Here is a 56,401-nt window from a genome sequence, read left to right as displayed (position 1 = left end):
GGCCGCGAACCCGTCGGGCTTTGCGGCTCCGTCCGGCTCCGCGGTCCCCTCCCCGAGCGAGTCCGGCGACCCCCCGGTCTCGCGCATCCTGACGTGGCTGCGGATCGGACCCAACGGGGAGGGCACGCCGCTGTGGTACGACCCCCTGAAGGACGGGGACTGCGGCGACGAGCAGCTGCTCGCGTCCCGGGGCCAGCCCATCCCGCGGGCCGGCGCCCTCCTTTGCGAGGCCGCCACGACCAACGACCCCGAGCTGTGGCGGCAGGGCGAGGAGGCCCTGGCCACCACTCCCGCACCCGGCAGCTGCTGGGAGGAGGAGACCGTGGCGGGCCTGCAGAGGCTGGTCGAGTTCCACCGCCGGGCGCCGGAGGCGGTCCCCGAGCTCCGGGTCCCCGACGGCACGGCCTGCCCCCTCGTCCTGGAGAGCCTCGTCTCCCCCCTGGCCCCCGGGCTGGAGGGCCTGGAGATTTCCGTCTCCACCTGCGGGGGCGCCCCGGTCTTCCTGCAGGGCAATCTCGAGTGGATGCCGCCCGAGGGCATCCGCGCCGTGACGGTGGGCGCCACGGAGGTGCCGGTGCAGCAGGGCAACGGGAGCCTGTTCTTCCGCGCCCCTCCGTCCGACGTGACCGGCCACGTCCCGGTGTCCGTCACGGACGCGGACTGGCCCGTCGGCGGCCTGGCCCACCTCGTCTACGAGGTGCCGGCGACCGCCTGCCCCGACCCCCCGCCGGTGCCCGCCCCGACGCCCGCGCCCACCGCTCCACCCACCCCGTAGCAGCCACGGTGGCGGAGGAGAGTCCGGCCACGCCCCCGCTCTGGACGCGCCTGGTCCAGGCGGTCTCGGAGCTGGGCATCTCGGTCGGCCTGCTCACGGCCCTACTCGTCTACTACGGCTGGGTCCGCGCCGGCGCCCAGGCCCGGGCCATGGGCCTGGACGTGCACCTCTTCGGCTACACCACCCAGGACTACCTGCTGCTGAGCATCAGCTCCCTGTACGGAATCCTTTTCTGGATCGCCGTGGCCCTCCTCGCCGGGCTGTGGGCGGACCGCCTGGTCCGCGAGCGCGTCGATGCCCGCGTCCGGGCGTCCGGGAGCGCGCAGGTGGCGCGGTGGGCGCACCGAGGGACGTGGCTCTTCATCGGGCTGGCCGTCGCCGGGTGGCTCTTGGAGCGCACCGTTCGGGACAGCAGGGAGACCTGGATCCTCCCCTTCGCCATGGCGCTGTGCGTCCTGGGCGCCGCGTGGGCCGCCGGGCTCCGGCGGCGCGTCACGGCGCGGGACCAGCCGCCCACCGCGCCGCGCGGCCAGCTCTTGGGCGCCGCCGCGCTGGTGTCGGTGGTCGGCCTCCTGATCTTCTGGGGCACGACCGCCGCGGCCGAGGAGACGGGGCAGCTCATGGCGCACGCGCTGCAGAAGAACCGGAAGGATCTGCCACAGGCGGTCGTCTACAGCCCGGAGCCGCTGCACGTGGGTCTCCCCGGGGTCGGCACGGAGCAGGTGGGCACGCCGGACGACCCCCTCCACCGCTATGACGGCCTACGGCTGCTCACGGTGCGCGGTGGCCGGTACTTCCTACTGCCCGAGGACTGGACCGTCGAGCGCAGCACGGTCCTGGTGCTGCCCGACGACGACTCGGTCCGCCTGGAGTACAGCCGCTGATCCGTCCTGCTCCGCCTGGTCGGGGTCCGCCGCACCCGCCGGTCCGGCCGCGGGGAGGGTCAGGGTGAAGACCGTCCCCTCCCCCGGTGCGCTCTCGCAGCGGATGGTGCCGCCGTGGCGCTCGACGATCTCGTGCACGACCGCCAGGCCCAGGCCCAGGCCCGGGATCGCGCTCATCCGGGCGTTGCTGCTGCGGAAGAACCGGCCGAACACGTGCGCGGCGTCCTCCGGGCGCATCCCCATGCCGCGGTCCGCCACCTGCACCTGCACGGTCGTCCCGGCCCGGGCCACGCGGACCGTCACCGGCCCGCCGTCCGGGGAGTACTTGATGGCGTTCGAGAGCAGGTTGTCGAGCACCTGCCCCAGGCGCACGGGGTCGCAGGACAGCACCAGGCGGGACGGGGCGTCCACCCGCAGGTCCACCCCCGCCTCCGCGGCCCGGAGCCCGGCCGCCGCGACGGACTGCTGGACCACCTGGACGAGGTCGGCCTCCGCCTGCTGCAGCGCCAGGACGGGCCCAGCGGTGCGCAGCAGGTCCTCGACCAGGACGAGCAGCTGGTCGGCGTTGCGCTCCACGACCTCCAGCCCGGAGCGGACGTGACCGGGGAGCCGTTCGTCCATGGCCAGGAGCTCGGTGTAGCCGCGGATGGACGTCAGGGGCGTGCGCAGCTCGTGCGAGACGCCGGCCACGAAGTCGTCCTTGGCCTGCAGCGCCGCCACCAGCTCGGTGACGTCCATGAACGACAGGACGGAGCCCTCGGTCCCGCCGTCCTCGTCCCGGAGCACGCGCGCGGACACGGAGAGCACCCGCTGGAGGGGCGGCTCGCCCGCCCAGACCAGGGCGTCGGAGAAGGACTCGCCGCGGATCGCGCGGCGGGCGGGACGCCGGTCCACGGGCAGCGGCGTCCCGTCCGCGTCCGCGTAGACCCGCAGGTCCGCCTCGGCGCCGTCCCCCATTCCCTCGGGCAGCGCGAGCTCGTGGATCCGGTGCTGGCGGCGGTTCATGAGGATGTCGTGGCCGTGCTCGTCGATCGCCAGCACGCCCACGTCCACCGTGTCCAGGACGGTGTTCAGCAGCCGTTCCCGCCGCGCGGTCACGCCCAGCAGCCGGCGCAGCTCGGCGTCCTTGGCCTCCAGCTCGGCGTTCTGGCGCTCCATGCTGTTCGACAGCACCTGGACGGTGATCCCGATGCCCAGCAGCATGACCGGGATCAGCAGCGGGGCCGTCAGCAGCTGCGCGCTCAGCGGCCGGGGCGGGACCAGGAGCGGGACCCACACCATGGCGAGGGTCAGGACGAACCCCAGCGGGGCGGACGCCCGGGGCAGCCGCCCCGAGCCGGTGAGCCAGATGACGGGGAACGCGGCCATGATGCCCACCCCCGTCACCGTGCTCAGCGTGCCCTCCCGCAGCAGGGTGATGGGGACGAAGTCCAGGACCGGGACGGCCAGGAACGTCCCGTCGGGCAGCCGGTCCCACGGCACGAGCACGCACAGCCCCGTCAGCGCCACCGTGAGCGCCAGGGCCAGCTGGACCCGCAGGTCGCCCCGCAGCGGCTCGTGGACCACCCAGATCCCGGCGACGAGGGCGACGGTCGTGACGAACAGCGGCAGCTGGCTGAGGAGCACGCGCCGGCGCATCGACAGCTCGTGGAAGCTGATCCGGTCGAGGGAGAGGACGGTGAGCAAGCGGTCCACGGGAAACTCTTCCGACAGGGAGCGTCACCCTCGGGGGGTCGGGATGACAATTGCAAAGAATAGCGGCTTAATGGGTCCATGACCCCCTCCCCCCAGGGTCGCCGTGCCGTCGTGATCGAAGACCACGACGACATCCGCAACCTCCTCGCCCAGACCATCGGCATGCGCGGCTTCACCGTGACGACCGCCGCGACCGGCCTCGAGGGCATCGAGGCCGTGCGCCGCGACGGCGCCGATCTCATCACCCTGGACCTCAGCCTCCCGGACCTCGACGGGCTGGAGGTCTGCCGGCGGGTCCGGCAGTTCTCGGACGCCTACCTGCTCATGGTCACGGCCCGCCCGGGCGAGATCGACCGGCTGGAGGGCCTCGAGCGCGGGGCGGACGACTACATCAGCAAGCCGTTCAGCCCCCGGGAGCTGCAGGCCAGGATCGAGGCGATGTTCCGCCGGCCGCGCGCCCGGGCGGAGCAGGCCGACGCCGAGGAGCTGCGCCGCGCGGCCGAGGTCCAGCGCAGCCTGCTGCCCGCCGCCGCCCCGGCCGTGCCCGGCTACGACGTGGCCGGGGCGTGCCGGCCGTCCCGCAGCGTGGGCGGGGACTTCTTCGACTGGTACACGACCGAGGGCGGGCTCCAGGTCTCGCTGGCCGACGCCATGGGCAAGGGCATGGGGGCCGCGCTCATCGCCGCCACCGTGCGCGCCGTGCTGCGCTCCGCGGCCGGGCAGCCGGACATGGCGCAGGCCTTCGGCGACACCTGCCGGCACCTCGAGCACGACCTCGCCCACTCCGACTCCTTCGTCACGCTCTTCCACGCCCGCCTGGACACGGCCGACGGGGTCGTGGAGTACGTCGACGCGGGCCACGGGCTGGGTCTGCACGTGCGCGCGGACGGGATCGACCGGCTGCGCCCGGGCGGCCCCCCGGTGGGGGCGGTGCCCGGGACGCAGTGGGTGCCCGGCCGGATCGTGCTCGCGCCCGGCGACGCCCTCGTCGTCGTCAGCGACGGCCTCCTCGACGCGTACGAGGACGTCGACGACGCCGTGCGGGCAGTCGCGGACGTGGTCTCCCGCCACGAGGACGCCGCGTCCGCCTGCACCGCGGTCCTCGACCTCGCCGGCGAGGAGACCCGCACCGACGACGTCACCGCCGTGGTCGTCCGCCGCCGGTCCGCCCCGTGAACCGCTTCCTCGTCCGGCTCCTGGTCGTCCTGACCCTCCTGCTGGGCGTCAACTACATCGCCTGGCGCTGGCTCGAGTCGCTGAACTGGTCGGCGTGGTGGATCGCCGTTCCCCTGGTGCTCGCCGAGACGTACAGCCTGATCGACGTCTCGCTCTTCGGGCTCACCGTCTGGCGGCTCCGGCGGCGCGGGGAGGCCGGCGCCCCGCCCGCGGGCGCCACCGTGGACGTGTTCATCACGACCTACGACGAGCCCCTCGACCTCGTGATGGGCACCGCCCTGGCGGCGCAGGCCATCCGGCACCCGCACAGCACGTGGATCCTCGACGACGGGGCCCGCCCCGAGCTCGAGGCGCTCGCCGCCGAGCACGGGCTGGGCTACCTGACGCGAAGCGAGGACTGGACCGACCGGCCGCGCCACGCCAAGGCCGGCAACCTCAACAACGCCCTGATGCTCACCCAGGGCGAGTTCCTGCTGATCCTCGACGCCGACCAGGTCCCGGCCCCGGAGATCCTGGACCGGACCCTGGGCTGGTTCAACGACCGCAGGGTGGCGCTCGTGCAGACGCCGCAGTGGTTCGTCAACGTGCCGGACCACGATCCGCTCGGCAGCCAGGCCCCCCTGTTCTACGGCCCCATCCAGCAGGGCAAGGACGGCTGGAACGCCGCCTTCTTCTGCGGCTCCAACGCGATCCTGCGCCGCGAGGCGCTCATGCAGCTCGGCCTCTCCGGCTACGTCCAGGAGGTCGAGCAGGACGTGAAGGAGTCCCTCGCCCGCACCCGGGCCGCCCTGCGCAGGGCGCGACGGTCCCCAGAGGCCGCGAACCCCGTCGTCGCGGGCATGCTCGACGACGTCGAGGCCGCCACCGCGCGGGCCCGCGCCGAGCTGAAGGCCGGCGCCCCCTGACCGAGCTGACCTACCGCCTGCAGCGCGAGGTGGACGCGGCGGCCCGGCGCACCGTCACGCAGGACTTCTCCCAGATCGAGGCGGACCTCGCCTCGATCGCCGCCCTGGACCTGCCCCCCGAGGACGGCATGGTGTGGCCGGACGAGCTCGCCTCCGCCGTGGACCGGATGTCCCGCCGCGACCTGTCCCCCCTGGCCGCCGTGGAACCGGTGCGGGAGGTGCTCGAGGCGGTCTCCGTGGACCGGCCCGGCGAGGCCCAGCCGGTGATGCCGCTGGCGACGATCTCGGTCACCGAGGACATGGCCACCGCGATGCGCCTGCACGGCCTGGGCTGGCGCAGCGTCTACCACCACGAGGTCCTCGCCCACGGCCTGGCCCCCGAGGACCTGAAGACCATGCTCACCCAGCGGCTGCGCTGGGCGCAGGGCACGGTGCAGGTGCTGCTCCGGGAGAACCCGCTGCTGCAGCGCCGGCTGGGGTGGGGCCAGCGGCTCATGTACTTCGCCACGATGTGGAGCTACCTGTCCGGCTTCGCGGCCGTCGTCTACTTCGCCGCGCCCATCGTGTACCTGGTGCTGGGCATCCTCCCCGTCACGAGCCTCAGCTGGGACTTCTTCGTCCGCTTCATCCCCTTCATGGTGGTGAACCAGCTGCTGTTCCTCGTGGTGGGCCGGGGCATCCCCACCTGGCGCGGTCAGCAGTACAGCCTGGCGCTGTTCCCCATCTGGATCAGGGCGTGCACCACGGCCGCCCGCAACGTCTGGTTCGGCCGCCCCCTCGGCTTCGCCGTCACGCCCAAGGTGCGGCAGGACGCGGGTCCGGCCTGGCACCTCATCCGCCCGCAGCTGGTGGTGATGGGGCTGCTGGCCGCGGCCCTCCTGGTGGGGACCGCCCGGCTGGCGGTGGGGCTGAACGAACCGGTGGGAACCCTGGTCAACGTGGCCTGGGTCGCCTTCGACCTGGTGGTGCTGAGCGTGCTCGTCACCGCCGCGAGATACACGGGCTTCGAGCCCGAGGAGAGGAGTGCCGATGCAGTTCACGATTGAGCAGAAGCCGAGGTTCGCCCACATCACGGGCACCGGACGGCTCAACATGGTGGGAGCGCCCAAGCTCCGGGAGGTCGTGGCGAAGGTCGTCGACGAGGGCAGCAACCACGTGGTGGTCGACCTCGGCGGCACCGAGTTCATGGACTCGTCCGGTCTGGGCGCCCTCATCGGGTGCCTCAAGCTGGCCCGTCAGGCCGGCGGCGACCTGCGGATCGCGAACGTCCGCCCCCAGGTCCGCATGGTCCTCGAGCTCACCAGCATGCACCGCGTCCTGACCCCCTACGACACCGCCGACGCGGCCTTCGCCGATGACTGAGCCCACGGCCCGCCGCTCGCGCCGGGGCCCGGCCACCGCCCTGACGGTGGACGCCCTGCACGAGGACCTGGACGCGCTGTGGGGGGAGGCCGCGTTCGTGCCCGAGACCGACCGGATGGCCTTCACGCTCGCGGTCGTGGAGGCGGCCGGCAACGTGGTGGTGCACGCGGTACCCGCGGCGGAGGACCCGATCGAGCTCTCCGTGGACCTGGTCGCGGACCCCCACCGGCTGGAGGCGAGGATCTACGAGATCGGCGCCGCACCGGCGCAGGTCGACCTCACGGGGGCCATGGCGCAGGAGCACCGCGAGTCCGGCCGCGGGCTCGCCCTGATCCAGGCCCTGGTCAGCCGGGTGGTGTTCGAGCGCCACGGGGACACGAACGTCTGGAAGCTGTGCCGGGTGTGCGGCCGGGACGAGGTGTAGCGCCCCCGGGGACGCGCCGGACCCGCGTCCGGCCGGGGCGGACGTCCCCTGATTTGCGTCTGTAAAGTGTCCGCCGCGGTGCCTAGACTTTGGTCCAGGACAACACGTCAGGGGGCTCACGTTGTCACCGAGAACACTCGTTCAGGGGCCGGTCGGGCGCCCCGCCGCAGGGGGACGTCAGCGGCGGGACGCACGCCGGGCACGCCGAGAGAAGTCGTCATGATCGCCGCGATCATTCCCGCCCACGACGACGCGGCCCGCGTCGAGCACGCGGTCGTCTCCCTCCACCGCCAGACCCGTCCGCCGGAGCGCATCCTCGTCATGTCGGACGACTCCACCGACGCCACCGTCGAGGTCGCCCTGCACGCCGGCGCCGAGGTCCTGCTCACCGTCGACAACCGGCACCACCGTGCCGGGGCGCTCAACCAGGCCCTGGACACCGTCCGGATGGAGCCGGACGACCTGGTGCTGGTCCTCGACCCCGGCGTCCGACTGCCACCGGGCTTCCTGGCCCGCGCCCTGGCCGCCCTCCGGGACCGCAACGTGGGCGCCGTCTCCGCCCGGTCCACCGCCGTCGGGGGCCCGGCCGCGCTGATCCGCTGGCAGGCGCTCGAGGACGTCCACCGGTCGTTCGGCCGCTACTGCGACGAGGGCGCCGTGACCGGCCAGACGCGTCTCGCCCTCGACCTGGAGGCCGTCGGCTGGCGCCTCAGCCCGCCGCTGGAGGCCGAGGAGGACGGGCCCGTCCCGGTCGAGCACCTCGCGCCCGTCCCGGCGGAGCACGCCGTCCCCGCCCCGGTCGAGCGCGTCGTGCCCGTCCCGATCGAGGTCCTGCGGGCGGAGCCGGCGGCCGCGTGATCCGCCGCCCGGCCCGCCGGGACGCTCAGTCGCGGGCGGTGCGGCCCACGAGGACGGCCGCCGCGCCCGCGAGGACCGTGGTGGTCAGGCAGCCGATCGGCAGGGGCAGGCAGCAACCGCCCACCGTGACGTTCGTGCCCCGGCGCGTCCGGGTGGAGTACCCGGGGAAGGGGAGCATCCGGAAGCCGGAACGGCGGCCGTACCCCCCGCCCCGGCGGCCGGGCAGGTCGTAGCCCGGGCCGAAGCGGCCGGGGCCTCCGCGGCCGGGTCGGCCGAGGGGCGAGCGGGACCAGCGGGCGTCGAACTCGCCGTCGGCCGCGCGGTAGTCGTATCCGGAGGGGTTCATGCCGCCCATCAAACCATCAGCAGGCTGTCGGGTCCACCCCGTCGCCGCCGGGAACGGGCTCAGCCGCGGCGCAGCAGCTCCTCGGCGCGCTCCACGTGCTCCCGCACCGCCTCGGCCCGGCGGACGACCGCGTCCAGCCGGTGGGCGGACGACTCCTCGTCGGCCCGCACGAACCGGGCCATGGTGAGGGCCTCCGCCGCCTGGGCCATCGCGTTGCCGGCCCGGGAGAGCTCACGGTGGACGTCGTTGAGGTAGCCGCCCGCGGAGGCCGGGATGTCGTGGCTGCTGCTCGGCGCCGTGCGCTGCGCCGCCGCGCACACGGCCCGCACCTCCGGCAGCAGATCGGCGAGCGCGTTGGCGGTGGGCACCACGGACTGCGCGAGCGTCTTGTCCGGGAGGCTCTCGAGGATCTGGTGGAAGCGGTCCAGACCCCGGCGGAACCGGTCGTGGGCGCGGCGCCACACGCCCAGACCGAGCTCGGCCTCGTCACGGCGAGCGGCGCGGTAGTCGCGCAGGAATGCCACGGGCGGTCCTTTCGAGTGGAGACAGTCCATCCTACGGCGGCCCGGCCCGCCCTCCGTGCGCGCGGAGGGCGGGCCGGGCCCGGCGACGGGCCGGGACCGGGCCGTCCGCGGCCGTGCCGAGGGGTGCGCTCAGGGGACGAGCAGGACCTTGCCGATGTGCGTGCCGGAGTCGAAGTACTCGTGGGCCCGCGCGACCTCGTCCAGGGGGAAGGTGCGGTCCACGACCGGGCGGACGGCGCCGGACTCGACGTGGGGCCACACGTGCTTCCGCACGGCGGCCATGATGCGGGTCTTCTCCGCCACGGGCCGCGGGCGCAGCGTGGTGCCGATCACGGCGGCCCGCTTGGCCATGAGCTTGCCGAGGTCCAGCTCCCCCGTGCGTCCGCCCTGGGTGGCGATGACCGCGATCCGGCCGTTGGTGGCCAGCGCGTCCAGGTTGCGCCCCAGGTAGGAGCCGCCCACGACGTCGAGCACGATGTCGGCGCCGTGCCCGTCCGTGAGCTCCCGCACGCGCGCCACGAAGTCCTCCTGCCGGTAGTCGATCGCCTCGGCGCCGAGCCGCCGTGCAGCCTCGGCCTTCTCCGGGCTGCCGACCGTGGTGAGCACGCGCAGGCCGAGGGCCCGGCACATCTGGAGGGCGTTGGTGCCGATCCCGCCGGTGCCGCCGTGTACCAGGACCGTCTCGCCCTCGCGGGCGGCGGCGGCCATGAAGACGTTGGAGAACACCGTGGCGCACACCTCCGGCAGGCCGGCGGCGGCGGCGAGGTCCACCCCGGCGGGCGCGGGCAGGACCTGGCCGGCCGGGACGACGACCTCCTCGGCGTAGCCCCCGGAGTCCAGGAGGGCGACGACCTCGGCGCCGGGGGCGAACCCGGAGACGGCCGGCACCTCGGGGCCGAGCTCCTGCACCGTGCCCGAGACCTCGAGGCCGAAGACGGTCGACGCCCCGGGCGGGACCGGGTACCGGCCCAGGCGCTGCATGACGTCCGCCCGGTTGATCCCGGCGGCCCGGACCCGGATCCGCACCCCGTCGGGCGTGAGCTCCGGGGCGGGGACCTCGGCGACGGCGAGGACCTCCGGTCCGCCGGGGGTGGTCTCGAGCACTGCGCGCATGGTGGGGCCTTCCGGTCGGGGGCGACGGTCGCTCCCATTGTGTCGCGGGGCGGGCACCCGGTCACCCGGCGTCGGCCCGTGGCGAACAGGGGGACGCCGGCGCCGCCCTCAGCGGATCGAGGCGTAGGCGTCGAGGGCGCGTCCGCGGCTGGCCGGCAGGTCCACGACCGGCTCGGGGTAGCCCACCGACGGGCCGAGCAGACCGGGCTCGTGCGGGTCCACGCCCTCGTCGCCGGCCAGCTCGGGGATCCAGCGGCGGATGTAGCGGGCCTCGGGGTCGAATTTCCGGCCCTGGGTCAGCGGGTTGAAGATCCGGAAGAACGGGCTCGCGTCCGCGCCGGAGCCCGCGACCCACTGCCAGTTCCCGGGCCCGCTCGCCGGCTCGGCGTCCACGAGCGTCTCCCAGAACCACTGCTCCCCCACCCGCCAGTCGACCAGCAGGTTCTTGGTGAGCAGGGACCCGGCGACCATCCGGACCCGGTTGTGCATCCACCCCGTGGCCCGCAGCTGCCGCATGCCCGCGTCCACGAGCGGGAAGCCGGTGCGCCCCTCCTGCCAGGCCCGGACGTCGCCGGCCGCCTCCGCCGCGTCCCGCCACGGGAACGCGTCGAAGGCCGGGCGGACGTGGCGCACGTGCAGGTCCGGCACCTGGTGGAGCAGGTGCCAGTTGAACTCCCGCCAGCCCAGCTCGGCCAGGAACTTCTCCAGCCCCGGGCTGCTCCCCTGCTCGGACCGGTGCCGGACGGCCGCGTCCCAGACCGCGAACGGGCTGATCTCGCCCCACCGCAGGTGCGGGGAGAGCCGGCTGGTGCCGTCCCGGTCGGGCCGGTCGTGGCCCTCGGCGTAGTCCTCGACGCGGTCCAGGAAGTCGTCCAGCCGCTCCCACGCGGCCGCCTCCCCGGGCGTCCACACCGCGGCCAGCCCGGCCGCGCGCTCCGGGGACGGCACCAGGTCCCAGTCGACCTGGTCCTCGGTGCCGGCGGCCGCCGCCACCTCCGCGGCGGCCCCCCGACCCGGCCCGGGCACGGGGAGCGGCTGCCGGATCTCCAGCGCCCGGAGCGCCTTCCAGAAGGGGGTGAACACCTTGTACGGGCCGCCGGCGCCGGTGCGCAGGGTCCACGGCTCGTGCAGCAGCGCGGCCTGGAACGAGTGCGCCTCCACCCCGTGCTCGGCGCACCACTGCTTCACTCCGGCGTCCACGGCGAGCTCGGGCCCGCCGTAGCGGCGGTTCCACGTGATGCCGCCCGCCCCCGTGCGCTCGAGGACCTCGGGGAGCACGGTCCCGGCGGGGCCGCGGCGCAGCACCAGGGGGATGCCCAGCTCCCGGAGCGACTCCCGCAGGGACCGCAGCGACCCGTCCAGCCACCACTTCGCGGCCGCGCCGAGGGGCCGGACCCCCTCGGACTCCTCGTCCAGGACGCAGAGGGCGACCACCGCGCCGCGCCGGCACGCGGCGTCGAGGGCGGGGTGGTCCGTGACGCGCAGATCGTCCCGGAACCACACGATCGTCGTCGTCCCGCGGTCGGGGCTCTCGGGTGCGTCCACGCGCTCACCCTACCGGGGCTTTGGCGGCGTTCCGGGCGCCGTGGAAGAATGGGCTGCGCGCTCCGCCGCCCCCGCCGGGGACCGGGCGGGCGCGGGGAAGGTTGTCCGAGCGGCCTAAGGAGCCGGTCTTGAAAACCGGTGTGCGGTGACCCCGTACCAAGGGTTCAAATCCCTTACCTTCCGCCTCCGCACGAGGCCCCCACCGCGAACCGGCCGGTGGGGGCCCCGTCCCGTCCCGGGGCCGGAGAAATGTCGCGGTGTCGTGGTCCGCCGTTCACCTCCGCGTGCTGAAATGGGGACAACGCACCGCCGCATCCCCCGGAGGACCCCCATGGCGCCCCAGAAGCACCGTCCTGCCCTGCTCGCCGCGCTCGCCGCCGGCGCCGTGGTCACCTCGACCGGTCTGGTCCTCCCCGCGGCGTCCGCCCAGGGGACGGCGCCCCCGGCGGCACCGGGCGCGGGGGCGACCGCGGCCGGGGAGACGGCCGTCGAGCTGCTCTACTTCAACGACTACCACGGCCGGCTCTCCTCCGACCCCCTCCTCTTCGCGGGCGCGATCGAGCAGCTGCGCGCGGAGAACGAGGACGGCACGCTGCTGCTGTCCGGCGGGGACAACGTGGGCGCCTCCGAATACGTCTCGGCCGTGCAGCAGGACGACCCCACGCTCGACGTGCTCGACGCGCTCGAGCTCGACGCCTCCGCCGTGGGCAACCACGAGTTCGACCGGGGTGCGGACGACCTGACCGGCCGCATCACCGAGCGCGCCGGCTTCCCCTACCTGGCGGCCAACGTCACCGGCCCGGACGGCGAGCTCGTCACCGAGGCGTCCGCGACGTTCGACGTCGAGGGCGTGCGCGTGGGCGTGGTCGGCGCCGTCACCCAGCAGACCGCCACGCTCGTCTCGCCCGGCGCGATCGAGGGCATCACCTTCGGCGACCCCGTCGAGGCCGTCAACGCCGAGGCCGAGCGGCTCGAGGCGGACGGGGCCGACGTCGTGGTGGCCGTCTACCACGAGGGCGCCGCCGACGCGGCCGACGCCCTCGGCGACCGGCTGGTGACCGGCACCAGCGCGACCGTGGACGTGGTGCTCAACGGGCACACCCACCAGGTCTACGACGAGGGCGTCGACGTGGACGGCGACGGCGACCTCGACCGCGCGGTCCTGCAGGCCGGCTCGTACGGCGGCAGCCTCGGGCGGATCTCCCTGAGCTACGACGAGGCCGCCGACGACGTCGACCTCACCACCGGCGTGCTGGCCGTCGACGAGGTCGTCACCGCGACCGAGGAGGAGCTGGTCGCCCGGTATCCGCGCGTCGCGGAGGTCGCCGGGATCGTCGCGGACGCCGAGGCGGTGGCCCTGGAGCGGGGCAGCACCCCGGTCGGCGAGATCACCGGGGACATCACCACCGCCTACGGTCTGCGGGACGGCGTGCAGGCCCGCGACGACCGCGGCGCCGAGTCGAGCCTCGGCAACCTGGTCGCCGAGTCCATCCGCGACAGCCTGGACGAGTCGGACGGCGTGCAGATCGGCCTCATCAACCCCGGCGGCCTGCGCGCCGACCTCCTCTGGGCGGACGACCCCGGCCAGGCCATCGACGGCGAGCGCGACGGCGTGGTGACGGAGTCCGAGGCCAACCAGGTGCTGCCCTTCGCCAACAACCTCACCACCGTGACCCTCACCGGCGAGCAGTTCGAGCGGGTCCTCGAGCAGCAGTGGCAGCCCGAGGGATCGTCCCGGCCGTACCTGCAGCTGGGGCTGTCCGAGAACGTGTCCTACACCTTCGACGCCGCCCGCCCGGCCGGGGACCGGATCACCTCGATCACGGTCGACGGGCAGCCCGTCGACCCGGCCGCCGAGTACGTGATCGGCTCGGTGTCCTTCCTGGTGGAGGGCGGCGACAACTTCACCGCCCTGACCGAGGGCACCGACGTCACCGACACCGGCCGGATCGACCGCGACGCCTGGATGGAGTACCTCGCCGCCAACAGCCCGCTGTCCCCCGAGTTCGACCGCCGGTCCGTGGCGCTGACCGGGGCCGCCGCGGACGGCTGCACCGTGACCTTCGACGTCTCTTCCCTGGACATGACCTCCTTGGGCGCATCGGAGAACACCTCGCTGAGCGTGCGCGCGGGCGACCCGGACGGCACTGAACTCGGCACGGCACCGGTCACCGACGGCACGACCTCGGTCAGCCTCGACACGACCGGCCTGGCCGACGACGCCGCCGTGTGGCTGGTCGCCGAGCCGTCCGGCACGCAGGTCCGCGTGCCGGAGGCTGTCCTGGACCTGCCCACCGACTGCGCCACCGAGCCGGAGCCCACCGACAGGCCGACCCAGCCGCAGAAACCCGGCACGGGCCACTCCGGCGAGCGCCCCGGCCAGGGCGAGCCCGGCCGGGGCGCCTGGAAGCACGGCTCCGAGCGGGCCCACCAGGTCCTCAGCCGTCTCTTCGGCTGAGCCCCGATCGTTCTCTCCCCTTCTCCCCCTGCCCCCACTGAAGGAACTCCCCACCGTGAACAAGCTGTTCTCCCTGCCCCTGAGCGGGGCTCTGGCCGCGGCCCTGCTCGCCGTGCCGCTGACCGTGCCCGTGCACGCCGCCCTGGACGGGGCGAACGTGGTCATCAACGAGGCCTACACCAACGGCGGCTCGGCCAACGCCGTCTACACCCACAAGTTCGTCGAGCTCTACAACCCCACGGTCCAGCCGGTGGACCTCACCGGCTGGACCCTGCAGTACCGCTCCGCGTCCGGCACCGGAACCGTCACCAGCACGGTGGCGCTGTCCGGGACCATCGCCCCGGGCGGCTACTTCCTGGTCCAGGGCGGGTCCAACGCGGGCAGCGGTGCCGCGTTGCCCGCCCCCGACCTCGCCACCTCGTTCAACCCGGCGGGCGTCTCCGGGACGATCGTGCTCTCCGACGGCGAGCAGCCCCTGGCCGCCCCCACTGGCTCGGTGACCGGTACCGACGGGCTCGTGGACCTGCTCGGCTACGGCACCTCCAACACCTACGAGACCGCGCCCGCCACTGGCCCGTCGGCGAATGCGGACCCGAAGTCCATGACCCGCGCCGACGGCGTGGACACCGACGACAACTCCGCCGATTTCACCGCCACGACCGCGGTGACCCCGCAGAACTCCGGTGGCAGCGGGGGCGAGCCCGCCCCCGAACCGGTCCCCGAGCCGAGCCCGGAGCCCGCCGCCCCGCCGGTGGAGCTGGCGATCCGGGACATCCAGGGCACCGGCGACGTCTCCCCCAGGGCCGGACAGGCCGTGACCACCCGCGGCGTGGTCACCGCCGTCTACGCCACCGGCGGGCTCAACGGCTGGTACCTCCAGACCCCTGGCACCGGTGGCGACCTGGACACCGCCGCCCACGACGCCTCCGACGGCGTCTTCGTGTACTCCCCCTCGGCCGTGGTGAACGTGGAGCTCGGCCAGTACGTCGAGGTCACCGGGACGGTCGCCGAGTACCACGGACAGACCCAGATCAGCGTGCACCCGGAGGGGGTCACGGTCCTCGACGAGGCCGCCGAGGCGGTCGAGCCCGCCGCCGTCGGCTGGCCCACGGACGAGGCGGAGCGCGAGGACCTCGAGGGCATGCTGCTCAACCCGGCCGGTGAGTTCGTGATCACCGACAACTACGCCCTGAACGGCTACGGCGAGATCGGCCTGGCGGCCGGCACCACCCCGCTCGTGCAGCCCACCGCCGTGGGCGCGCCCGGCTCGCCCGAGGCCGCCGCGCAGGCCGCCGACAACGAGGCCCGGGGCCTCCTGCTCGACGACGGCGCCACGACCAACTACGGCAACTTCGCCAACGCCTCGGTCCCCCTCCCCTACCTCTCTCCCACGACCCCGATGCGGATCGGCGCGCCCGTGGACTTCGTGGCGCCCGTGGTGCTCGGCTACTCGTTCGACGAGTGGCGCCTCCAGCCCACGACCCGGGTGACCGGGGAGAGCGCCGAGGACGCCCCCGTGGTCGCCGAGAACACCCGCACCGCCGCCCCCGAGGACGTCGGCGGGACCGTGCAGCTGGCCACGTTCAACGTGCTGAACTACTTCACCACCACCGGCGACGAGCTGACCGGCTGCACCTACTACACGGACCGTGCCGGGGACCCGGTCTCGGTGCGCGGAGGCTGCGACGCCCGCGGGGCGGCCGAGCAGGAGGACCTGGAGCGCCAGCAGGCCAAGATCGTCGCCGCGATCAACGCCCTGGACGCCGAGGTCGTCTCCCTGGAGGAGATCGAGAACTCCGCGAAGTTCGGCAAGGACCGGGACCAGGCCCTGTCCGACCTGGTCGAGGCCCTCAACACCGCCGCCGGCTCCGAGGTCTGGGCGTACGTGCCGTCACCGGCCGAGCGACCCGCCGTCGAGGACGAGGACGTCATCCGCACCGCGTTCATCTACCAGCCGGCCGCACTCGAGACCGTGGGCGAGTCCGTGATCCTGGACGACGAGGAGAACTTCGACAACGCCCGCGAGCCGCTGGCCCAGACGTTCCGCCCCGCCGGCGGGGACGCGGGCGGCGACTTCACGGTGGTCGTCAACCACTTCAAGTCCAAGGGCTCCGCCCCCTCCACCGGCCCCAATGCGGACGCCGGGGACGGCGCCGGGGCCTGGAACGCCGACCGCACCGCCCAGGCCCGGGCCCTGGTGGCCTTCGCCGAGCGGCTGAAGTCCACGCAGGGCACCGACCGGGTGTTCCTGACCGGCGACTTCAACTCCTACGACCAGGAGGACCCGATGCGGGTCCTGCACGAGGCCGGCTACACGAACCTCGCGCCGGCGGGCGAGCACTCCTACGCCTTCGGCGGGATGGTCGGCTCCCTCGACCACGTCCTGGCCTCTCCGGCCGCGGCCGGGATCGTCACGGGCTCGGACATCTGGGAGATCAACGCCCACGAGTCCGTGGGCCTGGAGTACAGCCGGCACAACCACAACGTGGTCGACCTCTACGCGGCCGACCCGTACCGGGCCTCCGACCACAACCCGGAGATCATCGGCCTGGCCCCCGCCGGCGCCGAGCCCGCCGGCCCGCAGAAGCCGGGCAGGGGCAACTCCGGCGAGCACCCCGGCAAGGGCCTCCGGGAGCACGCCGACGACCGGGCCCGCGAGGTCCTGCACCGCCGCCTCGGCTGACCCGGCCGCGGCGCGCCGGCCGGCCCCGGTGCCCCCGGGGTCAGTCACGTGCCGGGGCCGGGCCCAGCACCGCCGCGGCGATGCGGTCGGCGTCCGCCAGGGTCCGGGCACCCAGCTCCGCGGACGCCCCGGCCTCCGCGGCGATCGCCACGCCCCACTGGACGGCCGAGAGCTGCAGGCCGAGCACGAGGACGCCGGGCTCCACGCCGCCGTCGACGCGCACGGCCCGGTACGGGGGCCGGGTGACGTCCAGCCCGGTGCCGGGCACGGTCGCGACGCCGTCCCGGGTCTCCATGGCCCGGACCCGCACCAGGCCCTCCCGGTGCATCGCGGACAGCAGCGGGGAGATGTTGCGCCGGACGTCGTTGGGCGGGGACATGGCCTCCACGAGGTGTTCGGCGCGGAAGGGCTCGTCCTTGACCCAGGGGGAGCTCGCCACGAACCGGCCCTCCTCCTCGTCCACGAGGAACTGCGGGTCCGGGCCCAGGAAGCGCACCACGCCGGCACGGGCCAGCGCCGCCAGCTGCTGGTTCCGCAGCACCGGCGGCCCGGAGGCGAGCCCCTCCACGAAGGGCTCGAACGTGCGCCGCAGCTCGTCGGTCCAGGAGGCGTCGCTGATCCCGAGGTCCGCCAGCACGGCCTTGAGCACGGTGCGCGCGGCGTTGAGCGAGGCGACGGCCATCTGCAGCGGGTCGTCCTCGCCGGCCAGCGCGCCGTGCACGTCCCGGTCCAGGTGGTGGACCAGGGCCGCCGCGTACTCGTCGTGGGAGCCGAAGCTGAGCCCCTCGAAGGGGCGGGCCAGCCGGAGGGCGTTGAGCTGCCGTCCCGGGACCACCGCGGACGCGATGAGCCGCTCGGCCCGGGAGGTCCAGGGCCCCTCGGGGTGGTCGTCGCCGGTGCCGAGCACGGCGTCGAAGCGCGCCAGGAACTCCTGCGGGTCGGTCTCGAAGGCGTCCGGGGCGGTCCGCGCCAGGACGGAGTAGTAGTTCCACTGGGCGTCCTTGCGGATCAGCGGATAGAGGTCCGTCTCGAAGGACAGCGGTCCCTCCGCCCGCGCCGCGAGCGCCCGCACGGCGTCGAGGGTGAAGAACCGGGTGACGAGGGAGCCGGCGTAGTAGCCCTCGAGCACCGCCTTGGAGCGGTACGGGGCGCCGCGGCGGGAGCCGGCCACGATCACGGGCTCCCGCCCCGAGGGGTGGTAGACGTAGCGCTCCCCGTCCTGGGTGTAGATCCCGCCGCGGCCCTCGGTGACCTGGGCCAGGACGTCGCAGAAGTTCAGGCCCATGCCGCGCACCAGCACGGTGCGCCCGGCGGGCAGGTCGTCCCAGTGCACGTCGGCGGGCACGGCGGGCGGCCAGTAGGTCAGCCCGAGCTCGGCGGCGCCGTCCACGAGCTCCCGCTGGTCGGGGCGCAGGTCGGCGTCGAGGTGGCCCAGGGCGAGCACCACGGCGTCCGCCGGGAGGTTCTGCCCGCCGCTGATCTCCACGTCGTAGCGGTGCCGGGCGTGCTCCCGCACGTGCACGCCCACGGCCTCGGCCCGGTGCACGGCGAGCTGCACGGTGGCGGGGAGGGCGTCCTGCAGCGTGCGGAAGATCCAGGAGAGGTAGACCCCGTACATCCGCCGGGACGGATAGGACTGGGGCGTCATCCGGGTCAGGTGCGCGGCGTCGTCGGGGTCCACGGCGATGGTCCCCGCCACGGCGGCGAGCCGCCAGTGCTCGAAGCTCATGTTCCGCAGCGGCTCGAGCGGGTCCACGGGCAGCACGCCGTCGTCGGCGATCACCGTGGGGAACACCGAGGGCGTGTTCATGAGGTACAGCGGGGACTGGTTCGTCCGCCACACGTGCCCCGGACCGGGCGGGAAGGGGTCGACGACGTCGATGCGCACCCGGGCGCCCGAGGCCGCGGCGCGGGCCGCGAGCCGCTCCACGGCCGAGAGCCCGCGCGGGCCCGCCCCGATCACCGTGACCCGTCGTTCGGAACCTGGCCTGCCCGTTGCGCTCATGGCCCTCAGGATATCGACCCGCCCGCCGGGCCACGGGCACGGGGCTGCGCCTACGATGGCGGACATGACCGAGACCGCGCAGACCGCCGCCCGCCCGACCGCCGAGCAGCCGCACGACGAGAACCTGTGGCTGGAGGAGATTACGGGGGACGCGCCCCTGGAGTGGGTCGCCGGGCAGAACGCCCGCACCCTGGCGGCGCTCGAGAGCCCGCGGCTGCGCCGCCTCGAGGCCGACGTGCTCGCGGTCATGGACTCGACCGAGCGGATCCCCATGGTCGCCAAGCACGGGCCGCACTACTACAACTTCTGGCGCGACGCCGAGCACCCCCGCGGCGTCTTCCGCCGCACCACGTGGGAGTCCTGGCTCGGCGGGGACACCGAGTGGGAGGTCCTGCTCGACGTCGACGCGCTGGCCGCCGTGGAGGGCGTCGACTGGGTCTGGGGCGGGGCCCGGCTGCTGCGCCCGCAGTACACCGGCGGGCGGCACCGGCGGGCGCTGCTCAGCCTCTCCCCCGACGGCGGCGACGCGAAGCGGGTGCGCGAGTTCGACCTCGACGAGCGCCGGTTCGTGCCTGGCGGCTTCGACGTCCCCACGGCGAAGTCCACCGTGACGTGGGTGGACGCCGACACCCTGCACGTGGGCACCGACTTCGGCCCCGGCTCGATGACCACCTCCTCCTACCCCCGCACCGTGCGCGTCCTGCGACGCGGGCAGGACCTCGCCGAGGCCCGGCAGGTGTTCGAGGTGGCCGAGGACCACGTGCAGGCGGTGCTCGTGCGGGACCACACCCCGGGCTTCGTCCGGGACGTGGCCGTGGACGTGGTCGACTTCTTCGCCTCCCGGACCTACCTGGTGCGGGAGGAGGAGCTCGTGCACGTCGACGTCCCCGACTCGGTGACGGTGGACCTGCACCGTCAGTGGCTGCTGCTGCGCCCGCAGGAGGAGCTCGAGCTGGACGGGACCGTGCACCCGGCCGGGTCCCTGCTCGTGGCCGAGCTCGAGGCGTTCCTGGCCGGGGACCGCTCCGTGACCGCCGTGTTCGTCCCGGACGCGCGCACGTCGCTGCAGTCCTGGTCCTGGACGGCCGACCGGCTGATCCTCAACCTGCTGCGGGACGTCTCCTCGGTGGTCCGCGTCGCCGAGCCGGGCCCCTGGACCTCGTCCGAGCTGCCCGGGGCGCCGGCCCTGCACAGCGTGGACGCCTACGCCGTCGACGACGAGGACCCGGAGGCGGGCAACGACTACTGGCTCGTGGCGACCGGCTTCCTCACCCCGACCACCGTGTCCCGCGGCACCCTCCCGGCCCGCGGCGGGGTGACGGCCCCGCCGCGGGTGGCGAGGACCGCCCCCGCGTTCTTCGACACGACCGGGCTCTCGGTCGAGCAGCACTTCGCGGTCTCGGCGGACGGCACCCGGGTGCCCTACTTCCAGGTGGGCCCCGCCGACCCGGTCCTCGACGGGCGGAACCCGACGCTGCTCTCCGGCTATGGCGGCTTCGAGGTCTCCCGGACCCCCGCCTACTCCGGGGCCCTCGGGCGGTCCTGGCTGACCCGCACCGACGACGCCGGGCGGTCCGGGGTCTACGTCCTCGCCAACATCCGCGGCGGCGGCGAGTACGGCCCCGCGTGGCACCGGGCCGCCCTGCAGGGGAACCGGCACCGGGCGTACGAGGACTTCGCGGCCGTCGCCGCGGACCTGCAGAACCGCGGGGTGTGCACCCGGGGAACGCTCGCGTGCTCGGGCGGCTCCAACGGCGGGCTGCTCGTGGGCAACATGCTCACCGGGCACCCCGAATTGTTCGGGGCGATCTCCTGCGGGGTGCCGCTGCTGGACATGCGCCGCTACACGAAGCTGTCCGCGGGCTACTCCTGGATCGCGGAGTACGGCGACCCGGACGACCCGGAGCAGTGGGAGTCCGTCCGCACGTTCTCGCCGTACCACCTGCTGGAGGAGGGGCGGGACTACCCGGACGTCCTGTTCTGGACCGCCACGAGCGACGACCGCGTGGGCCCCGTCCAGGCGCGCAAGGCCGCCGCGCGGATGCTCGGCATGGGCTACGAGAACGTGTGGTTCTACGAGGCCACCGAGGGCGGGCACGCGGGCGCGGGCGACAACAAGCAGGCCGCCCGCCTGCACGCGCTGTCCCACGAGTTCCTCTGGACGGCGCTGCACCGGGGCTGAGCCCCGGCGCGGGTCAGCGGCGCTCGCGGTCCGGGACGGCCCAGCCCATCAGGAGGGACACCACCCCGATGATCAGGGTGGCGAGCACCGCCGTCCAGAGGAAGGAGTCGATCTCGAGCCGCAGCGGCGTGAAGGAGCTCAGCCAGGACGTCAGCCACAGCATCGCCGCGTTGACCACGATGGCGAACAGGCCCAGCGTGAGGCAGGTGATCGGCAGGGACAGGATCGTCAGCACGGGCCGCACGACCGCGTTCACGGCGCCGAAGACCAGGCCGACGAACAGGTAGGCCAGGACCGACGCCGTGGTCTCGCCCCCGACGGCCGAGACGACGGACGGGTCCGCCGCGATGCCCATCCCGGGCAGGATCCAGGCGGCCACCCAGATGGCGAGCGCGTTGACGAGGACACGGAGCAGGAAGGACATGGCCCCATCCTGTCAGGAACGGCGGGTGACGGCGGCCCAGCCCACGAGCGCGGCCGCGCCGCACAGCGCCAGGCCCAGGGTGAGGGCGATCCGCCCCGCGTCCACGGCGGGCCGCCACGTGACGCTGTCCCCCCGGACCACGTACACCCCGGCCGGCTCGGCGTGCACGCCGTAGCCCACGCCCGATCCGCTGCCCGAGCTGTCCTTCTCCTCGCCCGAGCCCCCGCCACCGCCGCCCCAGCCCCTGACGCGGGCCACGGGCACGACCGTGGTGCCGTACGCCTCGTACGCCTCGCCGAAGACCCGGCGCACCGTCACGGCGTCGACGGCCTCCTCGAGGACGGAGCGGTCCGTGAGCCCGGCGCGCCAGGCGGGGGCGGGGCGGGGCGCACCGGGTGCGGCGGGCGTGGTCTGCGGACGGTCCTGCTCCGGCATGGTGGCCTCCTGGGCTCGGGCGCCGGCGGCGCGCTGAGCCCCAGTCTAGGAAGCCGCCGGCCCCCGGTCACGGGGCGGCCGCAGATGACGGGCCCGGGCGCGGGCTCGGAACGCGAAACACCCCGGACCGCGGGTCCGGGGTGTTTCCGACGTCCTGGGACGTCACGAGCGCGGAGACGGGGGGATTTGAACCCCCGGTCGAGTTTAACCCCGACCCTTCATTAGCAGTGAAGTCCATTCGGCCGCTCTGGCACGTCTCCATCCGTGGCCCACCACGCGGGTGGACAACACGGGCCAGCTTAAGGGAGGACCGGGCACGGGGTCAAAGCCGACGGCGTCCGTGCCGCCCGGCGAGCACCGAGCGGTAGAGCCGGTCGAGGTCCGCCCCGATCCGCTCGGACCCGTAGACGGAGCGGATCTCCGCCGCCATGGCCTCCGGGCCCAGCAGGCCGGGATCCGCCACGACGTCGAGCACGGCGCCGCCGAAGGCCTCAGGGGTGCGCTCGGCCACGAGGCGCCCGTTGTCCGGGTGCACGAAGTCACCCTGCCCGCCGAGGGCGCCCATGACCACCGGCCGGCCCGCGGCGAGGGCCTCGGCCGCCGCCACGCAGAACGTCTCGGACCGGCTGGGCAGCAGGAACACGTCGGCGGCGGCCAGGCGCCGCTGCACCTCGTCCGCCCCCACGCTGCCGAGGAGCTGCACGCGCTCCCCCACCCCGAGCCGGCGCGCCCGCTCCCGGACCTCCTGCTCGAGGCCGCCGGAGCCGCACCAGGTGAGGCGGACGTCGTGGCCGGCGGCGCGCAGCCACGCCACGGTGTCCACGGCCAGGAGAGGGTCCTTGATCTCGCGCAGGGCGCCGACCGCGACGAGCTCCAGGGTGTGCCCCCGCGGCGGGTCCGTGACGTGCGCGGCGTGGTCGACCACGTTGCCGATCCGCTCCACCCGCTCGGCCGGCGCGAAGCGGCGCAGCACGTCGCACATCATGGTGCTCACGCCGGTGACGCGGTCCGGGACGCGCAGGATCCGGCGGCTCCCGGCTAGGAGCCGCCACACGGGCCCGTTCTGCTCGGGGGTGAGCACGCCGTTCCAGTGCTCCGTGTGCACCCACGGGCGGCGTCCTGCGAGCGGCAGGCAGACGAGCGCCGCCGAGAAGGGCATGGTGTGCAGGACGTCCGCCCCGGTCAGGTGGCGGCGGAGCGCGGCGTACGCCCGCAGCAGCGTGAGCGGGCGCAGGGGGTGGAAGGGCAGCCGGAGCACCGGCACCCCGTCCCACTCCTCCGGGACGGCCGGCCCGGTGCGCAGCAGCCGCAGGTGCAGCACCCGGACGTCGTGGTGGCGGGCGGCGGCGCGCACGTGCCGGGGGACGAACGGCGTCTCCCCGGGGCGCTCCCCCGACGGGTACCAGGTGCTGACGACGAGCACGCGCACGGCGCTCAGCCCTTCCCCGCGCCGGTGCGGCCGGGGACGGCGTCGGGCGCGGCGTCGGACGGGGGGCCGGACGCGGTGCCTGACGCGGTGCCGGAGACGGTGCTGGACGGGGTGGGGGCGGCGATCATGGTGCCACCCTATCGGCGGGGCCACGGCCGGGGCGGTCCGGGGACCGCGCCGGGGCGCGAGTAGACTCGGGCGCGATGACCAGCCCAGCCCCCGGGTCGGCCGCCTGATGTCCCGGCTGCGCTCGATCCTCTTCCCGCCGCCCAACCACGCGAACACCGACAACCCCCTGGGGTCGGCGTTCGCGCTGACCGTGGTGGCCGTGTTCGTCCAGGGGCTGTCCCGCTTCGGCTACAGCGTCCTGGTGGGCAACCTGCTGGGCCAGGAGGCGCTCGCCGAGGTCAACCTGACGATCTCGCTGGCCCTCTTCCTCGTCCTGCTGTGGCCCCAGGCCTCGGGCACGGGGGCCGCCAAGTTCATCGCGATGGCCCGGGGCCGCCAGGACCCCGAGGGGCAGGCGGCGACGGCCTCCTTCACCGCGAGCAGCGCGTCCGCGGGCATGGCGCTGCTGTCCGTCTCGGCGGTGCTCTACGCCGCGTTCGCGCTCGAGCTCTCCTGGGGCTTCGCGCTCTCGGCGGGCCTGCTCGTGCTCTCCCTGTCGGCCTACAACTTCGTGCGCGGCGTCCGCACGGGCAACAACCAGTTCGTGACCACGACGGCGTGGGACACCATCAGCTCGTTCCTCACCCTCACCCTGCTGCTGCTGGTCCTGCTCGCCGGCTGGCACTGGGTCCTGCTGCTGCCCCTGATCCTCGGCTACACGGTCTACGCGCTGCCCTCCTGGCCCCGCCGCACCGGGGCGCGCCTCGACCCGGCGGTGCGCCGGGAGATCCTGGTCTTCACCGCGTGGGGATCGGCCCACCTGCTGGCGGCGAGCGGTCTGATGCAGCTGTCCCTGGTGATCGGCGACAGCTTCGCCACGAAGGCGGAGGTCGGCCTCTACGCCGCCGCGGTGTCCCTGGCCACCCCCGCCAGCATGCTGTCCGGGGCGATGCTCACCGCGCTGTCCCCCAGCGTGGCCCGGATGTACGCCGCCGGGGACACCGCGGGCCTGACCCGGCAGGTGGACACGATCCTGCGGACGATGGTCACGGTGTTCCTGCCGGTCTTCGGCGTGGGCGCCCTGTGGGCGGAGCCGGTGCTCCGGGTGGTCTACTTCGGGGACCCCGAGTTCGCGGAGGCCGAGCCGCTGCTGGTCCTGCTGTTCCTGGCCGTCTCGGCGACCAGCTTCAACGCCGCGAACGCCCGGCTCAACGGCACCGAGCCCTGGGGGGTCAAGGTGCTCGCCGCCGCCAACGGCCTGGGTCTGGTCGTGGGCGTGGTGACGATGCTCCTGCTGGGCCCGGAGCTCGGCATCACCGCCTCCGCGGTGGGATACCTCGTGGGCTCGCTGCTGAGCGCGGTGCTGCCGCTGCTGGTGGTCTGGCGGCTCGACCGGATGCGGTGGGGCACGGTCCTGCTGCGGATCGTGGCCGGCTACGCGATGATCCTGGTCGCGCTGCAGGTGCTCGGCCCCGACTTCCGGGTGCTGCCGGCGCTCGGGGCGACCGCCGTGTTCCTCGCGGTCTGGGCCGGGCTCAGCGCCCGGGACCTGCGGCCGGCCCTGCGCGCCGCGGGCGCCCGGCTCCGCCGCTGAGCACGCCCCCGCCCACCCGGCCCCCGCTCACCCGGCGGGCCGGGCCCGCTGCCCGAACTGCCGGTCGAACTGCTCCGCGAAGGCCGGGACCATCGTGACCACGTAGTCGCGGGGCATGTGGTTGTCGTCCATGTAGACCCAGCGGTTGCCGATCCGGGACGGGCACGTGCCGTCGGGGCAGATCCAGTCGCTCATGTCGAGGCTGACGAAGTTCCCGTGCCGCCCCGTCAGCGCGTCGGCCGGGTTCTGCGGGGCCAGCTTCTGCGCCCGCGGCGGGTTGCACCGCTCGGCGTCCGGGCCGTCCTGGTCGATGCAGGTGACCATGTTGAAGGGGAACCGCGGGTTGTCCCGGATCCCGACCACCGTGATGCCCCGCTCGCCGAGGTCCGCCAGGACCTGGGCGAGCCCGGGGGCGATCTGCTCGCCGGGCCCCTCGTCGGCGGTCACGGTGGACGTGGTGAGCACGACGTCGATCCCGTGGTCCTCGATGTACCGGTCGGTGAGCCCGATCAGCTCCTGGCACTCGGTGTTGTCGGTGGTCTCCACGGGCTGGAACCGGCAGGCGCCGCGGATGACGGAGACCAGGTTCCAGCCGCGGTCCTCGGCGACGCGCTGGAACGCCGGCAGCCACTGCTCGGCGTGGGAGTTGCCGATCACCATGGCGTCGATCTCGGCGTCCGGGTCGACCGGCAGGGTCGAGCAGGCCACCTTGTAGCCGTCGAACCACTCCTCCGTCGCGGCGTCGCAGGACTCCGGCAGCTCGGACCACTGCCCCTCGCGGACCAGCGGGTTCGGGATCGTGGGCACCTGCGGGTCCTGCTCCCAGGCGAGGTCCCCGGTCAGCACCGCGGCCCCCGGGTTCTCGAGCGCGGCCTGCTCCGCGGCCTCCTGGGCGTGCCGGTCGAGGACCAGCCGCGCCCCGGAGGCGGGGACCAGCACGAGGGCCACGCACAGCACCACGAGGCCGAGCTGGTGCAGGCTCGCGCGGGGTCCGGTGCGGGGCCGGAGGGGCCGCTCGACGAGCCGGTGCACCAGCACGCCCAGCACGATGCTCCCCAGGAGGATGAGCAGCCCGTGCCCCAGCGTGGCCTTGGCGCGGTCCGTGACCACCAGGTAGGTGACGAGCACCGGCCAGTGCACCAGGTAGACGGCGTAGGACGCCTCGCCCAGGACCAGCAGGGGCCGGCGGCTGAGCAGGGCGTCGGCCCCGCGGGGGTCGCCGGTGTGCCCGGCCAGGATCACCAGGGCCGCCCCGGTCAGCGGCCAGAGCGCCGCCCAGCCCGGGAAGGAGCCCTGGACGTCGAGGACGAGTCCGCACACGGCGATGGCCACGAGCCCGGTCCAGCCCAGGAGGAGGCGCAGCGCGCCCGGCAGGGTGACGCCGCGCAGCACGGCCAGGGCCAGCAGGGAGCCGAGGGCGAACTCCCACAGCCGGGCGCGGGTGTCGAAGTAGGCGAAGGCCTGCTCGCTGCTCGTGGAGACCACCGAGAAGGCGAAGGAGGCGAGGAAGACGGCGCTGAACACGCCGGTGGCCACCGTGGTGACGGTCCACCGGGTGCGCTCGGCGATCAGCCCGCACAGCGCGAGGAGCAGTGGCCACAGCAGGAACACCTGGCCCTGCACGGACAGGGACCAGAAGTGCTGGAACGGGCTGGCCCCGGAGGTGTCCGCGGCGTAGTAGTCGACCGCGTTGAGGGCGAGCACCCAGTTCTGGGAGTACAGCACCGTGGCCGCCGCCTCCTCGATCGCGGCGTACCAGCGGTCGGACGGGAACAGGAGCCGCACCACGACGAGAGTGCCCAGGACCGTGACGACGACGGGGGGCAGCAGCCGCGAGAACGTCCTGGTCCAGTAGCGGCCCAGCTGCGGCCCCTTCCCGGCCTCGAGCCGCCGGACGAAGGAGAGCGTCATGAGGAACGCCGAGATGAACAGGAAGACGTCCACCCCGCCCGAGACCCCGCCGATCCACACGTGGTAGACGGCGACCAGGAGGACGGCCACGGTGCGCAGCCCCTGGACCTCGGGGCGGAAGCGGTGGGCGGGGGCGGAGGCGCCCGCCGGGGGCGCGGTGCTGTTCGCGACCCCGGGGGAAGGGTCGGCGGGGAGGAGGCGGCTCATGGAGTTCTCTCGTCGGGCGGGGGGTCGGACGACTGGCTCGGCACCATTGTCACACTGGACGGTGGCGTCTCCCGGTCACACCAGCAGGGACGCGGCCATGAACCGCAGGGGGGCCTCGCGGTGCAGGACCCTGCGCGGGTCCCGGGTGAGCAGGGTGCTGGGCCAGCCGAAGCGGCGACGGGCGTTGTCCACCCGGAGGATGGCCTCCGCCGTCGCCCCCCGCCGGACGACGAGGTCCAGGACCTCCCGGTCCGCGCGGGAGAGCACGGTGAGCGCGCGGGGGGCGCGCGTGCCGACCAGTGCGAGCAGGCCGCGCACCTGGTCCGCGTCCTCCGGGGTCCAGCGCCCGGCCGCCGTCCGGGCGCGCACGGCGCCGAAGACCTGGACCCGGAGGATCTTGGCGGCGATCGCCGTCCGCTGCTCCACGGACAGCCCGGCGTACCAGGAGCCGCCGAGCAGGTCGGTCGCCGCGGCGAGGTCGTCCGTCAGGGGCCGGGGCGCGGCACTGATCCGGTCGGCGGCCCCCTCCCGCAGGAGGTAGCCGGCGCCGCGGGGCGCGAGGTCGACCCGCCCGTCGCCGAACCAGGCCCGGGCCACCAGCTCCTGGTCCTCCCCGGTGGCGTACCGGCCGTTGAAGCGGACCCCGCGGTCCACCAGGAGCTCCCGGCGGAGCAGCCCGAAGACGTGGGTCCGGTAGGCGAGCCGGTCCTTGACCGGGTCGAGGTCCGCGCGGCGGAAGGGCCGCGGCACGGGGGTGCGCACCGGCCGGCCGGAGTCCTTGACCAGCCGCGGGAGCACCGCCGCCGAGCCGTGGCGTTCGGCGGTCGCCGTCCAGGCCGCGAGGGCCCCGGGGGCGAGGGTGTCGTCACTGTCCACGAAGGACACGTACCGGGCGCGGGAGCGCTCGAGGGCCAGGTTGCGGGGCCCGGCCGGGTTGCCGGTGCCGTCGAAGCACTCCACCAGCTCCACGAGCGGCCGGTGCTCCGCCGCGAGGCGGTCGCGGATCAGTGCCGCCTCGACGTTGTGGCACACCACCGTGATGTGCACCCCGCCGTGGTCGCCGACCGGGAGCCCCCCGGCCAGCACGGAGCCGACGGCCCGGTCCACGGGCCGGGCGGTGGTGTGCACCGGGATGATGACGTCGACGAGCGGCGCGGGGGCAGGGGACACGCAGGCCAGCGTACAAGACCGCGCCGGGCCCGGCCGCCCGGCGCGGTCCGCGCCTCAGCCCTGGGAGGCCAGGACGAACGGCAGCACGGGTCCGGACCCGGCCCGGCGCAGCGCGCGGGCGGCCACGGCGAGCGTCCAGCGGCTGTCCACGAGATCGTCGACCAGCAGCACCGGGCGCCCGCCCAGCCGGTCCAGCCCCTCCGCGAGCTCGGGGGGCACCCGGAACTTCTCCCACAGGGCCGCGAGGCGGTACGCGCTGTTGCCGCCGTGCCCGCCGGACGGGAAGCCCTCGGGGACCTCGAGCTCCCCCAGATAGGGCAGGTGCCCGACCTCGGCCATGCCCTCCGCCAGGGAGCGCACGAGCCGGGGGCGCGAGCGGGACGGGATCGAGACGACGGCCGCGGGCCGGTCCGACCAGCGCCACTCGGCGAGCACCTGGACGCACGCCCGGCCGAGGGCGGGGTCCACCGGTCCGTCGACCGGCGCGCCCTCCTCGTCGGTGCGGAACACCTCGCGCAGCCGGTTGCCCCAGCCGAGGTCCGTGAGCCGGGCGAGTGCCCGGCCCTCGGCGCAGCGCTCCTCCTCGGGGATCCGGCCCTTGACCTCGACCCCGAGGCGCGGCATCCCGGTGGGCCACTGGGCGCGCGGCTCCACCACGACGCCCACCCGGGTCAGGGCGGCGCCCGCGGAGTCGGTGGCGGACTCGTCGACGGTCGTGGGGTACCAGGGGCCGGCGCAGCTGTCGCAGCGCCCGCAGGGCTCGGCCGTGGCGTCGTCGAGCTGCCGGGCGAGGAACTCCATGCGGCACCCGGTGGTGCGCTCGTACTCGAGCATGGCGTTCTGCTCGGCCACCCGTGCCGCGGCGATCCGACCGTAGCGCTCGGCGTCGTAGCGCCACGGCACGCCCGTGCTCTGCCAGCCGCCCTGCACGCGCTCCACCGCGCCCTCGACGGCGAGCACCTTCAGGAGCAGCTCGAGCGGGCTGCGCCGGACGTCCACGCGGGACTCCAGCACGGCCACGGACAGGGCGCCGCCCGCGGCCCCCAGCTCGTCCAGGACGGCGGCGGCCTTCTGCTCGGTGGGCATCGACGAGGTGGCGAAGTACTCCCAGATCCGGCGGTCCTCGGTGCCCGGCAGCAGCAGGACGTCCGCGTTGTCCGTGGCGCGGCCCGCACGGCCCACCTGCTGGTAGTAGGCCACGGGCGAGGACGGCGCCCCCAGGTGCACCACGAAGCCGAGGTCCGGCTTGTCGAAGCCCATCCCGAGCGCGGAGGTGGCCACGAGGGCCTTGACCCTGTTCTCCTTGAGGGCGGCCTCGAGCTCCTCGCGCTCGCCCTGGTCGGTGCGCCCGGTGTAGGCGCGCACGGGGATCCCGGCGTCGGCGAGCGCCTGGGCCGTGTCCTCGGCGGCCCCCACGGTCAGCGCGTAGATGATCCCGCTGCCCGGGAGGGACCCGACGTGCTCGAGCAGCCAGGCGAGGCGGGCCGTGGCCGAGGGCAGGTCCAGCACGCCGAGGCGCAGGGACGCCCGGGAGAGCGGGCCGCGGAGGGTGAAGACCTCCCCCGTGCTGCTGCCGCCGGGCCGCACGCCCAGCTGCTCCTCGACGTCGGCGACCACGCGCTCGTTCGCGGTGGCGGTCGTGGCCAGGACGGGGACCTGCTCCGGGAGCCGGGCGATGAGGTCGCGGATGCGCCGGTAGTCGGGGCGGAAGTCGTGGCCCCAGTCGGAGATGCAGTGCGCCTCGTCCACCACGAGCAGCCCGAGCCGGGCGACCAGCTGCGGCAGCTGCTGCTCGCGGAACACGGGGTTGTTGAGCCGCTCCGGGGAGACCAGCAGGACGTCGAGCTCGTCGGCCTCCAGCTGCGCGGCGATCTGCCCCCACTCGGTGGCGTTGGCGGAGTTGATGGCCGCCGCCCGGACCCCGGCGCGGGCGGCGGCGGAGACCTGGTCCCGCATGAGGGCCAGCAGCGGGGAGACGATCAGGGTGGGCCCGCGGCCCCGGGCCCGCAGGAGCAGGGCGGAGAGGAAGTAGACCGCGGACTTGCCCCAGCCGGTCCGCTGCACCACCAGGGCCCGCCGGCCGCGCCCCACGAGGGCCTCGACCGCCTCGAACTGCCCGGGGTGGAAGGCGGCGTCCGGCCGGCCGGTGAGCGCGCGCAGCAGGTGGAGCGCGTCCTCGTGCAGGGCCGGGTCCGGCGCGGTGTCGTGGGCGGCGATGTCGTGGGCCGGGGAAGTCGTCATGGCCCCAGTCTTCCAGGGCCCCCCGACGCCGCCCGACCGGAGGGCGGGGCGTGCAGTGGCGACGGGGCCCGGACAGAGCGATGCGCCCGCTGCCCATCCGTCGAACGGATGGCCCCCGCAGCGGGCGCATCGACCGGCCTGGCGGCCGGTGGCGAGCAGAGACTCGCCTGGCGGGAGTACCGCCCCCCAGCGGTGCTCCCATTCGGTTCACCCCCCGATGAACCGGTTGCACCGGCACCCCCCGATGCCTGCGTGCACGCGGCCCATCCCCCGATGAACCGCAGTCGATCCGCCCCCCGGCGGATCGGTTGGTTCCGCCCCATCGGGTGAACCAATTGGCACCATGGTGGCAGGGTTTCTGCGACCTGTCACGGACCGTGAAGTCACATTCGATCCGGGGGACACTCAAGCAGATTCATCTATTTGCACTAGTCAACAGAGGGTTCTGTGGCGGCTTTTCGCTACCGGTGGGTATTCGGGGGGCGGCGGGCGTGGCACGAAGTGGGGACATCCGGCGCCCCCGGCGTCCCCCGTTGGGCGCACGCCGGGCGCCGTGCGCGGCGTCACATTGCAGGACCGCGTCCCGGGCACGGCGCTCAGCCGCGCAGCCCCGGGAAGTCGGCCTCCGTGTACTCGACGCCGTACCCGTCGGCCCCGGGCGCCGCGGCGCCGGAGCGGTCCGCGGCCTCCTCCCGCTCGCGCAGCACCACCCGGCGGATCTTGCCGGAGATCGTCTTGGGCAGGTCCGTGAACTCCACCCGGCGCACCCGCTTGTAGGGGGCGAGGTTCTCCCGGGCGAAGCGCAGGATCTCCCCGGCGAGCTCCCGGGTGGGCTCCGCGCCGGCGGCGAGCACCAGGTAGGCCTTCGGCACCGCGTGCCGGACCGGGTCCGGCGCCGGGACCACGGCGGCCTCGGCCACCGCGGGGTGCTCGATGAGCACGGACTCCAGCTCGAACGGGGAGATCCGGTAGTCGGAGGCCTTGAACACGTCGTCGGTGCGGCCCACGTACGTGTAGACGCCGTGCTCGTCGCGGCGGGCGATGTCGCGCGTGTGGTACCAGCCGTCCTTGACGACCTCGGCCGTGCGCTCGGGCTCGTCGATGTAGCCGGCCATGATCCCGGGCGGGTCGTCGTCGACCTTCAGGCAGATCTCCCCCTCCTCGGCGGGTGCGCCCGTCTGCGGGTCGAAGAGGTCGACGACGAAGCCCGGCAGGGGCCGGCCCATGGCCCCCGGCACCACCGGCTGCCCGGGGGTGTTGGCGATCTGCAGCGTGGTCTCCGTCTGCCCGTAGCCGTCCCGGATGGTCACGCCCCAGGCGTCCTGCACCCGGCGGATCACCTCGGGGTTGAGCGGCTCGCCGGCGGAGACTGCGGACGTCGGCGGGTCCTGCACGCGGTGCAGGTCCGCCTGGATGAGCATCCGCCACACCGTGGGCGGCGCGCAGAAGCTCGTCACCCCGGCCCGGCCCATCTGCTCCAGGAGACCCGCCGCGTCGAAGCGGGACTGGTTGTAGATGAAAACGGTGGCCTCCGCGATCCACGGGGCGAAGAAGTTGGACCACGAGTGCTTGCCCCATCCCGGCGAGGCGATGTTCAGGTGGACGTCCCCGGGGCGCAGGCCCATCCAGTAGACCGTGGACAGGTGCCCGAAGGAGTAGGAGGCGTGGGTGTGCTCCACGAGCTTGGCCTGGGACGTGGTGCCGGAGGTGAAGTACAGCAGCAGGGGGTCGCGGGAGCGCGTGACGCCCTCCGGGACGAAGACGGGGTCCGCGGCCGCGGCCTGCTCGTACGGGTGCACGGGACGGCCGGGCAGCTGTGCGCGCGCCGCCTCCACCTCCGCGGCGGCACCGACGACGACGAGCTCGTAGTCGCCGTCGACGCCCGCGAACTTGGGGGCGTTGGCGGCGTCCGTGACGACCCACGAGACCTTGCCGCGCTGCACCCGGTCCAGCAGGTCGGCCGGCGGCATCATCACGGCGGTCGGGATCAGGGGCGCGCCCAGCTTCATGCCGGCGAGCTGGGTCTCCCACAGCTCGAGCTGGTTGCCGAGCATGAGCAGCACGCGGTCGCCGCGCCGCACCCCCAGGCCCCGCAGCCAGTTCGCGGTGCGCGCCGAGGACCCGGCGAGCTCCCGGAAGGTCCGCCGGAGCTCCGTGCCGTCCTCCTCGACGATCCACAGCGCGTCCCGGGCCCCGCGCTCCGGGTCCCGGGCGACGTGGTCGAACCAGTCCAGGGCGTAGTTGAAGTGCTCCATCCGGGGCCAGCGGAACTCCTCGCGGGCCCGGTCGTAGTCCTCGCGCAGCGCCAGGACGCGGTCCCGTGCCGCCTCGTACTGCTCGGAGACGCCGGGGGCGGCGTCGGACGTCGCACTGGTGGGGACCGGCTCGGCCATCGGGGACCTCCATGGTTGTCGCTGCGGGCCGGACGGAACCGTCCGGCGGGCCATCCCGTGCAGTCTAGTGCGGCGCCCCTCCCCCGTCCCGGGGGCGGGCCCGGTGCCGGCTCTGGAAGGATGGGGGCCGCACCCCCGCCCGGAAGGAGCCCGTCCCGCCATGCTGTCCCCGGCACCCGACGTCCCGGTCCGCGCCGGCGTCCGCGAGTGGGCCGCCCTCGTGGTCCTGATGCTGCCGGTGCTGCTGATCTCGGTGGACAACACGGTGCTGAACTTCGCGCTGCCGGAGATCTCCCGCGAGCTGCGCCCCACCGGCACGCAGCTGCTGTGGATGGTGGACGCCTATCCGCTGGTGCTCGCCGGGCTGCTCGTGCCCATGGGCGCCCTCGGGGACCGGGTGGGCCGCCGCCGGCTGCTGCTGGTGGGCAGCACGGGCTTCGCGGCGGTGTCCGCACTCGCCGCGTTCGCCCCGACCGGGGAGGCTCTCGTCGCCGCGCGGGCGCTGCTGGGCCTCTTCGGCTCGATGCTGATGCCCGCGACCCTGTCCCTGCTGCGCAACATCTTCCACGACCCGACGCAGCGGCGGACGGCCATCGCGGTGTGGGCCACGGGCTTCTCGGCGGGCGGGATCCTGGGGCCGGTCGTGGGCGGGTTCCTGCTCCAGCACTTCTGGTGGGGCTCCGTGTTCCTCCTGGCGGTCCCGGTGCTGCTGCCGCTGCTGGTCCTGGCGCCGGTGCTGGTGCCGGAGTCCCGCAACCCGGCCCCGGGCCCGGTGGACGTGCCCAGCGCCGCGCTGATCATGACCGCCATGGTGGCGCTGGTCCACGGCATCAAGGACCTCGGCGGCCACGGCCCGTCCGCCGGCGTGCTGGCCGCCGCGGTGCTGGCCGTGACCGCCGGGACGCTGTTCGTGCGCCGCCAGCTGCGCAGCCCGGTGCCGATGCTGGACCTGCGGCTGTTCCGCCACGCCCCGTTCACCGGCGGGCTGCTCAACAACCTGGTGGCCTCGACCACCTTCATCGGCTTCCTGTTCTTCGTCTCCCAGTACCTGCAGCTGGTGGAGGGCCTGCCGCCCCTGGAGGCGGGCCTCGCACTGCTGCCGGGGGCCGTGGTCACGATCGTCTCGGGGCTGCTGGTGGTGCACGTGGTCGGCGTCGTGCCCCCCGCGCTCGTGCTCGGCGGCGGGCTGCTGGTCATGGCCTCGGGCTTCCTGCTCGTCCTGCTCGGGGACCTCTCCGGCGGGGCCGTGCTCGTGGTGGCCCTCGTGGTCATCGGGCTGGGCTCCGGCGCGGCCCAGACGATCGCGGGGGACCTGATCCTCACCGAGGTGGCCCCCGAGCAGGCCGGCGCCGCCTCCGCGATCTCGGAGACCGCCTACGAGCTGGGGGCCGGGCTGGGCGTGGCCGTCCTGGGCACGGCCGTGACCGCGACCTACGCCGCCCGGGTGGAGGTCCCGCCGGGTCTGGACCCCGGGCAGGCCGCCACCGCGTCCGAGACCCTCGGCGGGGCGGTCGACGTCGCCGCGGCCCTCGACCCGGACGCGTCCGGGGAGCTGCTGGCCTCGTCCGTGGCGGCCTTCGAGGCCGGCGTGCACCTGTCGGCCGGGATCGGCGCGGCCCTGCTGGCCGGGACCGCCGTGGCCGTGAGCCTGCTGCTGCGCCGGGTCCCGCGGCTCCGGCGCCGGTAGCGGACCCGCTCAGTCGGCCGAGCGCAGCCTGACGTGCTGCTCCACCCGGGCGAGGTCCCGGGGGTGGGGTGCGCCCTCGCGGAAGCGGGCGAGCAGGACGTCGACGTGCTCGCGCGCCTGCCGCCGCACGGACGGGTGGACGCTGGCCGCCTCGATCCGGGCGGCGAGGTCCACGAGGGCCAGCAGGACGCTGACGTGCCCGGTGGCGTGCGGGCCGATCTGGTCGAACGGCATGTCCACGATCTCCTCGACCCCCACCGTCCCGTAGCGCAGCCGGTGCACGCCGTCGACCACCACCGTGTTCCCCGGCAGCGGGCGGGCCACGGCGGCGACGATCCCGGACGCGACCTCCTCGACGGCGTTGACCGCGGTGTAGGGGTCGTTGGTGCTCGGGGAGAGGGCGCGCACGGCGAGCTCCACGACCTGCTGCTCCGCGAAGCGGACGTCCTGGAGCGCCGAGCGCGAGTCGCCCACCCGCACGCAGCGCCGCAGCCGGTCCGCCAGCTCCCCGGCCCGGTGCGCGGGCCACACCCGGACCAGCGGCTCCTCCGCCAGGACGTGGTCGCCCACCCGCGGCACGAGCTCGAGGACGACGTCACCGGCCGCGGCGTGGTCCCGGAGCCGCTCGTAGTCGACGCCGACGACGTAGCCCACGCTGCCCGCACGGACCTCTCCCCCGCCGCTGCGGCGCCCCGCGGTCCGGACCAGCTCCTCCGGCGTCTCCTCCGGGTGCCACCGCTCGATCACGTCCAGCAGGCGCCGGCGCGCGCCGTGGACGAGGGTGTCCACCTGCACGGAGTCCGCGATGTGGTGGATGAAGTAGACGATCAGGGCGACGTCCGCGACCGCCAGCAGCACGCCGAGGTTGACCGCCAGGTGCGGGACGAACGGCTGGGCGAGGTCGTCGGAGGCCGAGCGGATCGTGCGCAGGACCAGCAGCGCGTAGATGAAGGTGGACACGAGCACGCCCAGCACCACCTGGTTGCCGCGGTCCGCCATGAAGTTGCGCACCAGCCGGGGCCCGTACGTGGAGCTGGCCGTGGCGATCACCGAGATGGTGATGGAGAAGGCGGTGGCGGCCACGCCCAGCATCGATCCGCCGATCGCGGAGAGCATCGACCGGGACCCGTCGATGCCGACGGCGTAGACCCACGCGATCCACGGGGAGTCCAGGTCCTCGGGCAGCCACCGGTCGACGGCCACCACGGACTGGGCCAGGACGACGGCGGCGAGAACGCACACGGCGGGCACGAACCAGAACCTGTCGAACACCCGGCGCCACGAGCCGGAGAGCTTGTCCATGCGCCCACCCTAGACCTGCCCCTCCCGGCGGTGGCGGTAGGCTGGGCGCCCGGACCCGCGCACCCGCGGACGCGCCACCTCCCTGACGCCCCACCTGACCGCCCTCGAGGAGACCTCCCCATGCTCAACGCTTCGCGACCGCGCCGACGGAACAGGACCGGCCGTGCGCTGCGGGCCGGCGCGGCCCCGGCCCTGGTCCTGGCCCTGGCGGCGCTGACCGGGTGCGGCTCGGACTACCCCCTCGGCGAGGAGCAGCGCCGCGCCGCGGAAGAGGGCGGCTCGGACCTGTCCGGGATCCTCACCGGGGTGGGCTCCTCGGCGCAGAACGCCGCCATGCTGACGTGGCGGAGCGGCTTCGAGTCGATGCACCCGGACGCGCAGGTGCAGTACCTCTCCGCGGGTTCCGGGGCGGGGCGCAGCGCGCTCGTGGGGGGCGGCACCGACTTCGCCGGCTCGGACGCCTACCTGGACGAGGAGGAGCAGGCCGAGGTCCGGGACTTCTGCGGCCCCGGTGGCGCCCTGAACATCCCCGTCTACATCTCCCCGATCAGCGTGGCCTTCAACCTCCCCGGCATCCAGGAGCTCGACCTCGACGCCGCGACCATCGCGGGCATCTTCCGCCACGAGATCACCCGGTGGGACGACCCGGCCATCGCCGCCCAGAACTCCGGCGTGGAGCTGCCCGACCTGCCGATCACGCCCATCGCCCGCGCGGACGACTCGGGGACGACCGAGAACTTCACCGACTACCTGCACTCGGTGGTCCCCGAGGTGTGGACGGACGAGGAGGACGGCGGCTGGCCGGCGGGGCTGCCCACGGAGCGCTCCCAGGGCAACGCCGGGGTGGTGAGCCTCACGGCCGAGACCGAGGGCGCCGTCACCTACGCGGACGACTCGCTCGTGGACGACTCCCTCGGCAAGGCCCGGGTGAAGGTGGGCTCCGAGTACGTGGCCGTGTCCGGCGAGGCGGCCGGCACCGCGGTCGGCGAGGCCTCCCGGGTGGAGGGCACCGGCCGGCACGACATCGCCCTCGAGCTGGACCGCGAGCCGGACGCGCCCGGGGCCTATCCGGTGGTCCTCGTCTCCTACCACATCTACTGCAGCAGCTACGGGGACCCGGAGGTCCTCGAGCTGGCCAAGGAGTTCGGGCACTACGTGGTCAGCGAGGAGGGCCAGCAGGCCTCCTCGGAGGCCGTCAAGAGCGCCCCGCTGCCGGAGAACCTGACCGCCGAGGCGCAGGCCGCCCTCGACTCGATCACCCTCCGCTGACCGGCCGGGACGGGAGCACGGACGTGGGCGAGGTCCTCGACGTCGCCGTGGTGGGCGCCGGGCAGGCCGGACTGGCCGTGGGCTACCACCTCCGGCGCACCGGCCTGTCCTTCGCGCTCCTCGACGAGCAGGAGGCGCCGGGCGGGGCGTGGCGGCACGTCTGGCCGTCGCTGCGGCTGTTCTCCCCCGCCGCGTACTCGTCCCTGCCCGGGCACCCGATGCCGGACACGGCCGGGGCGGCCCCGGACGCCGCGCACGTGGTCGACTACCTGTCCCGGTACGAGGAGCGCTACGGGCTGCCCGTCCGGCGACCGGTCCGGGTGCGGGCCGTGCACCGTGACGGGGCGGGGTTCCGCCTGGTGACGGACGACGGCGAGCTGCGGGCGCGCGCCGTCGTGAGCGCAACCGGCACGTGGTCGCAGCCGTTCCGGCCTGCCCTCCCCGGGCAGCGGGAGTACCGCGGCGAGCAGGTGCACAGCGCCCACTACGAGGGGCCGGCGCGGTACCGCGGCCGCCGCGTGCTCGTGGTCGGCGGGGCGAACTCGGGGGCGCAGATCGCCGCCGAGCTCGCCGAGGTGTGCGAGCTGACGTGGTGCACCAACGCCCCGCCCCGCTACCTCCCCGACGAGGTCGACGGGCGCGAGCTGTTCCGCGTGGCCACGCTGCGCGCCCAGGCCCTCGCCGCGGGCCGGCCGGATCCCGGCGGGGTGGCGAGCCTCGGCGACGTGGTGGCCGTTCCCTCCGTGCGCCGCGCCCGCGACGCCGGGGTGCTCGACCCCCGGCCGATGTTCACGCGCTTCACCGCGCACGGCGTGGTCATGACGGACGGCCGGGAGCAGCCCGTGGACGCCGTCGTGTGGTGCACCGGGTTCCGCCCGGCCCTCCGGCACCTGCGGCCCCTGCACCTGCGGGAGGACGACGGGCGGATCCGCACCGAGGGAACGGCCTCCACCCGGGTGCCCGGCCTGTACCTCGTGGGGTACGGGGACTGGACGGGCCCGGGATCGGCAACCCTCGTCGGTGTCGGCCGCTCGGCGCGGGACACGGTCGCGGCGGTGCGGAAGCGGCTCGCCGGCGGCCGGGACCAGCGCGCGGCCGCCCCCTAGACCGGGTCGTCGGGTCCGAGGTCCTCCGGTCGCCGGTCGCGCCGGACGAAGCGGACCACCCGGACGGCGATCACCCCGGCCCAGAGCAGCAGCAGCACGAACACGAAGGCGCTGAACACCCCGTCCTCCGAGGACCAGGTGAGCAGCTGGCCCGCGAGCAGCAGCACCGCGGTCGCGGAGAGCAGGATCAGCGCGGTGCGCTCGCTGCTTCGCTCGGACATGGCGGCTCCTGCCGGTCGGCGTCCTGGTCCCCGGATCCTCGCACATCCCGGACGGGTGCGTCCTGCGGGACTCCGGTCCGGGAACGTCATCCGCCGCCCTTCCCCCGACACGGCGGGCCGTCGGGCTACCGTGGAGAGGTCCCCGACAGAGAGGCTCCCCCGATGCGCCGCACCCTTCCCGCCGTGGCCCTGCTCGCGCTGACGCTGACCGGGTGCGACGACCGGCCGGAGGAGGTGGCGAGCACCCCCGGCGCCTCCCCCACCTCCTTCAGTCCTCCTCCCCCGGTCACCGCCACGCCGACCCCGACGCCCGACGGCCTGCCCACGGATCCGGGCACCGGGTCCGCGGCTCCGGCCCCGGACCCGCCCGGCCCCGAGTCGGTCCCCACCCCCTCCGAGCAGCTCGACGGGCCGTAGCACGGCCCGGGCGGGAGGACGCCGGCGTCCGGCCGGACAAAAGTGCAGGGGATGCCGACGGATGTCCACACCTCGATCCCTCGGCGACACGCGCGGGCCACGGGTGCCCCCGGGCTCTCACATGCATAAACATGGGCATACCCCCTCTCCCTGGAAGGTTCCCCCATGTACGAGAACACCGCTCTCGTTCCCCGCCCCCGCTGGGCCACCCATCAGGAGCTGACCGACCCCGAGACGGTCACCAACTCGCGGGAGCTGCCCGCCCGGTCCCTCGCCGGCCCGTCGGCGGTCGCGCTCCTGGAGACCTGGGAGGTCATCACCACCGCGGACGGCTCCTACGCCCACCGTGACGGGCTCGTCCTGCACATCGGCCACGAGGCGTGGACCGTGGAGCAGGCCAGGGCCCTGCACGACCGCATCGGCGAGGCCCTCGCACTGCTCGACCGGTAGCACCACCGGCGCCGCCGGGCGCCCCCGCGCACCGGGTCGCCCGCCGCGGGGGAGCAGAGAACCCCACCGGCCCCGGGCGCACCGGGAGCGATGGGGTTCTGTCGCGGGTGGGCCCCGTGGGGCTCGAACCCACGACCCATGGATTAAAAGTCCACTGCTCTACCAGCTGAGCTAGAGGCCCGTGCTCCACCGGCGAGCGCGGGGCGGCCGGTCCGGAGCGGGCACCACTCTACCGCACGGTCCCCCCGGGAGCCGGACGCCTAGAGTGGTGGGCAGTCCCGTGCCACCCATGCCGATTCGACCGGAGGACCGACCGTGCCGCACCCGAGCACCGAGGAAGAAGCACGCACGGAGACGGAGCTCTTCGGTCCGTCGGCCGTCACCGAGTACCTCGAGCAGGTGGTGGAGCAGCTGCGGGACGTCCGCGGCGGCGAGCCCAGCTCCTCCATCCCCGCCCTGGCCCAGGCCGACACCGAGCGCTTCGGCGTCGTCATCGCCACCGCGGACGGCCACGTGTACGAGGCCGGCAGCACCCGGGACGAGTTCAGCATCCAGTCGATCTCCAAGGCGTTCACCTACGCGCTCGCCGTGTCCGACCTCGGGGCGGAGGCGGTGCACGCGAAGATGGACGTGGAGCCGAGCGGGGACGCCTACAACGAGATCTCCCTCCAGCCCGGCACGGGGCGCCCCGCCAACCCGATGATCAACGCCGGTGCGATCGCCTCCACGTGGCTCGTCCCCGACAGCGACCGCGACCTGCGCCGGGACCGGATCCGCGAGGCCTACTCGCGGTGCGCGGGCCGGGACCTGGCGATCAGTCCCGAGGTCCTCGCCCAGGAGCACGCCGCCGGGGACCGCAACCGCGCCCTCGGCTACCTCCTGGCCTCCGCCGGGATCATCGAGGGGGACCCGACCCAGGCCCTCGAGGACTACTTCGCCCAGTGCTCGGTGCTGATCACGTGCCGCGACCTCGCCCTGATGGGCGCGACCCTCGCCAACGGCGGCACCAACCCGCTGACCGGGGACGAGGTCTTCGACGTCGACACGGTCTCCCGGGTGCTGTCCGTGATGAGCTCCTGCGGCATGTACGACGACGCCGGCGAGTGGATGGTCCGGGTGGGCCTGCCCGCGAAGTCAGGGGTGGGCGGCGGCATCATCGCCGTCCTGCCCGGGGAGCTGGCCGTGGCGACCTTCTCCCCTGCGCTGGACCGGCACGGCAACAGCGTGCGCGGGGTGCTCGCCTGCGAGCGGCTCTCCCAGGACCTCGACCTGCACTTCACCCACACCGCCCGCGTGGCCCGCTCCACGGTGCGCGCCAGCTACCCGATCGACCAGTCCCCCTCCCTGGTCCGCCGCAACGCCGAGGCCGAGGCGGTGCTGGCCGACCACGGCAAGGACGCCGTCGTCGTGGAGCTCCAGGGCGACCTGCTGTTCACGGGCACGGAGACCGCGATCCGCACCGTCCGCGACGTCGCCTACGAGGCCTCGTACGTGGTGGTGGACATGCGCCGGGTGGACGTGATCGCGGAGTACGCGATGCCGCTCCTGGCCAAGACCCGGGCCGAGCTGCAGGCGGCGGGCCGCACCGTGGTGGCGGTGGCCACGGACCCGGGCTTCGCCGGCTCCTTCGGGGGCGAACCGCCGCTCGAGGTGTTCCCCAGCCGGGCCGCGGCCATCAAGTGGGTCGAGGACCGGCTGCTCGAGGAGCACGGCGGCCCGGAGTGCACCCCGTCCCGGGTGAAGCCCGTGGAGTCCGAGCTGTTCTCCCGGCTGGACCCCGAGGACGCCCGGGACCTCCGCGCCCGGACCGTCGAGCGGACGTGGGCGGCCGGGGAGAACATCCTGCGCACGGGGCAGAACTTCGCCGGCATCCACCTCATCGTCAGCGGCAGCGTGTCGATGTCCCTGCGCACGCCCACCGGCGAGCGGATCGAGCTGCAGGTCCTCGGCCCGGGGATGAGCTTCGGGGAGCTGGCCCTCGGCACCGGGAACAAGCAGCACGCGACCCTGAGCGCCGTCACCGACGTCACCGCGCGGGTGCTGCTCCCGCAGGCGCTCGCGGAGCTCGAGCAGGAGGAGCCCGCCCTGGGGCTGCGGCTGTGGAAGGCGCTGGCCCGGGACGGCTTCGAGCAGACCGACCAGCAGTGGCGGGACGCGGCGGTGCACGCCTCGACCAGCGACTGGTGAGCGCTCCGTGGCCCGCCGCGGGCCACGGCCGTACGCTGGACGCATGAGCGACGCGCCCCGCCACCACAAGCCGGTGAAGTTCTCCCCGGAGCAGTTCGAAGCGCACGAGGGCGGCCCCGACCCGGCCCGCGTGTCCGAGGCGGCCCACCTCGCCGCCCACGCCCTGGTCTCCCGCGGGCGCGCCAGCGACGATCCCGAGATCAGCCGGCGGCTCATCGAGCTGACCGACGAGCAGGGCCTGGAGGGGATCGCCGAGATGTGGGCCGAGGCCCCGGCGGTGTCCCTGCCCGGGGCCCTCTGGCGGCTCTACGCCCTGCGGGCGGGGGTGCGCAAGGACCCGGTGCGGATGGGCCGCTACTTCACGGCGGGACGGGGCACCGCGCAGGTCTCGCACGTGGTGGCCGGCGTCGCGGAGCCCCCCGGGGCGGACGAGATCACCTCGATGGCGGACGCGATCCTCTCCGGCGCGTTCAACGGGGAGTTCGACGTCGCCCTGGACCGGTTCGCGGCCTTCTGCCGCGTGATCGCCCTCGGCCGGATCCGGCTGGCGGACACCGGGCAGATGCCGGTCGTGGACCCGGACGCGGCCCGGGCGCCGAGCACCGTGGCCCTCACCCAGCGGCTCGAGCGGACCGCGGAGGAGCTCGAGGCCGCGGCGCACCAGTGGCGCCGCGGCCACCTCGACTGAGCCCCGCCGTCCGGGCGTGCGGAGGTCCCGCCGTGCGGGAGCCCACAGCCGCAGGACTTGGCCCCACGAGCACGTCGACTACCATGGAACCCAGGTGCCGGGCCGCGGCAGCCCCGGGCTCCATCACATAGCCGCCACGAGCGGCCTTCCGCCGAGAGGCGCTCCCGGTCCGGCACCGCCCCCTCCTCCTTCCGGGACCACGGGCCGCCCCCGGGCCGCCCGGCGGCCCCATGTACAGTGGGATCCGCCGTGCTCCGCGGCGCAGGTCACGACGCCCAGGACGGTCAACACATGGCGCTTCGCATCTTCCCGGAGGACGAGCTGGTCCTGGACCTGCTGGCCGACATGTCGGGACAGGTGACGGAGACCGTGCGGCTCCTGTCCGAGCTGATGGGCTCCCCCGAGACGGACACCGCGACCCTCGACGCGATCCGCGAGTGCGAGGCCCGCTCCACCGACCTGTACTTCTCCGTGATGACCACGGTGCGCTCCACGTTCGTGATCCCCATCCCCCGGCAGGACGTCTACATCCTGGGCCACTGGCTCAACAAGGCCGCGGAGGAGCTGCTGGCGGTCGCGGAGGCGCACGTCGCCTACGCCCTCAGCCGGCCGCCCTCCTACGCCACGGACCAGCTCGGGGTGATCGAGCGGATGTCCGAGCTGACCACCCGGGCGATGCGCGACCTCGGCAGCCTCCAGGGCCTGGACGACTACTGGTACGAGATGCTCCGGTTGGGCAAGCAGTCCGAGCGCATCTACCAGCTGCACATGGGCCACCTGCTCGAGAACCACAAGGCGATCCCCGCGATGCGGCGCGAGCGCGCCGTCCGGCGCTTCGCCGGGGCCGCCCGGGCCCTGGTGCGGGTCTCGACCGAGGTGGGCCGCATCGTCGTGGCGGAGTCCTGAGCCCGTGCTGACGGCCCTGACCGTCCTCGGGATCGCCCTGGCCGTGACCCACACCGTCGTCAACGGTTTCCACGACGCCCCCAACGCCCTCGCCCTTCCGGTGCGCTTCCGCGCGCTCACGCCCCGGGTGGGCCTGGTGTTCACCGCCCTCGTCAACGTCGCCGGCGTGTGGGCCGCCGCGTACCTGCTCGCGGACTGGGTCATCACGGGCGTCCCCGTGCCGCACAGCGTGGTGGGCTCCGCGACGATCGTCTGCGCCCTGGTGACCACGATCGGCTGGAACCTGCTCACGTGGCGGTGGGGCATGCCCAGCTCCTCGACCACGGCACTGGCCGGAGGGCTGCTCGGCGCCCTGCTGGGCGCCCGCGCCGTGGGGCTCCCGGCGGTGGACCCGCTCACGGCCACGGCCTTCTACCAGGTCGTCGTGCCCCTGGTGCTGGCGCCGCTGGTCGCCTACGCCGCGGCCTGGGTGCTCGTGGTCCCCCTGCTGCACCTGCTGCGGCACTCGGAGCCGGACGCCACCACGTTCCGCTCCCGGCTCGTCCTGGCCATCGGGGCGGCGGCCGTCTCCTTCGGGCACGGCATCCACCACGGCCGCCGAGCCGTCTGGGTCCTCGCCACGCTGCTGCTGTGCGCCGGCCTCCAGGACCCGCTGGCGGGCGGGGCCGGCCCCTGGCTGTTCCTGCTCGTGGCGACCGGACTGGCCGTGGGCACCCTGTTCGGGGCCTGGCGGATCGCCTACACCCTGTCCTCCCGGATGATCACGATCGACCCGTTCCGCGGCGCGGTGGCCCAGGGCGTGGCCGGGTCCCTGCTGTTCCTGGGCGGGACGCTGATCCCCGTGCCGATGTCCACGTCCCAGACCACGGCCGCCGCGATCCTGGGCGCGGGACGGCAGCAGCGCTTCCACACGGTCAACGTCCGGGTGGTGCGGCGGGTCCTGCTGGTGTGGGTCCTCACCGTCCCGGCCTGCGGCGTGCTCTCCGGGACGCTCCTGCTCGCCCTCTCACCGCTGCTCTAGACGCCGCAGCGGCGCCGCCGCGGGCCCCGGGCCGCCGGCCCCGGAGCATTGCCTGCCGGGGCGGACGCACCGACGACGACGGGCGCCGGTCGCCTCCGCGGAGGTGACCGGCGCCCGTCGTCGTCGGTGCCGGGGCGGCTCAGCCGAAGCGGCCGGAGACGTAGTCCTCCGTCTGCTTCTCCCGGGGGTTGCTGAAGATCTCGGAGGTGGGGCCGTACTCGATGAGCTTGCCCGGCTTGCCGGTGCCCTGGATGTTGAAGAACGCGGTCCGGTCCGAGATCCGCGCGGCCTGCTGCATGTTGTGGGTCACGATCACCACGGTGTAGTCCTGCTTGAGCTCGTTGATCAGGTCCTCGATCGCGAGCGTGGAGATCGGGTCCAGGGCGGAGGCCGGCTCGTCCATGAGGATCACGTCCGGCTTGACCGCGATCGCCCGGGCGATGCACAGGCGCTGCTGCTGGCCGCCGGAGAGGCTCGAGCCGGGCTTGTCGAGGCGGTCCTTGACCTCGTTCCACAGGTTGGCGCCCTGCAGGGAGCTCTCCACGAGCGCGTCGGCGTCACCGCGCGAGATCCGCTTGCTGTTGAGCTTCACGCCCGCGAGCACGTTGTCGCGGATGGACATGGTGGGGAACGGGTTGGGGCGCTGGAAGACCATCCCGATCATGGAGCGCACCACCACGGGGTCCACGCCGGGGCCGTAGAGGTCCTCCCCGTCGAGGAGCACCTGGCCCTCGGCGCGGGCGCCGGGAATGACCTCGTGCATGCGGTTGAGGGTGCGCAGGAAGGTCGACTTGCCGCAGCCGGACGGGCCGATGAACGCGGTCACCGACCGGGCGTCGATCCCCATGCCGACGTCCTCGACGGCCAGGAAGTCGCCGTAGTAGACATTGAGGTGGTCGACGTCGATTCGCTTGGACATGTGTGTTCCTTGCTTCTTTCTCGCAGGGGTGCGTGCGGGATCGGGGTGCGGGGCGCGTCAGCGGCCGGCGACCTTGGGGGCGAACGCCCTCGCGACCAGTCGGGCGACGAGGTTGAGCAGCATCACGATCAGGATCAGCAGCAGCGCCGCGGCCCACGCCCGCTGCTGCGAGGGGTCCGGGCTCGTCGGGGACGTGGGCGTCATGATCTGGTAGTAGATGAACGTGGGCAGCGTGGTCATCCACCCGGAGAACGAGTTCCAGTTGATGGCGGTCGCGAACCCGGCGGTGACGAGCAGCGGAGCGGTCTCCCCGATGACCCGGGCGATCGCCAGGGTCACGCCGGAGGCGATCCCGGAGATCGCCGTGGGGATGACCACCTTGAGGATCGTCCGCCACTTGCGCACGCCCAGGGCGTAGGCGGCCTCGCGGAGCTCGTTGGGGACGATCTTCAGCATCTCCTCGGTGTTCTTCACGACCGTGGGGATCATCAGCACGGTCAGCGCGACCGCCGCGACGAAGCCGAAGCGGGTGGACGGGCCGAACAGGAGGCCGAAGAGGGCCGCGGCGAACAGGCCGGCCACGATGGAGGGGATGCCCGTCATGACGTCCACGAAGAACGTGATGCCCCGCCCCAGCCAGCCGCCCCGCGAGTACTCCACGAGGTAGATGGCCGTCAGCAGGCCGATCGGGACCGACAGCAGGGTGGCCCAGAAGGTGATGGACACGGTGCCCACGATCGCGTGGTACGCACCGCCCAGCACCGGGCCGTCCCCGGCGGCCGCGGCGTTGTCCGTAGCGCCGGTGACACCGTTCATGGACGTCAGCAGCAGGTTGGAGGTCAGCCCGGGGAGCCCGTTGGCGAGCACCGTCCAGATCACGGAGATCAGCGGGATCACCGCGAGGACGAAGGCCGTGTAGACGAGGTAGGTCATCAGGGAGTCCGCGCCCTTGCGCCCGCCCTCGATCATCGAGACGACGATCGGCGCGGCGACCAGGAAGACCGCGGCGGCGAGGACGGCCCAGAGGGCCGTGGAGAAGCCCAGGAGCGCCGCGAGGGCGGCGCCCACCACCACGGCGCCGGCACCGATCACGGGCACCAGCCACTTCGGCTTCTGGTTGCGGGTGAGCATCGACCGGCGGGGCGAGGACGGGCGCACGGGCGTGGGACTGCGGAAGGCGGTGGAGGACATCAGTTGGCTCCCGAGAATTCCTTGTAGCGGGCGACGATGGCGCGGGCGATCATGTTCACGACCAGGGTGATCACGAAGAGGATCAGTCCGGCGGCGATGAGCTCGGACAGCCGCAGGCCGTAGGCCTCCGGGAAGTTGAGGGCGATCTCCGCCGCGATGGTCTGGTTGCCGGACTGAACGAGGGACGCGGTGAGCGGTCCGCTCGAGAGCACCAGGGCCACCGCCATGGTCTCACCCAGCGCGCGCCCCAGGGCGAGCATCACCGCGGAGATGATGCCGGGGCGGGCGAAGGGCAGCACCGTCATCCGGATCATCTCCCACCGGGTGGCGCCGAGGGCCAGCGCCGCCTCCTCGTGGAGCTTCGGGGTCTGCACGAACAGCTCCCGGGACATCGCCGTGATGATCGGCAGGATCATGATGGCCAGCACGATCCCGGCCGTGAGCATGGTCTTGCCGGTCTGGGACGCGGGGCCGCCGAAGATCGGGACGAACCCGAGGTTGGTCGAGAGCCAGTCGTAGAAGGGCACCACCGAGGAGGCCAGGACCGTGGTGCCCCAGGCTCCGTAGATCACCGACGGGATCGCCGCCAGCAGGTCGATGACGTACCCCACGGGCTTGGCGATCCGTGCCGGCGCGTAGTGCGAGATGTACAGGGCCACCAGCACGCCGATCGGGGTGGCGATCACCAGGGCGATCACGGCCGCGATCACCGTGCCGATGACCATCGGCCAGATGTAGGACCAGAAGCCGGCCCCGCCGGAGATCTCCTCGGCCGGGGCCTGGAAGGTGGGCAGCGCCTGCAGGAACAGGAACAGCGCCACGGCCGCCAGGACGGCGAGGATCAGCACGCCGGCCCCGAGGCTGAGCCCGGAGAAGATCGAGTCGCCCGCCTTGCCGCCGGCGGCGGTCTTCCTGGTGGTGACGGTGGTGGACATGTCGGGTGCCCCTTCGATTGCCTGACACGGATGGCGCCGGGACGGGGTGGTGCCCCGGCGCGTGGGTCCGGTGACGCGCCTCACGGGGAAGGCGCCTCACACACGAATGTCCCGTTCGGCGCGGGCACGGGCGGAAGGGCCCGGGCCCGCACCGAACGGGACCAGCAGAACTGGATCAGCCGGCGACCGTGATCTGGTCGATCGCCTCCTGCGCGGCGGTGCGCAGGCTCTCGGACATGGGAGCGGAACCGGCGGCCTCGGACGCCGCCTGCTGCCCCTCCTCGCTGATGACGTACTCGCCGAACGCCTTCGCGAGGTCAGCGGTCTCCTGGGAATCGTACTGCGGGCAGAAGATCTCGTAGGACACGAGCACGATCGGGTAGGTCCCGGACTCGGTGGTGTCGCGCTCCAGGTCCATCGCCATGTCGTACTCGGCGCGGCCCTCGACCGGGGAGGAGTTCTCGACGGCGGCGGAGGCGGCCTCCGGGGAGTAGTTCACATACTCCTCGCCGACGCCCACGGCCACGGTGCCGAGGTCGCCCACGGCGGAGGCGTCCGCGTAGGTGATGGCGCCCTCGGTGGCGCCGGCGGACTGGACCACGCCGGCGGTGCCCTTGTTGTTCTCCGCGGCCCACTGGGACGGCCAGTTGCCGGAGACCTCCTCGGTCCACACCTCGGGGGCGGCCGCGGCCAGGTACTCCTGGAAGTTCTCGGTGGTGCCGGACTCGTCGTTGCGGTGCACCACGGTGATCGGGGTCTCCGGCAGCTCCGCGTCGGGGTTCTGCTCGGCGATCGCCGGGTCGTTCCACTCGGTGATCTCGCCGGTGAAGACCTGGGCGATGGTCTCGCCGTCCATGTTCACGGTGTCGACGCCGGGCAGGTTGAAGGCCACCGCGATCGGGGAGATGTAGGCCGGGACGTGGAAGCCGCCGTCGGGGCCGCAGACCTCCTTCGACGCCTCGTACTCCTCGTCGTCGAGGTAGGCGTCGGAGCCCGCGAAGTCCGCCCCGCCGGCGGTGAAGGCCTCGCGGCCGGCACCCGAGCCGTCCGGGGAGTACTGCACCGTGGCCTCGGGGTTGGCCTCCTGGAAACCGTTCTGCCACGCGGTCATGGCGGCCTGCTGCGAGGACGCGCCGATACCCGTCAGCGTGCCGGAGACGCCGGCGCCGGCGGCCGAGGTCTCGGTGGAGCCGGAGCCTTCGCCCGTGGCGTTGTCCGAACCGCACGCGGTGAGCGCGAGCGAGCCGATGGCGAGAACGGCTGCGGAACGGCCGAGGTGGGAAACCTTCACTTGAGTAGCCCCTTCAGATCACAGTGGTGCCCCGTCGAGGGGCCGTCGTTCGATGTGGCGCCGGCAGAGTTCCGGGCCGGTGCGAGAGGTGGATCTGCGGGCGGGCCGCGGACCTCTCACCGAGAGACGCTAGGGAGCGCAGGTGGCCAGATTGGCCCGTGAAGGTGAACGGAGGGTGAACACCGCCCCCCGCAGCCGTGCCGTCGTTGCACATCTCACACCGCGCCCGCCCGATCCCGGCCCGGTGCGGGGGCTCCGGCCCCCCGCACCGGCGGTCCCGTGCTGCTCGCCTAGGATGGCCCCATGCAGCCAGGCAACCGTGCGCGAGCCGCGGCCCGCGCGGTGCGCAGCCGCACCCGGATCGGTGTGACGCGGGTCCGGACGGGGCTGCTCCAGAGCTTCCAGATCACGGTCGCCAGCGTCGGCGCCTACGTGATCGCGGAGCAGCTGCTGGGCCACTCCGGGCCCATCTTCGCGGCCACCGCGGCCCTCGTGGCCCTGGGCTTCGCGAAGGACGGGCTGCGCTACCGGCGGGTCCTCGAGGTCTCGATCGGCTGCACCCTCGGCATCGCCGTGGGGGACACGCTGATCCACGTCCTGGGCACGGGCGTCTGGCAGGCCGGCGTGGTCCTGATGACCTCGATCCTGCTCGCCCGCTTCCTGGACAACGGCACGCTGTTCACCACCCAGATGGGGCTGCAGTCGGTGCTCGTGGTCCTGCTGCCGCCGTCCCAGGACGGGGTCTTCGCGCGGTCCACGGACGCGGTCGTGGGCGGGCTGTGCGCCCTGGCCATGGCCTACTTCGTGCCCACGGACCCGCGGAGCCAGCCGCGCCAGGGCCTGCGGGCGCTCGTCGACGAGTTCTCCGGGGTGCTCCGGGAGGCGAGCCGGGCCATGGAGGACTACGACGCCACCGCCGCCTGGCACGCCCTCGTGCGTGCCCGGCAGACCCAGCCGCTGGTGGACTCGGTGACGTCCGGACTGAAGTCGGCCCTCGAGATCGCCACGGCCTCGCCGCTCTACCGCGGCCGCCGCGCGGAGGTCGAGGGGATCGCCCACTCCATCCGCTACCTGGACCTCGCCGTGCGCAACGCCCGGGTGCTCACCCGCCGCCTCGCCTCCGTGCTCAACCACGTGACGCTCTCCGACGAGGCCGTGGCCGCCATGAGCGCCGCCCTCGAGGACCTCGCGGACGCCGTCGTCACCCTGGGCAACGCGCTCGCGGTGGCCTCCCCCGGCTCCCGGGAGAGCTACCTTCGCCAGGCCCGCAACGAGCTGGCGAACGTGGCCGGGCGCCTGCACCCCGGGCAGATGGGGGTGCGCACCATGGAGGGCGAGACCCTGGTGCTGGACATGCGCCCGATGGTCGTGGACCTGCTGGAGGCGGCCGGGATGACGCACGACGAGGCGCGGGACCAGCTCCCCCGGCTCGAGGGCTGGGACCGCGCCTGAGCCGGGACGGTCCCGGCCCCGAGGCCCCTCAGCCGGCGGTCTCGCCGGGCAGGAGCTCCGCGATCAGCTGCTGGATCCGGGCCCTGATCTCGTCCCGGATGGGGCGCACGGACTCCAAGCCCTTCCCCGCCGGGTCCGCCAGCGCCCAGTCCTCGTACCGCTTGCCCGGGTAGAACGGGCACGCGTCCCCGCAGCCCATGGTGATGACCACGTCGGAGTCCTGCACGGCCTCGTCGGTGAGGACCTTGGGGGTCTCGGCGCTCATGTCGATGCCCTCCTCGGCCATCGCCGCCACGGCGGCCGGGTTCACGGAGTCCGCCGGCGCGGAGCCGGCCGAGCGCACCTCGATGCGCCCCCGGGAGAGGTGGCTGAGGTAGGCGGCGGCCATCTGCGAGCGCCCGGCATTGTGCACGCACACGAACAGGACGCTGGGCCGGTCCGTGCGCTCCGCGGTCAGCTCGTCCAGCAGCCGCCGGACCCGGGTGTCGATGTCGTCGCGGACCAGGCGCATCCGCTCCGCGCCCTCGATGCCGCGGACGGAGGGCTCGTCGGTGTGCCAGGTCTCGATCGTTCCGGTCATCCCCTCGACCGGCTCGACCCTCGCCTCATCGCCCAGTACGACCACCCGGTCGACCCGGCGCAGCAGCTTGGGGTCGATGGGCTTCGGCGTTCCGGAGGACATGTCCGCACCGACCTCGGCGACCACCTCGGCGGACAGGGCGTTGATCTTGCTGCCGGGCTTCGTGCCGGCGGAGTGGACCTCTACCGCCCCACGGGCGTGGTGTTCCATGAGGGCGGCGGCCATCTGGGACTTGCCGCCGTTCTTGGCGCACACGAACAGGACGGAGGGCTGGGTGGTCTCGCTCAACGGTTGCTCCTGGATCTGGGGGTCAGCGGGTGGGGACGGTGGCATCGCCGGGGAAGAGCTTCCGGCCCACCCACAGGGACACGTAGACCAGCGCGACGAGCACGGGCACCTCGATGAGGGGGCCGACCACGCCCGCCAGGGCCTGTCCGGAGGTGACTCCGAAGGTGCCGATGGCCACGGCGATGGCGAGCTCGAAGTTGTTGCCGGCGGCGGTGAACGCCACGGTGGTGGACTTCGCGTAGTTCAGTCCCAGCGCCCGGGAGGCCAGCAGGGCCACCCCGAACATGAGGAAGAAGTAGACGACCAGGGGCAGGGCGATCCGGGCCACGTCCCAGGGGTTGGAGGTGATGGCGTCACCCTGCAGGGCGAAGAGCAGCACGATGGTGAACAGCAGCCCGTACAGGGCCCAGGGACCGAGCTTGGGCAGGAACGTGGTCTCGTACCACTCCCGGCCCCTGGCCTTCTCGCCCAGGGTGCGGGTGAGGAACCCGGCGACCAGCGGGATCCCGAGGAACACCAGGACGCTCAGCACGATCGACCACACCGAGAACTCGGCCGAGGTGGTGGGCAGGCCCAGCCAGGCCGGGAGGACCTGGAGGTAGAACCAGCCCAGGGCGCCGAAGGCGATGACCTGGAACACGGAGTTGACCGCCACCAGCACGGCGGCGGCCTCCCGGTCCCCGCAGGCGAGGTCGTTCCAGATCAGCACCATCGCGATGCAGCGGGCCAGGCCCACGATGATCAGCCCCGTGCGGTACTCGGGCAGGTCGGGCAGGAAGATCCAGGCCAGGGCGAACATCAGCGCCGGCCCGACGATCCAGTTCAGCACCAGGGACGCCCCCATCAGGCGCTTGTCGCCGGCCACGCGGTGGGTCTCGTCGTAGCGGACCTTGGCCAGCACCGGGTACATCATCACCAGCAGCCCGATCGCGATGGGCAGCGACACCTCGCCGATCCGCACGGCCTCCAGGGCGGTGTTCAAGCCCGGGACGAAGCGACCGAGCAGCAGGCCGGCGACCATGGCCGCGATGATCCAGGCGGGCAGCCAGCGGTCGAGGAAGGACAGGTCCTTCATCACCCCGTGGGAGGCAGCGGGGACGGTGGTGGTGCTCATGGGCGGGCGAACCTCTTCACATCGACGGGCATCTATCCCGCACAGTACGGGTCACATCGACGCCCGTCAATGTAGGATGGGGGGATGACTCCCGCTCCGGACCTCGACAGCACGGCCGACGCCGGGACCGCCGACCGGTGCGCCCCCGGCGCGCCGGCCACGGAGTGCTGCTCGCTCTCGGGCGGGCCCATGGGTCACGACGACGCCCGGCGCGTGGCGGGCCTGCTCAAGGCCCTGGCCGACCCCACCCGGCTGCGCCTGCTCTCCCACGTGGCCGCCCAGGGCTGCGACACCGTGTGCGTCTGCAGCCTCACGGACGACCTCGGCATCAGCCAGCCCACGGTCAGCCACCACATGAAGAAGCTGGTCGAGGCCGGGCTGCTCACCCGCGAGCAGCGCGGCAAGTGGGCGCACTACTCCGTGGTGCCCGGGGCGTTCGCGGAGCTGCGCGCCTTCCTCGACCTGCGCTGAGCCGGCCGCGGCGCTTGGGCCGTCCGAGGCGGCGGCTAGCCTGGACGCCATGAGCACCCGCACCCGCCGCAACTCCCCCGCCTACCGCTGCACCGAGTGCGGCTGGAGCACCGCCAAGTGGGTGGGCCGCTGCGGGGAGTGCCAGGCGTGGGGCACGGTCGAGGAGATCGGCGAGCACAAGGCCCGCACCACGGCCGCCCGGTCGATCGCCGAGCCCGCCCGTCCCATCGCCCAGGTGGACGCCACGGTGGCGGCCTCCGCGCCCACCGGGGTGCCGGAGCTGGACCGGGTCCTCGGCGGCGGACTGGTCCCCGGCGCGGTCGTGCTGATGGCGGGCGAGCCCGGGGTCGGGAAGTCGACGCTGCTGCTCGACGTCGCCGCACGCTTCGCGGAGGGCGCGGGCGAGGGCACCCGCGACGTCCTCTACGTCACCGGCGAGGAGTCCGCGGCGCAGGTGAAGCTGCGCGCGGACCGGATCGACGCCGTGGCGCCCACCCTGTACCTCACCGCCGAGACGGACCTGGCCACGGCGCTGGGCCACATCGAGAAGATCTCCCCCCGCCTGCTCGTGGTCGACTCCGTGCAGACGCTGGCCAGCGCCGAGGTCGAGGGCTCCGCGGGCGGGGTGACGCAGGTCCGGGAGGTCGCCGCCTCCCTGATCGCCGCGGCCAAGAAGCGGAACATGACCACGCTGCTCGTGGGGCACGTGACCAAGGACGGCTCCATCGCCGGGCCGCGGCTGCTCGAGCACCTGGTGGACGTCGTGTGCCAGTTCGAGGGCGAGAAGCACTCCCGGATCCGGCTGCTGCGGGCGGTCAAGAACCGCTACGGCCCCACGGACGAGGTCGGCTGCTTCGACCTCACCGAGACCGGGATCACGAGCGTGGAGGACCCCTCGGGCCTGTTCGTCTCCCGCACGGCCCTGCCCGTCTCCGGCACGTGTCTCACGGTGACCCTGGAGGGCCGCAGGCCCCTGCTCGCCGAGGTGCAGGCGCTGCTGGACCGCTCCTCCACCGCCCAGCCCCGGCGGGCCACCGCCGGCCTGGACTCCCAGCGGGTCGCCATGCTGCTCGCCGTGCTGCAGCGGCGGGCCGGCGTGAACCTGGCCGGGCTGGACTGCTACGTCTCCACGGTCGGCGGGGTGAAGCTCACGGAGCCGTCCACCGACCTCGCCGTGGCCATGGCGCTGGCCTCGGCCGCGCAGGACCGGCCCCTGCCGCAGCGCCTGGTGTGCTTCGGGGAGGTGGGCCTGGCCGGCGAGGTGCGGCCCGTCCCGGGCATCGGGCGCCGCATCCAGGAGGTCGCCCGGCTGGGCTTCACCCACGCGGTCGTGCCCGCGAGCCCCACCGGCCCGGGCCCCGTCCCGGCGGGGTTCACCGTCCGGGAGGTGACCACCATCAGCGACGCCATGGAGCTGCTCTTCCCCCGGTCCGCCGCCGCGCCCGCACGGAACCGGCAGACCGCCGCGGCCGTATGATGTGACCGTGGCGAAGACCCCTGAGAACGCACTGCGCAAAACGCTGGCCCGCATCGCACCCGGCACCGAACTGCGCACCGGTCTCGAGCGGATCCTGCGCGGGCGCACGGGCGGGCTGCTCGTGCTCGGCTTCGACCGCTCCGTCGAGGCCATCTGCTCCGGCGGCTTCGACATCGACACCGACTTCACCGCGCCCAGGCTGCGGGAGCTGGCCAAGATGGACGGCGCCATCATCTGCGACCGGGACGCCACCCGCATCCTGAAGGCCGGGGTGCAGCTCGTCCCCGACGCCTCGATCGGCACCACGGAGTCCGGCACCCGGCACCGCTCCGCGGAGCGCACCGCCAAGGAGACCGGGGTGCCGGTGATCTCCGTGAGCCAGTCCATGAGCGTCATCACGATCTACGTGGGCGAGACCCGGTACGCCATCGAGGGCTCCCAGTCGATCATGGCCCGCGCCAACCAGGCCCTGCAGACCCTCGAGCACTACAGCCACCGGATGGAGCAGGTGCTCGGCAACCTGTCCTCGCTCGAGATCGAGGCGTCCGTGACGGTGCGGGACGTGGCCCTGACGCTCCAGCGCATGGAGATGGTCCGGCGGATCTCCTCCGAGATCGGCTGGTACGTGCTCGAGCTCGGCGTGGACGGGCGGCTCATCGCGCTGCAGCTCGAGGAGCTCACCGCGGGCACCGGCCCGGGGCCGGACGTGGTGCTGCGCGACTACCTGCCCGACGGCACCCCCGCGGAGGGCATCGAGGAGGGGCTGGGGCGGCTGGCCGAGCTCACGCCCACGGAGCTCATCGACCTGCAGCGGATCGCGGTGTCGGTGGGTCTCGTCGAGCCGCAGGGCAGCCTCGAGACGGACCTGCACCCGCACGGCTACCGGCTGCTGGAGGGCATCAAGTCGATGCCGCGGGCGGTCGCCAACCGGCTGGTGCGCCAGTTCGACGGCCTGCAGTCCCTGATGGCCGCCAACCTGGAGGACCTCAAGGCGGTCGAGGGCATCGGCGAGCAGCGGGCCCGCACGGTGCGCGAGTCCCTCTCCCGGATGGCCGAGACCAGCCTGCTCGAACGCTTCATGTGAGCCGCGCGCGGCGCGCTCACTCCAGGACGAACGGCACCGGCTCCGCGGTGCGCTCCCCGAGGGACGTCACGAGACGGTAGTACCCGGCCTGGGCCTCGCCCCCCGCCTCCGCGCAGCCCTCGGCGGTGCGCAGGCGGTTCCACGTCAGCCGGGCAACCTTCTCCTGTCCGGGCTCGACCGTCACCTCCGCGTCCTCGGAGCCGGCCTGGCAGTGCCTGCTGTCGAAGACGGTGTCCGCCCCCGAGGTCACCTCGTAGACCATCCGGGACGTGCCCGCGTTGACGCGGCAGGGGTCCTCCCCGGTGTTCTCCAGGGTCAGCACGAGGACCGGCTCGACGTCCTCCGGGTAGCTCTCCCGGTCCGTCGACGCCCGCACGGCGAGGTCGGGGCCGCACTCCTCGACCGGACCCTCCGTGGCGGGCGCGGACGCGGACCCGGACGCGGACCCGGACGCCGACGCGCTCTCGTCCGGCCGCGGCGTGAAGTCCGCGAAGGGCTCCTCCGAGGCCGCGGCGGCCGAGGCGGTGGCGGCCTCCGGCGCCGGGACGTCCTCCGTCTCCCCGGAGCCGAGCATGCCCGCGACCGCGGAGACCAGTCCCACCGCCACGAGCACCAGCAGCACGCCCGCCGCGAGGGCCGCCACGAGCCGGCGGCGCCGGTACACCTCGGGGCTCAAGCGCCGGGATCCGGGGTCGCGGGGAGCTCGTCCGTCGTCGTCGTGACCGTTCCCCGACCGTCCGTGGGGGGTGCTCCCGGAACCCTTCTGCGCCATGCTCCCAGGCTACAGTGGACTGCGATGAGCTCCCCGCACACTGCCCCGACCGCCGCCGCGGAGCCCGCTCCGCCGGGCCTGCACCGGGCCGTGACCGACTGGTTCGACGACGCCGCCCGGGACCTGCCGTGGCGGGACCCGTCCTGCTCCCCGTGGGGGGTCATGGTCAGCGAGTTCATGCTCCAGCAGACGCCCGTGGTGCGCGTGCTGCCCGTGTGGCGGGCGTGGATGCAGCGCTGGCCGCGGCCCGCGGACCTCGCGGCGGAGAGCACCGGGGAGGCCGTGCGCGCCTGGGGCCGGCTCGGCTATCCGCGGCGGGCCCTGCGGCTGCACGCGGCCGCCGTCGAGATCACCGAGCACCACGGGGGCCGGGTGCCGGCCGCGCACGAGCTGCTGCTGGCCCTGCCCGGGGTGGGCGCCTACACGGCCGCCGCGATCGCGGTCTTCGCCTTCGGCGACCGGCAGACCGTGGTGGACACGAACATCCGCCGCGTGCACGCCCGGGTGGTCACGGGGCGGGCCCTGCCCTCGCGGTCGCTGACCGCCGCCGAGCTCCGGCTCGCGGAGGAGCTGATGCCCGCCGACGACGCCCTGGCCGTGCGCTGGAACCAGGCCGTGATGGAGCTCGGCGCCCTCGTCTGCACGGCCCGCTCCCCCCGCTGCGAGCAGTGCCCGGTGCGGGACGCGTGCGCGTGGGTCGCCGCGGGCCGGCCCGAGCCCGTCGAG

47 protein-coding genes, 3 tRNA genes and 2 pseudogenes (1 of these 52 cut by a window edge) are annotated in these 56,401 nt (G+C 74.0%); 26 read left to right on the top strand and 26 right to left on the bottom strand.

Annotation, left to right across the window (positions count from 1 at the left end):
* A protein-coding gene (locus CRM73_RS03970; protein ID WP_176337906.1) for a hypothetical protein crosses the window boundary here: on the top strand, window positions 1-775 show its 3' portion. Its footprint begins 122 nt before the window's first position; the window shows 775 of its 897 coding nt (coding positions 123-897); its start codon lies off the left edge, out of view; the stop codon is at window positions 773-775.
* Window positions 776-783: 8 nt separating this feature from the next.
* A complete protein-coding gene (locus CRM73_RS03965) occupies window positions 784-1,659 on the top strand; it encodes a hypothetical protein (protein ID WP_176337907.1) in 876 nt (291 codons plus the stop codon).
* Here the strand turns inward: CRM73_RS03965 and CRM73_RS03960 are convergent.
* Entirely contained in the window at window positions 1,573-3,354 is a 1,782-nt protein-coding gene (locus CRM73_RS03960) for an ATP-binding protein (protein WP_229586900.1), read from the bottom strand. The two genes, CRM73_RS03965 and CRM73_RS03960, sit on opposite strands and share 87 nt — an antisense overlap.
* A 78-nt stretch (window positions 3,355-3,432) precedes the next feature.
* Between CRM73_RS03960 and CRM73_RS03955 the strand changes: the two genes are divergently transcribed.
* The 5 genes and pseudogenes from CRM73_RS03955 (at window position 3,433) to CRM73_RS03935 (ending at window position 8,079) form a co-directional block, all read left to right on the top strand.
* Window positions 3,433-4,530, top strand: a complete 1,098-nt coding sequence (locus CRM73_RS03955; protein WP_115162320.1) for a PP2C family protein-serine/threonine phosphatase — start codon at window positions 3,433-3,435, stop codon at window positions 4,528-4,530.
* Window positions 4,527-6,481, top strand: a pseudogene (locus tag CRM73_RS03950) (glycosyltransferase family 2 protein). Before CRM73_RS03955 ends, CRM73_RS03950 begins: the two are co-directional and overlap by 4 nt.
* Window positions 6,465-6,797, top strand: coding sequence for an STAS domain-containing protein (locus tag CRM73_RS03945; protein WP_017831980.1), 333 nt, complete (start codon window positions 6,465-6,467; stop codon window positions 6,795-6,797). The pseudogene CRM73_RS03950 and the gene CRM73_RS03945 overlap by 17 nt, the downstream one beginning before the upstream one ends.
* The gene (locus CRM73_RS03940; RefSeq protein ID WP_095650896.1) at window positions 6,790-7,221 is read left to right on the top strand and encodes an ATP-binding protein; all 432 of its coding nucleotides are present in this window, start codon (window positions 6,790-6,792) and stop codon (window positions 7,219-7,221) included. The genes CRM73_RS03945 and CRM73_RS03940 overlap by 8 nt, the downstream gene beginning before the upstream one ends.
* A gap of 219 nt (window positions 7,222-7,440) precedes the next feature.
* A complete protein-coding gene (locus tag CRM73_RS03935) occupies window positions 7,441-8,079 on the top strand; it encodes a glycosyltransferase family 2 protein (protein ID WP_095650895.1) in 639 nt (212 codons plus the stop codon).
* A gap of 25 nt (window positions 8,080-8,104) precedes the next feature.
* Here CRM73_RS03935 and CRM73_RS03930 read toward each other — a convergent pair whose 3' ends face one another.
* The 4 genes from CRM73_RS03930 to CRM73_RS03915 form a co-directional block, all read right to left on the bottom strand.
* A complete protein-coding gene (locus tag CRM73_RS03930) occupies window positions 8,105-8,425 on the bottom strand; it encodes a hypothetical protein (RefSeq protein WP_126349863.1) in 321 nt (106 codons plus the stop codon).
* A gap of 59 nt (window positions 8,426-8,484) precedes the next feature.
* The gene (locus CRM73_RS03925; protein WP_035926120.1) at window positions 8,485-8,949 is read right to left on the bottom strand and encodes a hypothetical protein; all 465 of its coding nucleotides are present in this window, start codon (window positions 8,947-8,949) and stop codon (window positions 8,485-8,487) included.
* 129 nt (window positions 8,950-9,078) lie between these two features.
* Window positions 9,079-10,062 carry an NAD(P)H-quinone oxidoreductase gene (locus tag CRM73_RS03920; protein WP_229586899.1) on the bottom strand — a complete coding sequence of 328 codons (984 nt, stop codon included), beginning with the start codon at window positions 10,060-10,062 and terminating at the stop codon, window positions 9,079-9,081.
* Between the two features lie 108 nt (window positions 10,063-10,170).
* Window positions 10,171-11,607, bottom strand: coding sequence for a deoxyribodipyrimidine photo-lyase (locus tag CRM73_RS03915; protein WP_167590874.1), 1,437 nt, complete (start codon window positions 11,605-11,607; stop codon window positions 10,171-10,173).
* A 95-nt stretch (window positions 11,608-11,702) separates the two neighbouring features.
* Between CRM73_RS03915 and CRM73_RS03910 the strand changes: the two genes are divergently transcribed.
* From CRM73_RS03910 to CRM73_RS03900, 3 genes are all read left to right on the top strand, one after another.
* Window positions 11,703-11,790, top strand: a tRNA-Ser gene (locus tag CRM73_RS03910).
* A 148-nt stretch (window positions 11,791-11,938) separates the two neighbouring features.
* A complete protein-coding gene (locus CRM73_RS03905; protein ID WP_229586898.1) occupies window positions 11,939-14,065 on the top strand; it encodes a bifunctional UDP-sugar hydrolase/5'-nucleotidase in 2,127 nt (708 codons plus the stop codon).
* A gap of 55 nt (window positions 14,066-14,120) precedes the next feature.
* Complete coding sequence (locus tag CRM73_RS03900; protein WP_229586897.1) at window positions 14,121-16,748, top strand: ExeM/NucH family extracellular endonuclease; 2,628 nt, start codon at window positions 14,121-14,123, stop codon at window positions 16,746-16,748.
* 40 nt (window positions 16,749-16,788) lie between these two features.
* On the opposite strand, the gene CRM73_RS03895 is transcribed toward CRM73_RS03900, so the two are convergent.
* Complete coding sequence (locus tag CRM73_RS03895; protein WP_170122823.1) at window positions 16,789-18,753, bottom strand: FAD/NAD(P)-binding domain-containing protein; 1,965 nt, start codon at window positions 18,751-18,753, stop codon at window positions 16,789-16,791.
* 64 nt (window positions 18,754-18,817) lie between these two features.
* Between CRM73_RS03895 and CRM73_RS03890 the strand changes: the two genes are divergently transcribed.
* Window positions 18,818-20,935, top strand: a complete 2,118-nt coding sequence (locus CRM73_RS03890; protein WP_126349858.1) for a prolyl oligopeptidase family protein — start codon at window positions 18,818-18,820, stop codon at window positions 20,933-20,935.
* A gap of 13 nt (window positions 20,936-20,948) precedes the next feature.
* On the opposite strand, the gene CRM73_RS03885 is transcribed toward CRM73_RS03890, so the two are convergent.
* The 5 genes from CRM73_RS03885 to CRM73_RS19695 form a co-directional block, all read right to left on the bottom strand.
* Window positions 20,949-21,359 carry a phage holin family protein gene (locus CRM73_RS03885; RefSeq protein WP_017831991.1) on the bottom strand — a complete coding sequence of 137 codons (411 nt, stop codon included), beginning with the start codon at window positions 21,357-21,359 and terminating at the stop codon, window positions 20,949-20,951.
* Window positions 21,360-21,371: 12 nt separating this feature from the next.
* Window positions 21,372-21,794: a spore germination protein GerW family protein gene (locus CRM73_RS03880; RefSeq protein ID WP_017831992.1), complete on the bottom strand. Its 423-nt coding sequence runs from the start codon at window positions 21,792-21,794 to the stop codon at window positions 21,372-21,374.
* Between the two features lie 171 nt (window positions 21,795-21,965).
* Window positions 21,966-22,054: transfer RNA gene (locus CRM73_RS03875), tRNA-Ser, on the bottom strand.
* A 62-nt stretch (window positions 22,055-22,116) separates the two neighbouring features.
* Window positions 22,117-23,223, bottom strand: coding sequence for a glycosyltransferase (locus CRM73_RS03870; protein ID WP_229586896.1), 1,107 nt, complete (start codon window positions 23,221-23,223; stop codon window positions 22,117-22,119).
* Between the two features lie 5 nt (window positions 23,224-23,228).
* The gene (locus CRM73_RS19695; RefSeq protein WP_017831994.1) at window positions 23,229-23,351 is read right to left on the bottom strand and encodes a hypothetical protein; all 123 of its coding nucleotides are present in this window, start codon (window positions 23,349-23,351) and stop codon (window positions 23,229-23,231) included.
* Window positions 23,352-23,458: 107 nt separating this feature from the next.
* Here CRM73_RS19695 and CRM73_RS03865 point away from each other — a divergent pair, with 107 nt between their 5' ends.
* Window positions 23,459-24,925 carry a lipopolysaccharide biosynthesis protein gene (locus tag CRM73_RS03865; protein WP_017831995.1) on the top strand — a complete coding sequence of 489 codons (1,467 nt, stop codon included), beginning with the start codon at window positions 23,459-23,461 and terminating at the stop codon, window positions 24,923-24,925.
* A 27-nt stretch (window positions 24,926-24,952) separates the two neighbouring features.
* On the opposite strand, the gene CRM73_RS03860 is transcribed toward CRM73_RS03865, so the two are convergent.
* The 4 genes from CRM73_RS03860 to CRM73_RS03845 form a co-directional block, all read right to left on the bottom strand.
* Window positions 24,953-27,043, bottom strand: a complete 2,091-nt coding sequence (locus tag CRM73_RS03860; RefSeq protein ID WP_229586895.1) for an acyltransferase family protein — start codon at window positions 27,041-27,043, stop codon at window positions 24,953-24,955.
* A 75-nt stretch (window positions 27,044-27,118) separates the two neighbouring features.
* Complete coding sequence (locus CRM73_RS03855) at window positions 27,119-28,213, bottom strand: glycosyltransferase family A protein (RefSeq protein WP_229586894.1); 1,095 nt, start codon at window positions 28,211-28,213, stop codon at window positions 27,119-27,121.
* Window positions 28,214-28,267: 54 nt separating this feature from the next.
* Window positions 28,268-30,454: an ATP-dependent DNA helicase RecQ gene (locus CRM73_RS03850; protein ID WP_052132875.1), complete on the bottom strand. Its 2,187-nt coding sequence runs from the start codon at window positions 30,452-30,454 to the stop codon at window positions 28,268-28,270.
* A 596-nt stretch (window positions 30,455-31,050) separates the two neighbouring features.
* Complete coding sequence (locus CRM73_RS03845; RefSeq protein ID WP_229586893.1) at window positions 31,051-32,847, bottom strand: AMP-binding protein; 1,797 nt, start codon at window positions 32,845-32,847, stop codon at window positions 31,051-31,053.
* 160 nt (window positions 32,848-33,007) lie between these two features.
* Here CRM73_RS03845 and CRM73_RS03840 point away from each other — a divergent pair, with 160 nt between their 5' ends.
* Window positions 33,008-34,534: an MFS transporter gene (locus CRM73_RS03840; protein ID WP_229586892.1), complete on the top strand. Its 1,527-nt coding sequence runs from the start codon at window positions 33,008-33,010 to the stop codon at window positions 34,532-34,534.
* Window positions 34,535-34,543: 9 nt separating this feature from the next.
* Here the strand turns inward: CRM73_RS03840 and CRM73_RS03835 are convergent, their stop codons facing one another.
* Window positions 34,544-35,836, bottom strand: coding sequence for a DUF2254 domain-containing protein (locus CRM73_RS03835; RefSeq protein ID WP_052132874.1), 1,293 nt, complete (start codon window positions 35,834-35,836; stop codon window positions 34,544-34,546).
* Between the two features lie 120 nt (window positions 35,837-35,956).
* Between CRM73_RS03835 and pstS (CRM73_RS03830) the strand changes: the two genes are divergently transcribed.
* Both pstS (CRM73_RS03830) and CRM73_RS03825 read left to right on the top strand, forming a co-directional pair.
* A complete protein-coding gene (gene pstS / locus CRM73_RS03830; RefSeq protein WP_052132873.1) occupies window positions 35,957-37,105 on the top strand; it encodes a phosphate ABC transporter substrate-binding protein PstS in 1,149 nt (382 codons plus the stop codon).
* A 23-nt stretch (window positions 37,106-37,128) separates the two neighbouring features.
* The gene (locus CRM73_RS03825; protein ID WP_126349854.1) at window positions 37,129-38,211 is read left to right on the top strand and encodes an ArsO family NAD(P)H-dependent flavin-containing monooxygenase; all 1,083 of its coding nucleotides are present in this window, start codon (window positions 37,129-37,131) and stop codon (window positions 38,209-38,211) included.
* On the opposite strand, the gene CRM73_RS03820 is transcribed toward CRM73_RS03825, so the two are convergent.
* Window positions 38,208-38,432, bottom strand: coding sequence for a hypothetical protein (locus tag CRM73_RS03820; RefSeq protein ID WP_017832004.1), 225 nt, complete (start codon window positions 38,430-38,432; stop codon window positions 38,208-38,210). The two genes, CRM73_RS03825 and CRM73_RS03820, sit on opposite strands and share 4 nt — an antisense overlap.
* Before the next feature lie 162 nt (window positions 38,433-38,594).
* Between CRM73_RS03820 and CRM73_RS03815 the strand changes: the two genes are divergently transcribed.
* Both CRM73_RS03815 and CRM73_RS03810 read left to right on the top strand, forming a co-directional pair.
* Window positions 38,595-38,849 carry a hypothetical protein gene (locus CRM73_RS03815; RefSeq protein WP_035926085.1) on the top strand — a complete coding sequence of 85 codons (255 nt, stop codon included), beginning with the start codon at window positions 38,595-38,597 and terminating at the stop codon, window positions 38,847-38,849.
* 165 nt (window positions 38,850-39,014) lie between these two features.
* On the top strand, window positions 39,015-39,299 hold the full coding sequence (locus CRM73_RS03810; RefSeq protein WP_035926082.1) for a hypothetical protein: 285 nt from the start codon (window positions 39,015-39,017) through the stop codon (window positions 39,297-39,299).
* 108 nt (window positions 39,300-39,407) lie between these two features.
* Here CRM73_RS03810 and CRM73_RS03805 read toward each other — a convergent pair.
* Window positions 39,408-39,480, bottom strand: a tRNA-Lys gene (locus tag CRM73_RS03805).
* Window positions 39,481-39,614: 134 nt separating this feature from the next.
* Here CRM73_RS03805 and glsA point away from each other — a divergent pair.
* The 4 genes from glsA to CRM73_RS03785 all read left to right on the top strand — a co-directional run bounded on the left by glsA (window position 39,615) and on the right by CRM73_RS03785 (window position 44,101).
* On the top strand, window positions 39,615-41,486 hold the full coding sequence (gene glsA / locus CRM73_RS19895; RefSeq protein ID WP_017832007.1) for a glutaminase A: 1,872 nt from the start codon (window positions 39,615-39,617) through the stop codon (window positions 41,484-41,486).
* Between the two features lie 43 nt (window positions 41,487-41,529).
* Entirely contained in the window at window positions 41,530-42,174 is a 645-nt protein-coding gene (locus tag CRM73_RS03795) for a hypothetical protein (RefSeq protein ID WP_017832008.1), read from the top strand.
* Window positions 42,175-42,465: 291 nt separating this feature from the next.
* Window positions 42,466-43,080: a DUF47 domain-containing protein gene (locus CRM73_RS03790; protein WP_095650880.1), complete on the top strand. Its 615-nt coding sequence runs from the start codon at window positions 42,466-42,468 to the stop codon at window positions 43,078-43,080.
* Between the two features lie 4 nt (window positions 43,081-43,084).
* Window positions 43,085-44,101 (top strand): inorganic phosphate transporter, encoded by a 1,017-nt coding sequence (locus tag CRM73_RS03785; protein ID WP_035926070.1) that lies wholly within the window; start codon window positions 43,085-43,087, stop codon window positions 44,099-44,101.
* A 139-nt stretch (window positions 44,102-44,240) separates the two neighbouring features.
* Here CRM73_RS03785 and pstB read toward each other — a convergent pair whose 3' ends face one another.
* The 4 genes from pstB to pstS (CRM73_RS03765) all read right to left on the bottom strand — a co-directional run bounded on the left by pstB (window position 44,241) and on the right by pstS (CRM73_RS03765) (window position 48,437).
* Complete coding sequence (gene pstB / locus CRM73_RS03780) at window positions 44,241-45,020, bottom strand: phosphate ABC transporter ATP-binding protein PstB (protein ID WP_095650878.1); 780 nt, start codon at window positions 45,018-45,020, stop codon at window positions 44,241-44,243.
* Window positions 45,021-45,077: 57 nt separating this feature from the next.
* Window positions 45,078-46,211 carry a phosphate ABC transporter permease PstA gene (gene pstA, locus CRM73_RS03775; protein ID WP_017832012.1) on the bottom strand — a complete coding sequence of 378 codons (1,134 nt, stop codon included), beginning with the start codon at window positions 46,209-46,211 and terminating at the stop codon, window positions 45,078-45,080.
* Window positions 46,211-47,146, bottom strand: a complete 936-nt coding sequence (gene pstC / locus CRM73_RS03770; RefSeq protein ID WP_017832013.1) for a phosphate ABC transporter permease subunit PstC — start codon at window positions 47,144-47,146, stop codon at window positions 46,211-46,213. Before pstC ends, pstA begins: the two co-directional genes overlap by 1 nt.
* Before the next feature lie 175 nt (window positions 47,147-47,321).
* Window positions 47,322-48,437 (bottom strand): phosphate ABC transporter substrate-binding protein PstS, encoded by a 1,116-nt coding sequence (gene pstS / locus CRM73_RS03765; protein WP_017832014.1) that lies wholly within the window; start codon window positions 48,435-48,437, stop codon window positions 47,322-47,324.
* A 303-nt stretch (window positions 48,438-48,740) separates the two neighbouring features.
* Here pstS (CRM73_RS03765) and CRM73_RS03760 point away from each other — a divergent pair, with 303 nt between their 5' ends.
* Entirely contained in the window at window positions 48,741-49,889 is a 1,149-nt protein-coding gene (locus tag CRM73_RS03760) for an aromatic acid exporter family protein (RefSeq protein WP_017832015.1), read from the top strand.
* 28 nt (window positions 49,890-49,917) lie between these two features.
* On the opposite strand, the gene CRM73_RS03755 is transcribed toward CRM73_RS03760, so the two are convergent.
* From CRM73_RS03755 to arsB, 3 genes and pseudogenes are all read right to left on the bottom strand, one after another.
* Window positions 49,918-50,346, bottom strand: coding sequence for an arsenate reductase ArsC (locus CRM73_RS03755; RefSeq protein ID WP_229586903.1), 429 nt, complete (start codon window positions 50,344-50,346; stop codon window positions 49,918-49,920).
* 18 nt (window positions 50,347-50,364) lie between these two features.
* Window positions 50,365-50,802: pseudogene (locus CRM73_RS19680) on the bottom strand (low molecular weight phosphatase family protein); the annotation flags it as partial.
* A complete protein-coding gene (gene arsB, locus CRM73_RS03745; RefSeq protein WP_305067786.1) occupies window positions 50,780-51,871 on the bottom strand; it encodes an ACR3 family arsenite efflux transporter in 1,092 nt (363 codons plus the stop codon). The gene arsB and the pseudogene CRM73_RS19680, both read right to left, overlap by 23 nt.
* 84 nt (window positions 51,872-51,955) lie before the next feature.
* Between arsB and CRM73_RS03740 the strand changes: the two genes are divergently transcribed.
* Genes CRM73_RS03740 through disA form a run of 3 tightly spaced genes read left to right on the top strand, consistent with a single transcriptional unit; the run spans window position 51,956 to window position 54,903 of the window.
* Entirely contained in the window at window positions 51,956-52,342 is a 387-nt protein-coding gene (locus tag CRM73_RS03740) for a helix-turn-helix transcriptional regulator (RefSeq protein ID WP_017832018.1), read from the top strand.
* 49 nt (window positions 52,343-52,391) lie between these two features.
* Complete coding sequence (radA, locus tag CRM73_RS03735; RefSeq protein WP_095650876.1) at window positions 52,392-53,819, top strand: DNA repair protein RadA; 1,428 nt, start codon at window positions 52,392-52,394, stop codon at window positions 53,817-53,819.
* Between the two features lie 7 nt (window positions 53,820-53,826).
* A complete protein-coding gene (gene disA / locus CRM73_RS03730; protein WP_031282255.1) occupies window positions 53,827-54,903 on the top strand; it encodes a DNA integrity scanning diadenylate cyclase DisA in 1,077 nt (358 codons plus the stop codon).
* 16 nt (window positions 54,904-54,919) lie between these two features.
* Here disA and CRM73_RS03725 read toward each other — a convergent pair whose 3' ends face one another.
* Window positions 54,920-55,579, bottom strand: coding sequence for a hypothetical protein (locus CRM73_RS03725; RefSeq protein WP_229586891.1), 660 nt, complete (start codon window positions 55,577-55,579; stop codon window positions 54,920-54,922).
* Between the two features lie 120 nt (window positions 55,580-55,699).
* Between CRM73_RS03725 and CRM73_RS03720 the strand changes: the two genes are divergently transcribed.
* Window positions 55,700-56,401: A/G-specific adenine glycosylase (locus CRM73_RS03720; protein ID WP_229586890.1), on the top strand; the 702-nt coding region annotated here is incomplete at its 3' end.

The organism is Kocuria sp. CCUG 69068 (assembly GCF_020833785.1).
GTDB classification, from domain to species: domain Bacteria; phylum Actinomycetota; class Actinomycetes; order Actinomycetales; family Micrococcaceae; genus Kocuria; species Kocuria rosea.
Note: the sequence above shows the minus strand (reverse complement) of the source record. Positions and strands in the feature narration are given on the sequence as shown.

What these genes read in the sequence shown, in the direction of transcription:
- CRM73_RS03955 (WP_115162320.1), top strand. Translation starts at nt 3,433, where the DNA reads ATGACCCCCTCCCCCCAGGGTCGCCGTGCCGTCGTGATCGAAGACCAC.
- CRM73_RS03945 (WP_017831980.1), top strand. Translation starts at nt 6,465, where the DNA reads ATGCAGTTCACGATTGAGCAGAAGCCGAGGTTCGCCCACATCACGGGC.
- CRM73_RS03940 (WP_095650896.1), top strand. Translation starts at nt 6,790, where the DNA reads ATGACTGAGCCCACGGCCCGCCGCTCGCGCCGGGGCCCGGCCACCGCC.
- CRM73_RS03935 (WP_095650895.1), top strand. Translation starts at nt 7,441, where the DNA reads ATGATCGCCGCGATCATTCCCGCCCACGACGACGCGGCCCGCGTCGAG.
- CRM73_RS03930 (WP_126349863.1), bottom strand. Translation starts at nt 8,425, where the DNA reads ATGAACCCCTCCGGATACGACTACCGCGCGGCCGACGGCGAGTTCGAC.
- CRM73_RS03920 (WP_229586899.1), bottom strand. Translation starts at nt 10,062, where the DNA reads ATGCGCGCAGTGCTCGAGACCACCCCCGGCGGACCGGAGGTCCTCGCC.
- CRM73_RS03905 (WP_229586898.1), top strand. Translation starts at nt 11,939, where the DNA reads ATGGCGCCCCAGAAGCACCGTCCTGCCCTGCTCGCCGCGCTCGCCGCC.
- CRM73_RS03895 (WP_170122823.1), bottom strand. Translation starts at nt 18,753, where the DNA reads ATGAGCGCAACGGGCAGGCCAGGTTCCGAACGACGGGTCACGGTGATC.
- CRM73_RS03890 (WP_126349858.1), top strand. Translation starts at nt 18,818, where the DNA reads ATGACCGAGACCGCGCAGACCGCCGCCCGCCCGACCGCCGAGCAGCCG.
- CRM73_RS03885 (WP_017831991.1), bottom strand. Translation starts at nt 21,359, where the DNA reads ATGTCCTTCCTGCTCCGTGTCCTCGTCAACGCGCTCGCCATCTGGGTG.
- CRM73_RS03880 (WP_017831992.1), bottom strand. Translation starts at nt 21,794, where the DNA reads ATGCCGGAGCAGGACCGTCCGCAGACCACGCCCGCCGCACCCGGTGCG.
- CRM73_RS19695 (WP_017831994.1), bottom strand. Translation starts at nt 23,351, where the DNA reads ATGATCGCCGCCCCCACCCCGTCCAGCACCGTCTCCGGCACCGCGTCA.
- CRM73_RS03865 (WP_017831995.1), top strand. Translation starts at nt 23,459, where the DNA reads ATGTCCCGGCTGCGCTCGATCCTCTTCCCGCCGCCCAACCACGCGAAC.
- CRM73_RS03860 (WP_229586895.1), bottom strand. Translation starts at nt 27,043, where the DNA reads ATGAGCCGCCTCCTCCCCGCCGACCCTTCCCCCGGGGTCGCGAACAGC.
- CRM73_RS03850 (WP_052132875.1), bottom strand. Translation starts at nt 30,454, where the DNA reads ATGACGACTTCCCCGGCCCACGACATCGCCGCCCACGACACCGCGCCG.
- CRM73_RS03845 (WP_229586893.1), bottom strand. Translation starts at nt 32,847, where the DNA reads ATGGCCGAGCCGGTCCCCACCAGTGCGACGTCCGACGCCGCCCCCGGC.
- CRM73_RS03840 (WP_229586892.1), top strand. Translation starts at nt 33,008, where the DNA reads ATGCTGTCCCCGGCACCCGACGTCCCGGTCCGCGCCGGCGTCCGCGAG.
- CRM73_RS03835 (WP_052132874.1), bottom strand. Translation starts at nt 35,836, where the DNA reads ATGGACAAGCTCTCCGGCTCGTGGCGCCGGGTGTTCGACAGGTTCTGG.
- pstS (WP_052132873.1), top strand. Translation starts at nt 35,957, where the DNA reads ATGCTCAACGCTTCGCGACCGCGCCGACGGAACAGGACCGGCCGTGCG.
- CRM73_RS03820 (WP_017832004.1), bottom strand. Translation starts at nt 38,432, where the DNA reads ATGTCCGAGCGAAGCAGCGAGCGCACCGCGCTGATCCTGCTCTCCGCG.
- CRM73_RS03815 (WP_035926085.1), top strand. Translation starts at nt 38,595, where the DNA reads ATGCGCCGCACCCTTCCCGCCGTGGCCCTGCTCGCGCTGACGCTGACC.
- CRM73_RS03810 (WP_035926082.1), top strand. Translation starts at nt 39,015, where the DNA reads ATGTACGAGAACACCGCTCTCGTTCCCCGCCCCCGCTGGGCCACCCAT.
- CRM73_RS03795 (WP_017832008.1), top strand. Translation starts at nt 41,530, where the DNA reads ATGAGCGACGCGCCCCGCCACCACAAGCCGGTGAAGTTCTCCCCGGAG.
- CRM73_RS03790 (WP_095650880.1), top strand. Translation starts at nt 42,466, where the DNA reads ATGGCGCTTCGCATCTTCCCGGAGGACGAGCTGGTCCTGGACCTGCTG.
- pstB (WP_095650878.1), bottom strand. Translation starts at nt 45,020, where the DNA reads ATGTCCAAGCGAATCGACGTCGACCACCTCAATGTCTACTACGGCGAC.
- pstA (WP_017832012.1), bottom strand. Translation starts at nt 46,211, where the DNA reads ATGTCCTCCACCGCCTTCCGCAGTCCCACGCCCGTGCGCCCGTCCTCG.
- pstC (WP_017832013.1), bottom strand. Translation starts at nt 47,146, where the DNA reads ATGTCCACCACCGTCACCACCAGGAAGACCGCCGCCGGCGGCAAGGCG.
- CRM73_RS03760 (WP_017832015.1), top strand. Translation starts at nt 48,741, where the DNA reads ATGCAGCCAGGCAACCGTGCGCGAGCCGCGGCCCGCGCGGTGCGCAGC.
- arsB (WP_305067786.1), bottom strand. Translation starts at nt 51,871, where the DNA reads ATGAGCACCACCACCGTCCCCGCTGCCTCCCACGGGGTGATGAAGGAC.
- CRM73_RS03740 (WP_017832018.1), top strand. Translation starts at nt 51,956, where the DNA reads ATGACTCCCGCTCCGGACCTCGACAGCACGGCCGACGCCGGGACCGCC.
- radA (WP_095650876.1), top strand. Translation starts at nt 52,392, where the DNA reads ATGAGCACCCGCACCCGCCGCAACTCCCCCGCCTACCGCTGCACCGAG.